52 protein-coding genes and 4 tRNA genes (2 of these 56 cut by a window edge) are annotated in these 57,004 nt (G+C 72.0%); 48 read left to right on the top strand and 8 right to left on the bottom strand.

What is annotated here, in order from left to right; genetic code table 11:
• The 21 genes from ABD644_RS01905 to ABD644_RS01805 all read left to right on the top strand — a co-directional run.
• A protein-coding gene (locus ABD644_RS01905) for a DNA polymerase beta superfamily protein (RefSeq protein ID WP_344686791.1) crosses the window boundary here: on the top strand, window positions 1-544 show its 3' portion. 335 nt of this gene lie to the left of the window's left edge; 544 of the gene's 879 nt are visible here — the last part of the coding sequence; its start codon lies off the left edge, out of view; its stop codon occupies window positions 542-544.
• Window positions 545-691: 147 nt separating this feature from the next.
• Window positions 692-2,218 carry an HNH endonuclease signature motif containing protein gene (locus ABD644_RS01900; protein WP_344686790.1) on the top strand — a complete coding sequence of 509 codons (1,527 nt, stop codon included), beginning with the start codon at window positions 692-694 and terminating at the stop codon, window positions 2,216-2,218.
• 17 nt (window positions 2,219-2,235) lie between these two features.
• Window positions 2,236-2,874, top strand: a complete 639-nt coding sequence (locus ABD644_RS01895; protein ID WP_344686789.1) for a GNAT family N-acetyltransferase — start codon at window positions 2,236-2,238, stop codon at window positions 2,872-2,874.
• A 153-nt stretch (window positions 2,875-3,027) separates the two neighbouring features.
• A complete protein-coding gene (locus ABD644_RS01890; RefSeq protein WP_425547357.1) occupies window positions 3,028-4,344 on the top strand; it encodes a geranylgeranyl reductase family protein in 1,317 nt (438 codons plus the stop codon).
• Between the two features lie 109 nt (window positions 4,345-4,453).
• Entirely contained in the window at window positions 4,454-4,816 is a 363-nt protein-coding gene (locus ABD644_RS01885; RefSeq protein ID WP_344686788.1) for an NADH-quinone oxidoreductase subunit A, read from the top strand.
• A 27-nt stretch (window positions 4,817-4,843) separates the two neighbouring features.
• Window positions 4,844-5,536, top strand: a complete 693-nt coding sequence (locus ABD644_RS01880) for a NuoB/complex I 20 kDa subunit family protein (RefSeq protein WP_425547356.1) — start codon at window positions 4,844-4,846, stop codon at window positions 5,534-5,536.
• On the top strand, window positions 5,533-6,270 hold the full coding sequence (locus ABD644_RS01875; protein WP_344686787.1) for an NADH-quinone oxidoreductase subunit C: 738 nt from the start codon (window positions 5,533-5,535) through the stop codon (window positions 6,268-6,270). The genes ABD644_RS01880 and ABD644_RS01875 overlap by 4 nt, the downstream gene beginning before the upstream one ends.
• Before the next feature lie 13 nt (window positions 6,271-6,283).
• Window positions 6,284-7,606: an NADH-quinone oxidoreductase subunit D gene (locus ABD644_RS01870; protein WP_344686786.1), complete on the top strand. Its 1,323-nt coding sequence runs from the start codon at window positions 6,284-6,286 to the stop codon at window positions 7,604-7,606.
• Window positions 7,607-7,641: 35 nt separating this feature from the next.
• Entirely contained in the window at window positions 7,642-8,556 is a 915-nt protein-coding gene (gene nuoE, locus ABD644_RS01865; RefSeq protein WP_344686785.1) for an NADH-quinone oxidoreductase subunit NuoE, read from the top strand.
• A 3-nt stretch (window positions 8,557-8,559) separates the two neighbouring features.
• Window positions 8,560-9,888, top strand: a complete 1,329-nt coding sequence (gene nuoF, locus ABD644_RS01860) for an NADH-quinone oxidoreductase subunit NuoF (RefSeq protein WP_344686784.1) — start codon at window positions 8,560-8,562, stop codon at window positions 9,886-9,888.
• The gene (locus tag ABD644_RS01855; protein ID WP_344686783.1) at window positions 9,885-12,359 is read left to right on the top strand and encodes an NADH-quinone oxidoreductase subunit G; all 2,475 of its coding nucleotides are present in this window, start codon (window positions 9,885-9,887) and stop codon (window positions 12,357-12,359) included. Before nuoF ends, ABD644_RS01855 begins: the two co-directional genes overlap by 4 nt.
• Entirely contained in the window at window positions 12,356-13,828 is a 1,473-nt protein-coding gene (nuoH, locus tag ABD644_RS01850) for an NADH-quinone oxidoreductase subunit NuoH (RefSeq protein ID WP_344686782.1), read from the top strand. The genes ABD644_RS01855 and nuoH overlap by 4 nt, the downstream gene beginning before the upstream one ends.
• The gene (nuoI, locus tag ABD644_RS01845) at window positions 13,821-14,444 is read left to right on the top strand and encodes an NADH-quinone oxidoreductase subunit NuoI (protein ID WP_344686781.1); all 624 of its coding nucleotides are present in this window, start codon (window positions 13,821-13,823) and stop codon (window positions 14,442-14,444) included. The genes nuoH and nuoI overlap by 8 nt, the downstream gene beginning before the upstream one ends.
• Window positions 14,441-15,295: an NADH-quinone oxidoreductase subunit J gene (locus ABD644_RS01840; protein ID WP_344686780.1), complete on the top strand. Its 855-nt coding sequence runs from the start codon at window positions 14,441-14,443 to the stop codon at window positions 15,293-15,295. The genes nuoI and ABD644_RS01840 overlap by 4 nt, the downstream gene beginning before the upstream one ends.
• Window positions 15,292-15,591 (top strand): NADH-quinone oxidoreductase subunit NuoK, encoded by a 300-nt coding sequence (nuoK, locus tag ABD644_RS01835; protein WP_344686778.1) that lies wholly within the window; start codon window positions 15,292-15,294, stop codon window positions 15,589-15,591. The genes ABD644_RS01840 and nuoK overlap by 4 nt, the downstream gene beginning before the upstream one ends.
• A 16-nt stretch (window positions 15,592-15,607) precedes the next feature.
• Window positions 15,608-17,512 carry an NADH-quinone oxidoreductase subunit L gene (nuoL, locus tag ABD644_RS01830; protein ID WP_344686777.1) on the top strand — a complete coding sequence of 635 codons (1,905 nt, stop codon included), beginning with the start codon at window positions 15,608-15,610 and terminating at the stop codon, window positions 17,510-17,512.
• Between the two features lie 31 nt (window positions 17,513-17,543).
• Window positions 17,544-19,145: an NADH-quinone oxidoreductase subunit M gene (locus tag ABD644_RS01825; RefSeq protein ID WP_344686776.1), complete on the top strand. Its 1,602-nt coding sequence runs from the start codon at window positions 17,544-17,546 to the stop codon at window positions 19,143-19,145.
• Window positions 19,142-20,701: an NADH-quinone oxidoreductase subunit NuoN gene (nuoN, locus tag ABD644_RS01820; protein ID WP_344686775.1), complete on the top strand. Its 1,560-nt coding sequence runs from the start codon at window positions 19,142-19,144 to the stop codon at window positions 20,699-20,701. The genes ABD644_RS01825 and nuoN overlap by 4 nt, the downstream gene beginning before the upstream one ends.
• The gene (locus ABD644_RS01815) at window positions 20,701-21,756 is read left to right on the top strand and encodes a polyprenyl synthetase family protein (RefSeq protein ID WP_344686774.1); all 1,056 of its coding nucleotides are present in this window, start codon (window positions 20,701-20,703) and stop codon (window positions 21,754-21,756) included. Before nuoN ends, ABD644_RS01815 begins: the two co-directional genes overlap by 1 nt.
• Window positions 21,757-21,815: 59 nt before the next feature.
• The gene (locus ABD644_RS01810; RefSeq protein WP_344686772.1) at window positions 21,816-23,396 is read left to right on the top strand and encodes an FAD-dependent monooxygenase; all 1,581 of its coding nucleotides are present in this window, start codon (window positions 21,816-21,818) and stop codon (window positions 23,394-23,396) included.
• Between the two features lie 45 nt (window positions 23,397-23,441).
• Window positions 23,442-24,593: a PQQ-dependent sugar dehydrogenase gene (locus tag ABD644_RS01805; RefSeq protein WP_344686770.1), complete on the top strand. Its 1,152-nt coding sequence runs from the start codon at window positions 23,442-23,444 to the stop codon at window positions 24,591-24,593.
• Here the strand turns inward: ABD644_RS01805 and ABD644_RS01800 are convergent.
• Both ABD644_RS01800 and ABD644_RS01795 read right to left on the bottom strand, forming a co-directional pair.
• The gene (locus ABD644_RS01800) at window positions 24,583-25,674 is read right to left on the bottom strand and encodes a 2-oxoacid:ferredoxin oxidoreductase subunit beta (RefSeq protein ID WP_344686769.1); all 1,092 of its coding nucleotides are present in this window, start codon (window positions 25,672-25,674) and stop codon (window positions 24,583-24,585) included. The genes ABD644_RS01805 and ABD644_RS01800 overlap by 11 nt on opposite strands.
• Entirely contained in the window at window positions 25,671-27,632 is a 1,962-nt protein-coding gene (locus ABD644_RS01795; protein WP_344686768.1) for a 2-oxoacid:acceptor oxidoreductase subunit alpha, read from the bottom strand. Before ABD644_RS01795 ends, ABD644_RS01800 begins: the two co-directional genes overlap by 4 nt.
• 171 nt (window positions 27,633-27,803) lie before the next feature.
• On the opposite strand from ABD644_RS01795, the gene htpX reads away from it, so the two are divergent.
• Window positions 27,804-28,679: a zinc metalloprotease HtpX gene (htpX, locus tag ABD644_RS01790; protein WP_344686765.1), complete on the top strand. Its 876-nt coding sequence runs from the start codon at window positions 27,804-27,806 to the stop codon at window positions 28,677-28,679.
• A gap of 93 nt (window positions 28,680-28,772) precedes the next feature.
• Here htpX and ABD644_RS01785 read toward each other — a convergent pair whose 3' ends face one another.
• A complete protein-coding gene (locus ABD644_RS01785) occupies window positions 28,773-29,264 on the bottom strand; it encodes a YajQ family cyclic di-GMP-binding protein (RefSeq protein ID WP_344686764.1) in 492 nt (163 codons plus the stop codon).
• Window positions 29,265-29,354: 90 nt separating this feature from the next.
• Between ABD644_RS01785 and ABD644_RS01780 the strand changes: the two genes are divergently transcribed.
• A tRNA-Tyr gene (locus ABD644_RS01780) sits at window positions 29,355-29,436 on the top strand.
• Window positions 29,437-29,486: 50 nt separating this feature from the next.
• On the opposite strand, the gene ABD644_RS01775 is transcribed toward ABD644_RS01780, so the two are convergent.
• Window positions 29,487-29,927: a pilus assembly protein TadG-related protein gene (locus ABD644_RS01775; RefSeq protein WP_344686763.1), complete on the bottom strand. Its 441-nt coding sequence runs from the start codon at window positions 29,925-29,927 to the stop codon at window positions 29,487-29,489.
• Between the two features lie 142 nt (window positions 29,928-30,069).
• On the opposite strand from ABD644_RS01775, the gene ABD644_RS01770 reads away from it, so the two are divergent.
• The 9 genes from ABD644_RS01770 to ABD644_RS01730 all read left to right on the top strand — a co-directional run bounded on the left by ABD644_RS01770 (window position 30,070) and on the right by ABD644_RS01730 (window position 38,413).
• Window positions 30,070-30,354 carry a hypothetical protein gene (locus ABD644_RS01770; protein ID WP_344686762.1) on the top strand — a complete coding sequence of 95 codons (285 nt, stop codon included), beginning with the start codon at window positions 30,070-30,072 and terminating at the stop codon, window positions 30,352-30,354.
• Window positions 30,351-32,483, top strand: a complete 2,133-nt coding sequence (locus ABD644_RS01765; RefSeq protein ID WP_344686760.1) for a hypothetical protein — start codon at window positions 30,351-30,353, stop codon at window positions 32,481-32,483. Before ABD644_RS01770 ends, ABD644_RS01765 begins: the two co-directional genes overlap by 4 nt.
• A 473-nt stretch (window positions 32,484-32,956) precedes the next feature.
• Window positions 32,957-35,494, top strand: a complete 2,538-nt coding sequence (locus ABD644_RS01760) for a putative bifunctional diguanylate cyclase/phosphodiesterase (RefSeq protein ID WP_344686757.1) — start codon at window positions 32,957-32,959, stop codon at window positions 35,492-35,494.
• 70 nt (window positions 35,495-35,564) lie between these two features.
• Window positions 35,565-35,637, top strand: a tRNA-Thr gene (locus ABD644_RS01755).
• A gap of 66 nt (window positions 35,638-35,703) precedes the next feature.
• Window positions 35,704-35,777, top strand: a tRNA-Met gene (locus ABD644_RS01750).
• 109 nt (window positions 35,778-35,886) lie between these two features.
• Window positions 35,887-36,051 carry a 50S ribosomal protein L33 gene (gene rpmG / locus ABD644_RS01745; protein ID WP_092194908.1) on the top strand — a complete coding sequence of 55 codons (165 nt, stop codon included), beginning with the start codon at window positions 35,887-35,889 and terminating at the stop codon, window positions 36,049-36,051.
• 33 nt (window positions 36,052-36,084) lie between these two features.
• Complete coding sequence (locus tag ABD644_RS01740) at window positions 36,085-36,528, top strand: FAS1-like dehydratase domain-containing protein (protein ID WP_344686754.1); 444 nt, start codon at window positions 36,085-36,087, stop codon at window positions 36,526-36,528.
• Window positions 36,525-36,947: a MaoC family dehydratase gene (locus tag ABD644_RS01735; protein WP_344686752.1), complete on the top strand. Its 423-nt coding sequence runs from the start codon at window positions 36,525-36,527 to the stop codon at window positions 36,945-36,947. The genes ABD644_RS01740 and ABD644_RS01735 overlap by 4 nt, the downstream gene beginning before the upstream one ends.
• Window positions 36,944-38,413 (top strand): M1 family aminopeptidase, encoded by a 1,470-nt coding sequence (locus ABD644_RS01730; protein WP_344686751.1) that lies wholly within the window; start codon window positions 36,944-36,946, stop codon window positions 38,411-38,413. Before ABD644_RS01735 ends, ABD644_RS01730 begins: the two co-directional genes overlap by 4 nt.
• Window positions 38,414-38,418: 5 nt before the next feature.
• Here the strand turns inward: ABD644_RS01730 and ABD644_RS01725 are convergent, their stop codons facing one another.
• Entirely contained in the window at window positions 38,419-39,675 is a 1,257-nt protein-coding gene (locus ABD644_RS01725) for a pyridoxal phosphate-dependent aminotransferase (RefSeq protein WP_344686750.1), read from the bottom strand.
• Window positions 39,676-39,687: 12 nt separating this feature from the next.
• Window positions 39,688-40,317 (bottom strand): dihydrofolate reductase family protein, encoded by a 630-nt coding sequence (locus tag ABD644_RS01720; RefSeq protein ID WP_344686749.1) that lies wholly within the window; start codon window positions 40,315-40,317, stop codon window positions 39,688-39,690.
• Window positions 40,318-40,526: 209 nt separating this feature from the next.
• On the opposite strand from ABD644_RS01720, the gene ABD644_RS01715 reads away from it, so the two are divergent.
• From ABD644_RS01715 to rplA, 5 genes are all read left to right on the top strand, one after another.
• A tRNA-Trp gene (locus ABD644_RS01715) sits at window positions 40,527-40,602 on the top strand.
• Between the two features lie 66 nt (window positions 40,603-40,668).
• Window positions 40,669-41,181 (top strand): preprotein translocase subunit SecE, encoded by a 513-nt coding sequence (secE, locus tag ABD644_RS01710; RefSeq protein WP_344686748.1) that lies wholly within the window; start codon window positions 40,669-40,671, stop codon window positions 41,179-41,181.
• A 45-nt stretch (window positions 41,182-41,226) separates the two neighbouring features.
• Window positions 41,227-42,102, top strand: a complete 876-nt coding sequence (nusG, locus tag ABD644_RS01705) for a transcription termination/antitermination protein NusG (protein ID WP_344686747.1) — start codon at window positions 41,227-41,229, stop codon at window positions 42,100-42,102.
• Window positions 42,103-42,144: 42 nt separating this feature from the next.
• Window positions 42,145-42,576, top strand: a complete 432-nt coding sequence (rplK, locus tag ABD644_RS01700; protein WP_344686745.1) for a 50S ribosomal protein L11 — start codon at window positions 42,145-42,147, stop codon at window positions 42,574-42,576.
• A 142-nt stretch (window positions 42,577-42,718) separates the two neighbouring features.
• Complete coding sequence (gene rplA, locus ABD644_RS01695) at window positions 42,719-43,438, top strand: 50S ribosomal protein L1 (RefSeq protein ID WP_344686743.1); 720 nt, start codon at window positions 42,719-42,721, stop codon at window positions 43,436-43,438.
• 53 nt (window positions 43,439-43,491) lie between these two features.
• Here rplA and ABD644_RS01690 read toward each other — a convergent pair whose 3' ends face one another.
• The gene (locus ABD644_RS01690; RefSeq protein ID WP_344686742.1) at window positions 43,492-44,307 is read right to left on the bottom strand and encodes a DUF1295 domain-containing protein; all 816 of its coding nucleotides are present in this window, start codon (window positions 44,305-44,307) and stop codon (window positions 43,492-43,494) included.
• 5 nt (window positions 44,308-44,312) lie between these two features.
• Window positions 44,313-45,632 (bottom strand): class I SAM-dependent methyltransferase, encoded by a 1,320-nt coding sequence (locus tag ABD644_RS01685; protein ID WP_344686741.1) that lies wholly within the window; start codon window positions 45,630-45,632, stop codon window positions 44,313-44,315.
• A gap of 324 nt (window positions 45,633-45,956) precedes the next feature.
• Between ABD644_RS01685 and rplJ the strand changes: the two genes are divergently transcribed.
• From rplJ to ABD644_RS01630, 11 genes are all read left to right on the top strand, one after another.
• Window positions 45,957-46,607 (top strand): 50S ribosomal protein L10, encoded by a 651-nt coding sequence (rplJ, locus tag ABD644_RS01680; RefSeq protein ID WP_425547355.1) that lies wholly within the window; start codon window positions 45,957-45,959, stop codon window positions 46,605-46,607.
• 18 nt (window positions 46,608-46,625) lie between these two features.
• The gene (gene rplL / locus ABD644_RS01675) at window positions 46,626-47,018 is read left to right on the top strand and encodes a 50S ribosomal protein L7/L12 (protein ID WP_344686739.1); all 393 of its coding nucleotides are present in this window, start codon (window positions 46,626-46,628) and stop codon (window positions 47,016-47,018) included.
• Window positions 47,019-47,360: 342 nt separating this feature from the next.
• The gene (locus tag ABD644_RS01670) at window positions 47,361-48,491 is read left to right on the top strand and encodes an ABC transporter ATP-binding protein (RefSeq protein WP_344686738.1); all 1,131 of its coding nucleotides are present in this window, start codon (window positions 47,361-47,363) and stop codon (window positions 48,489-48,491) included.
• The gene (locus ABD644_RS01665) at window positions 48,488-49,303 is read left to right on the top strand and encodes an MlaE family ABC transporter permease (protein ID WP_425547354.1); all 816 of its coding nucleotides are present in this window, start codon (window positions 48,488-48,490) and stop codon (window positions 49,301-49,303) included. The genes ABD644_RS01670 and ABD644_RS01665 overlap by 4 nt, the downstream gene beginning before the upstream one ends.
• 59 nt (window positions 49,304-49,362) lie before the next feature.
• A complete protein-coding gene (locus ABD644_RS01660) occupies window positions 49,363-50,229 on the top strand; it encodes an MlaE family ABC transporter permease (protein WP_344686737.1) in 867 nt (288 codons plus the stop codon).
• A 6-nt stretch (window positions 50,230-50,235) separates the two neighbouring features.
• Entirely contained in the window at window positions 50,236-51,624 is a 1,389-nt protein-coding gene (locus tag ABD644_RS01655; protein ID WP_344686736.1) for an MCE family protein, read from the top strand.
• A gap of 61 nt (window positions 51,625-51,685) precedes the next feature.
• Complete coding sequence (locus ABD644_RS01650; RefSeq protein WP_344686735.1) at window positions 51,686-52,747, top strand: MCE family protein; 1,062 nt, start codon at window positions 51,686-51,688, stop codon at window positions 52,745-52,747.
• On the top strand, window positions 52,747-53,775 hold the full coding sequence (locus tag ABD644_RS01645; RefSeq protein ID WP_344686734.1) for an MCE family protein: 1,029 nt from the start codon (window positions 52,747-52,749) through the stop codon (window positions 53,773-53,775). The genes ABD644_RS01650 and ABD644_RS01645 overlap by 1 nt, the downstream gene beginning before the upstream one ends.
• A complete protein-coding gene (locus ABD644_RS01640) occupies window positions 53,775-55,019 on the top strand; it encodes an MCE family protein (protein ID WP_344686732.1) in 1,245 nt (414 codons plus the stop codon). Before ABD644_RS01645 ends, ABD644_RS01640 begins: the two co-directional genes overlap by 1 nt.
• Window positions 55,016-56,278 (top strand): MCE family protein, encoded by a 1,263-nt coding sequence (locus ABD644_RS01635; RefSeq protein WP_344686731.1) that lies wholly within the window; start codon window positions 55,016-55,018, stop codon window positions 56,276-56,278. The genes ABD644_RS01640 and ABD644_RS01635 overlap by 4 nt, the downstream gene beginning before the upstream one ends.
• Window positions 56,275-57,004, top strand: partial view of an MCE family protein gene (locus ABD644_RS01630; RefSeq protein WP_344686730.1) — the 5' portion only. The gene runs 542 nt beyond the window's last position; only the first 730 of its 1,272 coding nucleotides appear in the window; it begins with the start codon at window positions 56,275-56,277; its stop codon lies beyond the right edge, outside the window. Before ABD644_RS01635 ends, ABD644_RS01630 begins: the two co-directional genes overlap by 4 nt.

Here is a 57,004-nt window from a genome sequence, read left to right as displayed (position 1 = left end):
CGTCATCTACTCGGCCCGCAAGTGGGCGCGGCTCGCGATGGACGGCAATCCGTCGGTCCTCCTGCTGCTCTTCGTGCCTGACGAAGAGGTCGTGTATCGCGACGCCGTGGGCGTCGAGCTGACCGCGAACGCGCATCGGTTCGTCTCCCGTCTGGCCGGGAATCGATTCCTCGGGTATCTGCAGGCGCAGAAGGCCGCCATGACCGGCGAGGTGGGGGCGCATACCAACCGACCCGAGCTGGTCGCGCAGCACGGCTACGACACGAAGTACGCGATGCATGCGCTGCGCCTCGGGTTCCAGGGGATCGAGCTGCTGAGCACGGGGAGGATCAGCCTTCCCGTGCCCGAGCCCGAGCGGGCATACCTGCGCTCCGTGCGGCGGGGAGACCTGCCGCTCGCCGAGGTGTTGGCGGCGGTGGATGACGTCGAAGTGCGGCTGACCGCCCTCCAGGACAGCTCGGCGGTCCCTCCGGAGCCGGACCGGGCGTGGGTCGACGACTGGCTGCACCGCTCCTACCAGTGGTTCTGGTCGACGCTGCCGTAGCGGTCTGGCGGTCGTTCTCGTGCTGTGCGGTTCTGCAGAACCCCCACTCCACGTGACCGACCCGCAGAGCGGGGAGCCTGGGCCCGTGGGCTGAAACCGCTGGCCAGGCGGCCGATTTCTGTCGTACCCCCGGCATAGCGTGGGGGCATGTTCCCTCCGGGTGCGTTCGGTGTCGGCGTGACCGTCGCCGAGCTGCGCCCCGCGCTACGGGACGACGTCGCCGTGCCGGCCGGGGTCGTGCGACGGCCGTCGCGGCTCGGCGACCTGCTGCCGGTGGGGCTGATGACCCCGGAGGAGAAGGCGAGCCAGCTCCAGCGGGTGGAAGAGGTGGAGGCGGCCCTGGCCGCGTTCAAGGCGGAGCTGGTGGTGGGGCTGGCCACCGACCGGCCCGCCCGCGACGACCGCCGACGCGGGCAGGTGGGTGCGGCGTCGGGGGAGTGGGCGGCGACGCTGCTGGACGAGGACGTGTCGGAGTTCTTCCCCGACGAGCTGGCCCTGGTGCTGAACTGTTCGCGGGCGGCGGCCACGCGGCTGTGGGAGGGCTCGACGACGCTGCTGCGTCGGCTGCCGGCCACCTGGGCCGCGCTGGCCGATGGGGCGCTGGACTGGTCGCGGGCGCGCGCGATCGCCGCCGAGCTGGGCTGGCCGGCCCGCGAGTCCCCCGACGACGTGGTGGCCGCGGTAGAGGCGGCGGTGCTGCCGCAGGCCGGTGGGTTGTCGATCACACGGCTGCGCGCGCTGGTGCGGCGGGAGCTGATCAAGGCCGACCCGGCCGCCGCCGACCGGCGCCGGAAGCAGGCCGAGCAGGCCGCGGACGTCACGGTGCGCGGTGTCGGTGACGGCATGGGCGAGCTGCGGGCCACGATGCCGCTGCCGGCCGCCTCGGAGATCCGCGCCCGGGTCGATGCGCACGCCCGGGCGCTGAAGAAGGCCGGCGACCCGCGCCCGCTCGGGCAGGTGCGCTCTGCGGTCCTGCACGACTTCGTGACCAGACCCGAGCACGAGTGGCCGACGGTGAGCGCGCACGTGGAGGTGGTCGCCTCCCTCGACACGCTGGAGTCCGGCGCGGCCGGGGCGCCGGGCGTGGGCACCGACCCGGTGCTGGTGGACGGCGAGCCGGTCACCGCTGCCCTGGCGCGGGCGATCCTCGAGCGCCTCGACGCGCTGTGTCCCGGCGGGCTGCAGGCGCCCGCCGACGGCACCCTCGTGCTCTCGGTCACCGATGACGACGGGCGGCTGCTGGCCTCCGTCACCCGCCGCGAACTGGAGACCGCCGTGCGTCGCGGCGAAGGCCTCGGGTGCCCGCCGGCCGTCGACCGGTACGCGCACACGCCCGCCCAGGAACGGTTCCTGCGCACCCGCGACCGCACCTGCCGGCACCCCGGCTGCAGCAACCGCGCCGGCTGGGCCGACATCGACCACGTCGTCCCGCACGCCCACGGTGGAGCGACCGACTGCACCAACCTGTGCTGCCTGTGCCGGCGGCACCACCGGCTCAAGACATTCGCAGTGGGCTGGCTCCACGTCATGACACCCGACGGCGTCCTCACGGTGACGACGCCCAGCGGGGTCACCCGCGTCAGCCGACCGCCGGGCATGCGTCCCGACGACGACGGCGTGCTGCGCGTGACCGCCGAACGCGCGCCCCCGATCGACGACCCGCCGCCGTTCTGACCGGCAGGATCGGGGGCGTGCTCGCGACCATCCTGCCCACCGGCGAGCCGCTCGTGGGGGAGGCGGTGCGGCTCGACCCGCTGACCGAGGCCGACGTCCCCGAGCTGTTCCCGCTGCTCGCCGATCCGGCTCTCTACGCGTCCGGATACGTCATGCACCGTCGGCCGGTGTCGGTCGAGGACGCCCTGGCCCTGGCCCGCGAGCGGTTCCTTCCGGCGGGGCCACCAGACGGCCGGGGTGGTGGTCGGACGGTCTACGCCGTCCGGCTGGCCACCGACGGCGGCCTCGGCCCGGCCGGGACGCTCGTGGGCACGTCGGCCCTGCTCGAGGCCCATCTGGGCAACGAGAGCATCCACCTGGGCTCGACGATCTACGGCCGTCGCTGGTGGGGGACGCGCGTGAACCCCGAGGCGAAGCTGCTCCTGCTGACCCACTGCTTCGAGGTCTGCGGCTTCGGGCGCGTGAAGATCCAGACCGACGCGCGCAACACCCGGTCGCAGGCCGCGATCGCCCGGCTCGGGGCGCGCCGCGAGGGCATCCTGCGGCGGGATCAGCGACGCGAGGACGGCAGTTTCCGCGACACGGTCGTCTTCAGCGTGCTCGTCGACGAGTGGCCCGAGGTCAAGGCGGGGCTGCAGGCCCGGCTGCGCGAGTAGCGACCCGCGAGTTCCCGGGGGCGCTGTTCCGTGGCTCACACCCGCACGTAGACTCGAACCCGGAAGCCTTGTGAAGGTTTTCACAAGCTCGGTTGTCACGAGCTCGGATGTCATGAGCGAGCGCGGTGTTCGGTGCGGGAGGGGGCGGCCAGAGTGCCCGGAGCCACGGCGGGTCTGCCCCGCGGCTCCGACGTCTCCGCCGACCTCCCTGCGGATGGCTCCGCGGATGTCCTGGTGGTCGGGGCCGGGCCGGCCGGCTCGAGTGCCGCCTACTGGTTGGCTCGTTCCGGGCTCGACGTCGTGGTCCTCGAGAAGGCCGCGTTCCCGCGCGAGAAGGTCTGCGGCGACGGCTTGACGCCGCGCGGTGTCAAGGCGCTCGAGGACATGGGCATCGACACCTCGCCGGGCGCCGGCTGGGTCCGGCACAAGGGCCTGCGCGTGCACGGCGGCGGTCAGGTCGTCGAGGTCGACTGGCCGCAGCTCTCCCGCTGGCCCGACTACAGCCTGGTCCGCCCGCGCAGCGAGCTCGACGCGATGCTCGCCCGCCACGCCGAGGACGCCGGAGCGCGGCTGCACACCGGGGTGACCGTCACCGAGCCGCTGCTCGACGACGCCGGCCGCGTCGCGGGGGTGCGGGCGCAGGCCGGCCCCGGCCGCGAGCCGGTGACCTGGCGAGCCCCCCTGGTCGTGTCCGCCGAGGGACTCTCCGGTCGGCTGGCGAAATCGCTCGGCCTGGTGCGCCGCGAGGACCGCCCGCTCGGCATCGCGGTGCGTCGGTACGTCCGCACCAAGCGCACCGCCGACGATTACCTCGACATCTCCTTCGACCTGTCCGCGCAGGGCCCGACCCGGGACTCGATGCCCGGCTACGGCTGGGTGTTCGGCATGGGCGACGGCACGGCGAACGTCGGTTTCGGACTGCTCGACACCCGGCGCGGCACGGGTGCCGACCACCGCGAGACCCTCCGACGTTGGTTGGACACGTTCCCGGCCGGTGAGCAGCTGGGCGAGGAGCACGCGGTGACCCCGCTGCGCGGTGCCGGACTCCCCATGGCGCTGCACCGCCAGCCCGCCTACAGCCGGGGGCTGCTGCTGGCCGGCGACTCAGCCGGCACGGTCAACCCGTTCAACGGCGAAGGCATCAGCTACGCGATGGAGACCGGCCGGATGGCCGCCGAGGCCGCGACCGACGCACTCGCCGTCCCCGACGGCCCGGCACGGGAGGCCGTCCTGCGCCGGTACCCGGAGCGGCTGCGCGCCGCGTACGGGCGGCACCACCGGCTGGGCATGGGCTTCCTCGCGCTGCTCGCCCGCCCCGACGTCGTCCGGTTCGCTACGGCGCACGGCCTCAAGCGTCCGGTGCTGGTGAACGCGGCACTGCGCCTGATGGGCAACCTCACCGACGGGCGCGACGGTGACGGCATCGACCGCGCGGTCGCCGCGCTCACCCGACTGGCCCCGGCGGTCTGAGCATGAACGGGACCGTGCTGGAGATCACACACCGGAAACATGTCGACACACTGCGTGAGCAGACCTCGCCTGCGCGGACCGTGATCGGCCTCACCGTAGGGTCGCACTGATGCTCTCGATCTATGCCCCGATCATCGGGCTGTTCGCGCTGGCCGCCGCGTTCGCGGTGTTCTCGGTCGCCGCGGCCCCCTTCATCGGGCCTCGCCGATACAACCGCGCCAAGCTCGACGCGTACGAGTGCGGGATCGAACCGGTCGACCAGCCGCTGACCGGCGGCCGCTTCCCGGTGAAGTACTACCTGACGGCGATGCTGTTCATCGTCTTCGACATCGAGATCGTCTTCCTCTACCCGTGGGCCGTCGCCAACGACGCGCTCGGCGTCTTCGGGCTGGTCGAGATGGTCGTCTTCATCGCCACCGTGTTCATCGCCTACGCCTACGTGTGGCGCCGTGGCGGGCTCGAGTGGGACTGACCGCAGTGACGAGGGTGGAGTACTGACATGGGACTCGAGGAGAAACTGCCCAGCGGGGTCCTGCTGACCACGGTGGAGAAGCTGGTCAACTGGACGCGCAAGTCGTCGCTGTGGCCGGCCACGTTCGGCCTGGCCTGCTGCGCCATCGAGATGATGGCGTCGGGCGCCGGCCGCTACGACCTGGCCCGCTTCGGCATGGAGGTCTTCCGCGCCTCGCCGCGCCAGGCCGACCTGATGATCGTCGCCGGGCGGGTGAGCCAGAAGATGGCGCCGGTCCTGCGGCAGATCTACGACCAGATGCCCGAGCCGCGCTGGGTGCTCTCGATGGGCGTCTGCGCCAGTTCCGGCGGCATGTTCAACAACTACGCGATCGTGCAGGGCGTCGACCACATCGTTCCGGTGGACATGTACCTGCCCGGCTGCCCGCCGCGGCCGGAGATGCTGATGGACGCGATCCTCAAGCTGCACCACAAGATCCAGAACGAGCCCCTCGGCGCCAAGCGCGCCCGCCAGCTGGCGCGTGCGCAGGCCGAGGGCACGGCGACGGAGCTGCACGTCGAGATGCCCTCGACCGTCCGCGCGGACAAGAAGCTGCGCCGCGCCTACGAGGAGGCCGCGGCCGAGGGCCGCACCGGCCAGTTCCTCATCGAGCAGCGCGACGGCAACGCCGTCCTGCTGCCCGAAGATCGGCCGACCGGGCTCGGGAAGGCATGGCGATGACGGGTCCTGGGGACCGCAGCGGCATGGAGCCGGCGCAGGGCGTGGACGCCCCCTCCGGTGGCTTCCGCAAGGGCTCGTTCGGCGTCAGCGGCAGCGGTGACACCTCCGGCTTCGGCGGCCTCGTCCGCGTCGAGCCCGGCGGTGCCGTCGCGCTGCACTCCACCGAGCGGCCTTACGGCGGGTACTTCGACGAGGTCACCGACGCGCTGATCGAGGCGGTCGGCGAGAAGGTCTACGCGGCGGCCGTCGTCCGTGTGCTGGTCGACCGCGGCGAGATCACCTACTTCGTCACCCGTGAGCACCTGCTGACCCTCGTCCAGGCCCTGCGCGACGACGAGGCGCTGCGCTTCGAGCTGTGCAGCAGCGTCTCCGGGGTCGACTACCTCGACAGCGGCGGCCCGGTCACCGGGCCCGACCGCCCCCGCCTGCACGTCGTCTACCACCTGACGTCGATGACCTACCGCCGCCGGATCCGGCTCGAGGTCGCCGTCACGGCCGAGGACCCGCACGTTCCGTCGGTGACCGCCGTCTACCCCACGGCGGACTGGCACGAGCGCGAGACCTGGGACATGTTCGGCATCGTGTTCGACGGACACCCGGCGCTCACCCGGATCCTCATGCCCGACGACTGGGACGGGCACCCGCAGCGCAAGGACTACCCGCTGGGCGGCGTCCCCGTGGAGTACCACGACGCCACCATCCCGCCGCCGGACACGCGCCGGGCCTACCGGTGATCGGGGAGATCTCATGACCACCACCTCCGACCCGTACGCCGGCTCCCGGGAGACCACCGAGGGGCGCGTCTACACCGTCACCGGCGGCGACTGGGACCTGACGTTCGGCGCGGACCCGCACGGCGAGGAACGCCTCGTCGTCAACATGGGTCCGCAGCACCCCTCGACGCACGGCGTCCTCCGCCTGGTCCTCGACCTCGAGGGCGAGACGGTGACCAAGGCGCGCGTCGTCATCGGCTACCTGCACACCGGGATCGAGAAGAACACCGAGTACCGCACCTGGACGCAGGGCACGACCTTCGTGACCCGGATGGACTACCTGTCCCCGCTGTTCAACGAGGCCGGCTACTGCCTGGCGGTCGAGAAGCTGCTCGGGGTCGAGGCGCCGCCGCGCGCCCAGACGATCCGCGTCCTGGTGATGGAGCTCAACCGGATCGCCTCGCACCTGGTCGCGCTGGCCACCTTCGGCATGGAGATGGGTGCGCTCACCGGCATGACCAACGGGTTCCGCGAGCGGGAGATGATCCTCGACCTGCTCGAGGAGATCACCGGCCTGCGCATGAACCACGCCTACATCCGGCCCGGTGGCCTGGCGCAGGACCTGCCCGAGGGCGCGGTCGAGCACGTGCGCGAGTTCCTGAAGATCATGCCGGGGCGGGTGGCCGACTTCCACAAGCTGCTCACCGGCAACCCGATCTGGCAGGCGCGGCTCAAGGACGCCGGGTACCTCGACGTCACCGGCTGCGTGGCGCTCGGCGTCACCGGGCCCATCCTCCGTGCCGCCGGCCTGCCGTGGGACCTGCGCAAGGTCGAGCCGTACCTGGGCTACGAGACCTACGACTTCGAGGTGCCGACCGCCGACACCTGCGACGCCTGGGGCCGCTACCTGGTGCGCATGGCCGAGGTGAACGAGTCGCTCAAGCTCATCGCCCAGGCCCTCGACCGGCTCGAGCCCGGTCCGGTCATGGTCGAGGACAAGAAGATCGCCTGGCCCGCCCAGCTGTCCCTCGGCGCCGACGGCATGGGCAACTCGCTCGAGCACGTGCGGCACATCATGGGCCAGTCGATGGAGGCCCTGATCCACCACTTCAAGCTGGTCACCGAGGGCTTCCGCGTCCCGGCCGGCCAGGTCTACGTGCCGATCGAGTCGCCCCGCGGCGAGCTCGGCTACCACGTGGTCAGCGACGGGAGCACGCGCCCGTGGCGCGTGCACGTCCGCGAGCCCAGTTTCGTGAACCTGCAGGCGACCGCGGCCATGAGCGAGGGCGGCATGATCGCCGACGTCATCGCCGCGATCGCCTCGATCGACCCCGTGATGGGTGGAGTAGACCGCTGATGAGTGCACTTCCTGGTTCCGCTGAGGGGACTGCGGTGACGGGGCTCGACTCGAGCCCGGTGGAGCCCGCAGCGCTCGACCTGCCGCCGCTGACCGAGCAGACCCGCCTCGAGGCGCGCGAGATCATCGCCCGCTACCCGGTGGCCCGCTCGGCGCTGCTGCCGATGCTGCACCTCGTGCAGTCCGTGCAGGGCTACGTCTCGCCGGAGGGGGTGACCTTCTGCGCCGAGGAGCTGGGCCTGACCAAGGCCGAGGTCGGCGCGGTCGCGACCTTCTACACGATGTACAAGCGCCGTCCGACCGGTCGGCACCTGGTGAGCGTCTGCACCAACACGCTGTGCAGCGTGCTGGGCGGCCAGCGGATCATGGACGCCCTGTCCGACGACCTCGGCGTCCACCACGACGAGACGACGGCCGACGGCTCGATCACGCTCGAGCACGCCGAGTGCCTCGCGGCCTGCGACTACGCCCCGGTCGTGACCGTCGACTACGAGTTCTACGACCAGCAGGACGTCGAGAGCGCCCGGGAACTGGTCGCGGCGCTGCGCCGCGGCGAGAAGCCGCTGCCCACCCGCGGCGCCCCGCTCACCGACTTCAAGGGCATCTCCCGCCAGCTGGCCGGGTTCTCCCAGCACCCGGACGCCGGCGCCGCGCGCGCCGCCGTCGACCACCCCGGCGAGTACGGGCCCACCCTGGTCGGGCTGCGGCTGGCCGAGGAGCGCGGCGAGTCAGCTCCCGCGATGCCGCGGTCGGCGTCCTCCTCCTCGAGTGCCAGGGCCGCCGAGGCGGCCGGCGTCGAGTCCGCGAAGCGCGGTGAGCCCGAGCCGTCCGGCCGCGACACCGGCCGACGGGGCACCGGCACCGACACACCTGCGGGACAGGAGCCGGGCACTGGTGGTCAAGGCCCCGCCACCCCACCTCCCTCGGCCCCGGCTCCCGGGAAGGCCTGACACATGCCTCTCACCCCTGTCCTCACCACCCGCTGGGGCGCCGAGCAGTCCTGGCGGCTGGCGACCTACGAGCGCATGGAGGGCTACAGCGCCCTGCGCACCGCCCTGTCGATGGCGCCTGACGAGCTCGTCAGCATGGTCAAGGACTCCGGGCTGCGCGGTCGCGGCGGCGCCGGTTTCCCGACCGGCATGAAATGGAGCTTCATCCCGCAGCCCAAGCCGGGGGAGACGCCCACCGGCCCGGCCGCGATGCCCAAGTACCTCGTGGTCAACGCCGACGAGGGCGAGCCGGGCACCTGCAAGGACCTGCCGCTGATGATGGCCGACCCGCACTCGCTGATCGAGGGCGTGATCATCTCCTCGTTCGCGATCCGCTCGCACTTCGCCGTCATCTACGTCCGCGGCGAGGCCGTGCACGCGCACCGCCGGCTCGTGGCCGCCGTCGAGGAGGCCTACGCGGCCGGCTACCTCGGCACCGACATCCTCGGCTCGGGCTACGACCTGGACCTGGTCGTGCACGCCGGCGCCGGCGCCTACATCTGCGGCGAGGAGACGGCGCTGCTCGACTCGCTCGAGGGCTACCGCGGCCAGCCCCGGCTCAAGCCGCCGTTCCCCGCCGTCGCCGGGCTCTACGGCGCCCCGACGGTCATCAACAACGTCGAGACGCTGGCCAGCGTGCCGTTCGTCGTCCGCGGCGGCGCCGACTGGTTCAAGGAGTTCGGCCCGGAGAAGTCGCCCGGCCCGAAGATCTACTCGCTGTCCGGCCGCGTCGTGAAGCCCGGCCAGTACGAGGCCCCCATGGGCACCACGATGCGCGAGCTGCTCGAGATGGCCGGTGGCATCCGGCCCGGGCACGAGCTGAAGTTCTGGACGCCGGGCGGCTCGTCGACCCCGTACTTCACCGCGGAGCACCTCGACGTCCCGCTGGACTTCGACTCGGTCGCGGCCGCGGGCTCCATGCTCGGCACGACCGCGCTCATGGTGTTCGACGAGACCGACTCGATCGTCGAGGCGACCCTGCGGTTCACCGAGTTCTACGCGCACGAGAGCTGCGGCAAGTGCACCCCGTGCCGGGAGGGCACCTACTGGCTGGTGCAGATCCTGGACCGGATCGCGGGCGGTCGGGGCACCGCGCAGGACCTCGAGACCCTGCTCGACACCTGCGACAACATCCTGGGCCGCGCCTTCTGCGCGCTCGGTGACGGCGCGACGAGCTGCATCACCAGCTCGTTGCAGTACTTCAAGGACGACTACGTGGCCCTGCTGCCCCCGGAGGAGCAGGCCCGGCTGGGCCGGCGCCTCCCGATCGAGCCCGTCGGAGCCGCATCGTGACGACGACACCTGCTGCGCCGCAGCCATCCCCGGCGGTCCCACCGGGCGCGCCCGGACCGCACACACCGCCCGACGCCGTGCACTGCACGATCGACGGCTTCGAGGTCGCCGTCCCCAAGGGGACGCTGATCATCCGGGCCGCCGAGCAGATCGGCGTGCAGATCCCACGGTTCTGCGACCACCCGCTGCTCGAGCCGGTCGGTGCCTGCCGCCAGTGCCTGGTCGAGGTCGAGGGCCAGCGCAAGCCCGCGGCCTCGTGCACCGTGCCGGTCACTGAGGGCATGGTGATCAGGACGCAGCTGACCAGCGAGGTCGCGGACAAGGCGCAGCAGGGCACCATGGAGCTGCTGCTGATCAACCACCCGCTCGACTGCCCGGTGTGCGACAAGGGCGGCGAGTGCCCGCTGCAGAACCAGGCGATGAGCAACGGCCGGGCCGAGAGCCGCTTCGTCGACGTCAAGCGGACCTACCCCAAGCCGCTGGCCATCAGCAGCGAGATCCTGCTCGACCGCGAACGCTGCGTGCTCTGCGCCCGCTGCACCCGGTTCTCCCAGCAGGTCGCCGGCGACCCGTTCATCGAGCTGTTCGAGCGCGGCGCGCTCGAGCAGGTCGCCATCTACGAGGACGAGCCGTTCGAGAGCTACTTCTCCGGCAACACCACGCAGATCTGCCCGGTCGGCGCCCTGACCAGCGCCCAGTACCGCTTCCGTGCGCGGCCGTTCGACCTGCGCAGCGAACCGAGCGTCTGCGAGCACTGCGCGTCGGGCTGCGCCCAGCGCACCGACTACCGCCGCGGCAAGGTCACGCGGCGGCTGGCCGGCGAGGACCCCGAGGTCAACGAGGAGTGGAACTGCGACAAGGGGCGGTTCGCCTTCCGCTACGCCACGTCCAACGCCCGGCTCACCACGCCGCTGGTGCGGGGTGCCGACGGCGAGCTGCACCCGGCGTCCTGGCCCGAGGCCTGGGCCGCGGCGGCCGCCGGCCTGCTCCTCGCCCGTGACGAGGGAGGCGTCGGCGTGCTGCCCGGCGGTCGGCTGACCGTCGAGGACGCCTACGCCTACGCCAAGTTCGCCCGCGTCGCGCTCGGCACCAACGACGTCGACGCCCGCGCCCGCGCCCACTCCGCCGAGGAACTGGCGTTCCTGGGGGCGGCCGTCGCCGGCAGCGGCCCCGCCACCGGGGCGGTCACCTACGACGACCTGTCCCACGCCTCCTCGGTGCTGCTGGCCGGCTTCGAGCCGGAGGAGGAGTCGCCGATCGTCTTCCTCCGCCTGCGCCGCGCCGTCCGCACCCGCGGTCTGCCGGTGTTCGACCTGGCCCCGTTCGCCACCCGCGCGGACGAGAAGCTGCAGGCCACGGTGCTGACCACCCTGCCCGGGGCCGAGGCGCAGTCGCTGCGCGCGCTGACCGACGGCAGCTGGGGTGGCGCGGCGCCCGACGCCCTCAGGAAGCCCGGTGCGATCGTGCTGGCCGGCGAGCGGCTGGCCGAGGTGCCCGGTGCGTTCTCCGCGCTGCTCGCGCTGTCCCGGGAGACCGGCGCGCGCGTCGCGTGGGTGCCCAGGCGGGCGGGGGAGCGGGGCGCGGTCGAGGCCGGCGCCCTGCCGAGCCTGCTGCCCGGTGGCCGCTCCGTCGGCGACGCCGCCGCCCGCGCCGAGGTCGCCGAGCGGTGGGGGATCGACATCGCGGAGGTGCCCAGCACCCCCGGGCGCGACCTCACCGCGATCCTCACCGCCGTCCGCGACGGGGAGCTTCCCGGCCTGCTCGTCGGCGGCGTCGACCCGGCCGACCTGCCCGACCCGGCGCTGGCCGCGGCGGCGCTGGAGGCCGCGGACTTCGTGGTGAGCCTGGAGATGTTCCCGACCGCGGTCACCGCCGTCGCCGACGTCGTCCTGCCGGTGGCTGCGGCCGCCGAGAAGGCCGGTACCTACCTGGACTGGGAAGGCCGGCCGCGGTCGTTCGACGCCACGCTGCACGGCACCGGGCAGCTCCCCGACAGCCGGGTGCTGCAGGGGCTCGCCGACGAGATGGACGCCGACCTGCGGCTGCCCACGCCCGAGGCCGCCCGCGCGGAGATCGCCGCGCTGGGCACCGCGCGACGCCTGGGCGAGGGGGTCGGCCTCGACGTCCGGCCGGTGGCCGCGCCCTCGCTGGGTGCCGACGAGGCCGTGCTCGCCACCTGGCGGCAGCTGCTCGACGTCGGCACGTTGCAGGCCGACGAGCCCGAGCTCGCCGGGACCGCCCGGCCCGCCGTCGCCCGGATCGGCGTCGAGGCCGCCGCCCGGCTGGGCCTCGCCGACGGCGACCGGCTCACCGTCAGCGGCGCGACCGGGTCGGTCAGCCTGCCGGTCGCGATCACCGCCATGCCCGACCAGGTGGTGTGGCTGCCGATGAGATCACCGGGCAGCGAGGTGCGGGCCCAGCTCGGCGCCGGTCCCGGTGGCGTGGTGCGACTGTCGGGAGACGCGCGATGAACATCCTGGCCGCACGCGACCAGCCCACGCTCGAGGACTTCGGCGGCGACGTCTGGTGGATCGTGGTCATCAAGGTGGTCGGCATCTTCGCGGTGCTGGTCCTGATGACGCTGTTCGCGATCGTCTTCGAGCGCAAGGTCGTCGCGCGCATGCAGCAGCGGATCGGCCCCAACCGGGTCGGCCCGCGCGGCTACCTGCAGAGCCTGGCCGACGGCCTGAAGCTGGCGTTCAAGGAAGACATCATGCCGGCGCTGGCCGACAAGCCCGTCTACTTCCTGGCCCCGATCATCGCCGCGATCCCCGCGTTCCTGGCGTTCTCGGTCATCCCGCTCGGTCCGACGGTGAGCATCTTCGGTGAGCGCACCCCGCTGCAGCTGACCGACGCCCCGATCGGCGTGCTGATCGTGCTGGCCTGCTCGGCCATGGGTGTGTACGGGATCGTGCTGGCCGGCTGGGCCTCGGGCTCGACGTACCCGCTGCTCGGAAGCCTCCGCAGCGCCGCGCAGATGGTCAGCTACGAGATCGCGATGGGACTGTCGATCGTCGCGGTGTTCCTCTACGCCGGGACGATGTCGACGTCGGAGATCGTCGCCGCCCAGGCCGACGGCAACCAGCTGTCGTTCTTCGGGCTCGAGTTCACCGGCCCGAGCTGGTTCGCCGTCCTGCTGCCGGTCTCGTTCGTCATCTACGCGATCGCCGTGGTCGGCGAGACCAACCGAGCGCCCTTCGACCTCGCCGAGGCCGAGAGCGAGCTCGTGGGTGGCTTCCACACCGAGTACTCGTCGCTGAAGTTCGCGCTGTTCTTCCTCGCCGAGTACATCAACATGGTCACCGTCTCGGCGCTGGCCGCGACCCTCTTCCTCGGCGGCTGGCGGGCCCCGTGGCCGATCTCGATCTGGGACGGCGCGAACACCGGCTGGTGGCCGCTGCTCTGGTTCTTCCTCAAGGTCGTCGTCGCGCTGTTCGTCTTCATCTGGCTGCGCGGCACCCTGCCCCGCCTGCGGTACGACCAGTTCATGCACTTCGGGTGGAAGGTGCTGGTCCCCACCGCGCTGGTGTGGATCCTCGCCGTCGCCACCATGCGCACGGTCTCCCGCGAGGCCGACCTCTCCACCGGCGAGGTCGCGCTCTACGTGGGCGTCCCGATCGCGATCCTGGTCCTCGCCGCCCTGTGGGTCGCCGGACGGGCGGCCAACAAGGACACCCGCCTGGCGGCCGCGGAGGCGGCGGCCGGGTCCAACCACCCGACCGAGCCCGAGGTGCTGCCCCCGACCGGGCCGCGCCGTCGGCCCACGGGCGGGCCGAGCCGGTCCGCGGGCGGCTTCCCGATCCCGCCGATGGACCTGAAGGTGCCGCCGTCGCCGCGGCTGCGGCGGCAGCCGGTCGCGTCCGACGGCAGCGCGGTGGTCGGCACCGGCCGCCGCGGGGCGCCCCGCACGACGACAACCCAGGAGGACGGCGATGTCTGACCGCAACCCCGCCCGCAGGTCGGGGGGCGAGGTCGAGCGCGCGACCGGGCAGACCCACTCGACGCCGGCCGCGCCGCGGAGCTTCCTGCCGGCGCCGGCACAGGGCTTCGGGGTCACCTTCGCGCAGATCTTCCGCAAGGTGACCACCGAGCAGTACCCGTTCGAGCCCAAGGTGACCAAGCCGCGCTACCACGGGCGGCACGTGCTCAACCGGCACCCCGACGGCCTGGAGAAGTGCGTCGGCTGCGAGCTGTGCGCCTGGGCGTGCCCGGCCGACGCCATCTACGTCGAGGGCGGCGACAACACCGAGGACGCCCGATTCTCGCCCGGTGAGCGCTACGGCGCCGTCTACCAGATCAACTACCTGCGCTGCATCTTCTGCGGGCTGTGCATCGAGGCCTGCCCGACGCGGTCGCTGACGATGAGCAACGACTTCGAGCTGGCCGACGACAACCGGCAGGACCTGATCTACACCAAGGAGCAGCTGATGGCTCCGCTGCTGCCCGGCATGGAGGCTCCGCCGCACCCGATGCGCCTGGGCGACGACGAGAAGGACTACTACCTGCGCGTGCCGGGCTCCTCGCCGGCCGAGCCGGTCACCGAGGAGAAGGTATGAGCCTCCTCGCCGCGGCTGCGGACACCCAGGTCGTGATCGGGGGTGCCGAGGAGGTCGTCTTCTGGATCCTCGGCCCGGTCGCGCTGGCCGGTGCGCTCGGGATGGTGTTCAGCAAGAACGCCGTCCACTCGGCGCTGTGGCTGGTGCTGACGATGCTGTCGCTGGGCGTCTTCTACGTCGTCCAGGAGGCGCCGTTCCTCGGCGCGGTGCAGATCATCGTCTACACCGGCGCGATCATGATCCTGTTCCTGTTCGTCCTGATGATGGTCGGCCGGGACTCGTCGGACTCCGTCGTCGAGACGCTGCGCGGCCAGCGGGTCGCCGCCACGGTGCTCGGCGTCGGCTTCGCCGGGCTGGTCGGCGCGGGCATCGCCCGCGCCACCGAGGACCTGCCGGTCGTCGGCCTCGCCGAGGCCCAGGCCGATGCCGCCGGCGGGGAGGGCGGGAACATCCCGGCGATCGCCGAGCTGCTGTTCACCCGGTACCTGCTGGCGTTCGAGGTCACCAGCGCCCTGCTCATCACCGCCGCCGTCGGCGCGATGGTGCTCGCCCACATCGAGCGCGAGCCCGGCACGCGGCGCACCCAGAAGGAGCTGTCGAAGGCCCGGTTCCTCGACAACCCCCGGCCGCAGACGCTGCCCGGTCCGGGCGTCTACGCCCGCGGCAACTCGGTGGCCGCGCCGGCGCTGCTGCCCGACGGGACCGTCACCGAGGAGAGCTTCGCCACCGGGGTCGAGCCCCAGGAGATCGAGCAGATGCCGCGGCCCACCGGGCGCGGGCAGCTCGGCTCGCCCGACGGGGCGCTCGGCACCCTCGACCCCGCGCCCCTGGACGGAGGCCGTCAGTCATGACACTGACCCACTACCTGGTGCTCGCGGCGATCCTCTTCACGATCGGCGCCGTCGGCGTGCTGGTCCGCCGCAACGCGATCGTCGTGTTCATGTGCGTCGAGCTGATGCTCAACTCGGTGAACCTGACGCTGGTCACGTTCGCGCGGTCCACCGGCACCATCGACGGCCAGATCATGGCCTTCTTCGTGATGGTCGTCGCGGCCGCCGAGGTCGTCATCGGCCTGGCCATCATCATGTCGATCTACCGGACCCGCCGGTCCGCGTCCGTCGACGACGCCAACCTGCTGAAGTACTGACGGGGACCCCGACACCATGGAAACGCTGCCCGCCGAGGGTCTGCTCGCCTCCTCCTGGCTGCTGATCGCGCTGCCGCTCGTCGGCGCCGCGGTGCTGCTGCTCGGCGGTCGGCGCACCGACCGCTGGGGCCACCTGCTGGGGACGGCGACCGTCGTCGCCGCCTTCGTGCTCGGCCTCCTCTACACGTTCGAGCTGTCCGGGCTGCAGGAGCCCCGGGTCTCGGTCGACCTCTTCACGTTCATCTCCTCCGGCGACCTCGACGTCCGCGCCGGCCTGCTCTACGACCCGCTGTCGGCTGCGTTCGTGCTGCTGATCACCGGCGTCGGCTCGCTGATCCACGTCTACTCGATCGGCTACATGGCGCACGACCCCGCGCGCCGCCGGTTCTTCGCCTACCTCAACCTGTTCGTCGCGGCGATGCTCCTGCTGGTCCTCGGCAACAGCTTCGTCGCGCTGTACGTGGGCTGGGAGGGCGTCGGCCTGGCGTCCTACCTGCTGATCGCGTTCTGGTACACCCGCCCGGCGGCCGCCACCGCGGCGAAGAAGGCGTTCATCATGAACCGGGTCGGCGACGTCGGCCTGGCCCTGGCGATCTTCCTGATGTTCGCCCAGCTGGGGACGACCGACTACGACGGCGTCTTCGGCGAGATCGGCACCCTGGCCGGCGGCACCGTCACCGCCATCGGGCTGCTGCTGCTGCTCGGCGCGTGCGGCAAGTCCGGCCAGTTCCCGCTGCAGGCGTGGCTCCCCGACGCCATGGAGGGCCCCACCCCGGTCTCGGCGCTGATCCACGCCGCGACCATGGTCACGGCCGGCGTCTACCTGATCGCCCGCTGCGCGCCGATCTACGACGAGACCCCGACCGCGCGCACCGTCGTGCTGGCCGTGGGCGCGCTGACGCTGCTCATCGGCGCGATCGCCGGCTGCGCCTACGACGACATCAAGAAGGTGCTGGCCTACTCGACGGTCAGCCAGATCGGCTACATGTTCCTGGCCGTGGGCCTGGGCCCCGCCGGGTACGTCGCGGGCCTGGCGCACCTGTACGCGCACGGCTTCTTCAAGGCCGGCCTCTTCCTCGGTGCCGGGTCGGTCATGCACGCGATGAACGACCAGGTGGACATGCGCCGGTACGGCGGGCTCTGGAAGAAGATGCCGATCACCTTCGCGACGTTCGGCCTCGGCTACCTCGCGCTGATCGGCATCTTCCCGCTGGCCGGCTACTGGACCAAGGACGCGATCATCGAGGCGGCGGTCGACCTCGGCGACGTCTGGGGCTGGGTCCTGGGCGGAGCGGGCATCCTCGGCGCCGGCCTGACGGCCTTCTACATGACCCGGCTGATGCTGATGACCTTCTTCGGCCGCCCGCGGTGGGAGGAGGGCGTGCACCCGCACGAGTCGCCGTCGGTCATGACGGTGCCGATGATCGTGCTCGCCGTCGGGTCGGTCGCCTCCGGCTTCCTGCTGGTCTCGCTGTTCCCGCTCACCGACTGGATGGAGCCGGTGTTCGGTGAGCCGGAGGAGCCCGCGCACGTCATCGCCCCGCTCACCGTCGCGCTGATCGTCACCGCGGTCTCGCTCGTCGGCGTCCTGCTCGCCTGGCTGTTCGTCGGCCGCCGCGAGGTGCCGGTCACCGCGCCGGTGCGGGTCTCGCCGGTCACGCGGGCCGCGCGCAACGCCCTCTACGCCGACACGATCAACGAGTCGCTGTTCATGCGTCCCGGCCAGTGGCTGACCCGCGCGCTGGTGTTCTTCGACAACCGGGGCGTCGACGGCGCCGTCAACGGCATGGCCGCCGCGCTGGGCGGCTCCTCCTCGCGGCTGGGCCGGACGCAGACCGGCTTCGTCCGCACGTACGCGCTGGGCATGCTCGGCGGCGCGGTCCTGGTGGCCGGTGCCCTCCTGGCGGTGACGGCGGGATGACCTTCGTGACTTCTTCCGGAAAGGCCCGCTCGTGAGCGACTTCCCGTTCCTGCTGCTGATGATCGCCGTCCCGGCGATCGGGGCGGCCGTCGTCGCGGGGCTGCCGAAGGGCCGCGACGAGCTCGCCCGGCAGATCTCGCTGGCGCTCAGCGGCGTCGTCCTGCTGCTGGCCGTGCTCGCGACCGTGGCGTTCGACGTCGACGGCGACCGCTTCCAGCTGACCACCGAGTTCGCCTGGATCCCCGACTTCGGTGTCTCCGTGGCCCTCGGCGTCGACGGCATCGCGCTGGTGATGCTGCTGCTCATCGGCGTGCTGGTGCCGATCGTGATCGGTGCCTCGTGGAAGGACACCGCAGCGGGCATCGGTGACGTGGCGACCGACCGGCGCTCGATGAAGGCCTACTTCGCCTGGCTGCTGCTGCTCGAGGCGATGATGGTCGGCGTCTTCGCCGCGACCGACGTCTTCCTCTTCTACGTCTTCTTCGAGGCGATGCTCGTCCCGATGTACTTCATCATCGGCAGCTTCGGTGGTCCGCGCCGGCAGTACGCCGCGGTGAAGTTCTTCCTGTACAGCCTGGTCGGCGGCCTGATCATGCTGGCCGCCGTCATCGGGCTCTACGTGGTCAGCAACAGCCAGCTCGGTGAGGGCACGTTCGCCTTCGACGCGCTGCGTCAGCTCGAGATCGACCCGGGCGTGCAGAAGCTGCTCTTCCTCGGCTTCTTCATCGCCTTCGCGATCAAGGCGCCGCTCGTGCCCTTCCACACCTGGCTGCCTGACTCCGGTTCCGAGGCGCCGATCGGCGGTGCGGTGCTGCTGGTCGGGGTGCTCGACAAGGTCGGCACGTTCGGCTTCCTGCGCTACTGCCTGCCGCTGTTCCCCGACGCCTCGCGGTACTTCGCGCCGTTCGTCCTGGTGCTCGCCGTGATCGGGATCCTCTACGCGGCGCTCCTGGCCATGGGGCAGAGCGACATGAAGCGGCTGGTGTCCTACACGTCGATCTCGCACTTCGGCTTCATCGCGTTGGGCATCTTCGCCTTCACCCACGAGGCCGCGACCGGGGCCGTGCTCTACATGGTCAACCACGGCATCGCGACCGGGCTGCTGTTCCTGGTGGTCGGGATGGTGATCGCCCGCGGCGGATCCCGGCAGATCGGTGACTACGGCGGCCTCGCCGCCGCGGCGCCGCTGCTCGGCGGCGCGTTCCTCGTGGCCGGCCTGGCGTCGCTGGCTCTGCCGGGCACCAACAGCTTCGTCAGCGAGTTCCTGGTGCTCATCGGGTCGTTCCCGTCGCAGCCGGTCTTCACGATCATCGCCACGGTCGGGATCATCCTGGCGGCCCTCTACGTGCTGCTGATGTACCAGCGCACCATGCACGGCCCGCCGCGGGGCGTGCTGCTGCAGACCGACCCGGCCGAGCCCGTCCCGGCCGGGGGCGGCGGGGCGACCGCGCTGGCGACCGCCCCGGCGCGCACCGCTCTGCGGGTGCACGACCTCGACCGGCGCGAGCTGGCGGTCGTCACGCCGCTGATCGCGCTGATCATCGCCCTCGGCGTCTACCCGCAGCCCCTGCTCAACCTGATCGAGCCGGCCGTCGCGGCCACCATGAGCGACCTCGGAGGGTCCGACCGATGATCGAGGCCCCTGACCTCTCCCTGGCGGCGCTGGCCCCGCTGCTGTTCGTCTTCGGCGCGGCCTGCGTCGGGGTGCTCGTCGAGGCGTTCGCGCCGCGCGACGTCCGGCACCCCGTGCAGGTCGCCGTCGCCCTCGTCGGCACCGTCGGCGGCCTGGTCACCACGCTGCTGCTGACCCGCGACTTCGAGAGGTCGACCACTGCGGCCGGCGCGCTGGCGGTCGACGGTCCCGCGCTGTTCCTCCAGGCGACCATCGTCGGTCTCGGCGCACTGGCCATCCTGCTGTTCGCCGAGCGGGCGCTGGACCCCGCCCGGTCGGCGTTCGTCACGTCGGCGGCGGTGCCGGTGGGCAGCCCGCGGGACCGCGACCAGCTCACCTCCGAGCGGGTGCAGACCGAGGTCTACCCGCTGGCCACCTTCGCCATCGGCGGCATGATGCTGTTCGTCGCGGCCAACGACCTGCTGATCATGTTCGTGGCCCTCGAGGTGCTGAGCCTCCCGCTGTACCTGATCAGCGGCCTGGCCCGCCGCCGGCGGCTGCTGTCGCAGGAGGCGGCGGTCAAGTACTTCCTGCTGGGCGCCTTCGCCTCGGCGTTCTTCCTGTACGGCCTCGCCCTCGTCTACGGCGCCACCGGGAGCGTCCGCCTCGGCGCGGTGCGCGACGCCGTCAGCGCCGAGGGGAGCGACGTCCTGCTCGTACTCGGCCTGGGCCTGCTCATCGTCGGCCTGCTGTTCAAGGGCAGCGTCGCGCCGTTCCACACCTGGACCCCCGACGTGTACCAGGGTGCGCCGACGCCGGTGACGGCCTTCATGGCCGCCTGCACGAAGATCGCCGCGTACGGCGCCATCCTGCGCCTGCTCTACGTCGCCTTCGGCACGGAGGAGTGGACGTGGCGGCCGCTGATCTACGGGGTGGCGATCGTCTCGATGATCGTCGGCGCCGTCCTCGGTCTCACCCAGACCGACCTCAAGCGGATGCTCGCCTACTCCTCGATCGCGCACGCCGGGTTCCTCCTCACCGGCGTCATCGGCCTCGGCGCCGGCGGCGAGGGCTCGGGGCTGGCGGCCACGATGTTCTACCTGCTCACCTACGGGCTGACCACCCTCGGCTCCTTCGCCGTCCTCATGCTGGTCCGCGACGGCGACGGCGAGGCCACGCACCTGTCCCAGTGGGCGGGGCTGGCCTCCCGGTCGCCGCTCACGGCGGCGGTCATGAGCCTGTTCCTCCTGGCCCTGGCCGGCATCCCGCTCACCGCCGGATTCACCGGGAAGTTCGCCGTGTTCCGCGCCGCGATCGAGACCGGGGCCTGGCCGCTGGTCCTGGTGGCCCTGCTGGCCAGCGCCGTCGCCGCGTTCTTCTACCTGCGGGTCATCGTGCTCATGTACTTCTCGCCCCCGGCCGGCAACGTCGATGGACGGCAGGCCCCATCCGTCGGCGTGCCCGGCCTGCCGACGACGATCGTCCTGGCGGTCACCGCCACCGCGACGCTGGCGCTGGGCATCGTGCCCGGGGCGGTGCTGAAGCTCGCCGAGCAGGCGGCTAGATTCGTCGGTTGATGACCGGAGCCCGTGCCGCAGTCGAGGGCACCAACGCGCAGGTCCAGCGCCGGATCTCCACGCCTGCCTCGAGCATCGGGGCCTGGCTGCCCGAGGGGCCTCTCGGGGCGTCGCTGGCGGCCGGGCTGGCCGACGTCGAGCGGGAGCTGATCGGGTCGGTCGGCAGCGAGCACCCCTTCATCCGGGAGGCGGCCGGTCATCTCATGGCGGCCGGCGGCAAGCGGTTCCGGCCGATGCTGGCGCTGCTGGCCGCCCAGCTCGGCGACGCCCGGGCGCCCGAGGTGATCCGGGCGGCGGTGGTCTGCGAGCTCACGCACCTCGCCACGCTGTACCACGACGACGTCATGGACGAGGCCGTCGTCCGCCGCGGGGCGCCCAGTGCCAACAGCCGGTGGACCAACAGCATCGCGATCCTGACCGGCGACCTGCTCTTCGCCCGCGCGTCGGACATTTTGGCCGATCTCGGGCCGGAGGCCGTGCGCATCCAGGCCCAGACGTTCGAGCGGCTGGTCACCGGGCAGATCCGGGAGACCGTGGGCGCCGGTGCCGGCGAGGACCCGGTCGACCACTATCTCGCCGTCCTCGCCGACAAGACCGGTTCGCTGGTGGCCACGTCGGCGCGCTTCGGTGCCTCGTTCGCCGGTGTCGAGCCGTCGCTGGTGACCGCGCTGACGGCGTTCGGCGAGGAGGTCGGGGTGGCCTTCCAGATCTCCGACGACCTGCTGGACATCGTCAGCCGGGGAGGCGAGTCCGGGAAGTCCCCCGGCACCGACCTGCGCGAGGGGATCGCCACGCTGCCTGCCCTGTTCGTCCTGGCCGGTGACGACCCCGGGGACGCGCGCCTGCGCCAGCTCGTGTCCGCGCCGGTCACCGACGACGCCGAGCACGCCGAGGCCCTGGCCCTGCTCCGCGCGTCGGACGGGCTCGCCCGGGCGACCGGTGTCCTGCAGGAGTACGCCGACCGCGCCCGCGCCCGGCTGGACGCGGTCCCGGCCGGCGAAGTGCGCGACGCCCTCTCCGCGCTCTGCGATTACGTGGTGACCCGCACCAGCTGACGGCGAACCCGCTGTGATAGGTCTTATGGTCAGACCACACAGCGCGGGAGGCTGCACGCATGGCGGATCGGTACCAGGTGGTCATCGTCGGCGGCGGCCCCGTGGGGGTGGGGCTCGCCGTCGACCTCGGCCTGCGCGGCGTCTCGTGCATCGTGGTCGAGCGTCGCGACGGCCTGTCGAGCATCCCGAAGGGCCAGGGCCTCTCGCAGCGCACGATGGAGCACTGCTGGAACTGGGGCGTCGCCGACGACCTCCGCGCCGCGCGGACGATGCCCCCGGGGTGGGCGATCGGCCAGGTCACCGTCTATGGGGATCTGATGGGCGAGTTCTGGCACGCCCCTCCCGCGCGTGAGCTCGTGGCCCCGTACTACTTCCAGGCCAACGAGCGGCTGCCCCAGTACCGCACCGAGGAGGTCCTGCGGCGGCGCCTGGCCGACCTGCCGACGGTCGAGTCCCGGTGGGGCGCGACGGCGACCTCGGTCGAGCAGGGCGACGAGGGCGTGCGGGTGGTCGTCGAGCGGGATGGCGAAAGCGAGGTGCTGACCGGCGACTACGTCGTCGGCTGCGACGGAGGGCACTCGCTGGTGCGGGAGCAGGCCGACATCGAGCGCAGCGGCACCGACTTCGACGAGCTCGTGGCGCTCGTGGTCTTCCGGTCGAAGGAGCTGCACCGCGCCCTCGAGCGGTTCCCCGACCGGTCCACCTACCGCGTCCTGCATCCGGACCTGAAGGGCTACTGGATGTTCTTCGGCCGGGTCGACGTGGGGGAGGAGTTCTTCTTCCACGCGCCCGTGCCACGCGGCGCGACCGCGGCCACGTTCGACTTCGCCGGGCTGCTGCACCGCGCGGCCGGCTTCCCCTTCGCGCTGGAGATCGACCACGTCGGCTTCTGGGACCTGCGGGTGCAGGTCGCCACCCGCTACCGCGCGGGCCGCGCGTTCATCGCCGGCGACGCCGCGCACACTCATCCGCCCTACGGCGGCTTCGGGCTCAACAACGGCCTGGAGGACGCGGCCAACCTTGGCTGGAAGCTGGCCGCGGTGCTCCAAGGGTGGGGCGGCGACGCCCTGCTGGAGTCCTACGGCCTCGAGCGGCAGCCGGTGTTCCGGGACGTCGGCGAGGACATCATCGGCGGCTGGATCCGCGACGACCGGGCCTTCCTGGAGCGGTTCGACCCCGAGCGCGACCGCGACGAGTTCGCGCGGGCCTTCGAGGAGCAGACCAAGGGCTTCGGCAAGCGGCTGCGCGACTTCGAGCCGCACTACGAGGGCTCACCGGTGGTGCTGGGGCCGCCCGGTGCGCTGGTCAGCGCACACGGCAGCCACACCTTCGAGGCCCGCGTCGGCCACCACCTGCCACCGCGACCGCTCTCGTCGGGTCGCGACGTCTTCGAGGACCTCGGCCGCGGCTTCACGCTGCTGGCCTTCGGAGCCGACGACGGGGCGGTCCGTGCGTTCGAGGATGCGGCGGGCGCCCTCGGGGTGCCGCTGACCGTCGTCCGCGACACGCTCGCCGACGGGCGGGAGGAGTACGGCTGCCGCCTCGCCCTGGTCCGGCCCGACCAGTACGTGGCCTGGGCCGGCGACGACGCCCCGGACGACGTCGACGCGGTGTTCCGGACGGTCACCGGACGCCGCTGAACCCCGCGAGCAGCGATGCTGGGGGGCATGCGGAGGAGCTGGTTTGTGGCGGCGGTGCTGTGCGCGGGCTGCACGACCGCGCCGGCCGGACCGTCCCCGGGCGCGACACCCCCGGCCGGCGTTCCTGCTCTGCGGGTGGACGTCGTCGTCGACGGGCTCGACCACGCCTGGGACGTCGTCCAGGCGTCCGACGGCACGTTGCTGGTCGACGAGCGGCCCGGTGGCCTCACCGCCGTCCTGCCGGACGGGACCGTTCGCGCCGTCGACGCCGACTTCGCCGACCTGTTCGCGCGCGGGGAGACGGGCCTGATGGGCCTGGCCCTCGATCCCGCGTTCGACGACAACCGCCGGTTCTACAGCTGCCAGGGCGTGACCGACGGCGCGGACGGCCCGGAGATCCAGGTCGTCGCGTGGTCGATGGCGCCGGACTGGAGTTCGGCGACCCGCACCGACGACCCGCTCGTCGCCGGGATCCCGGTCAACCAGGGCTCCGGTCGGCACGGCGGCTGCCGCCTGCAGTTCGACACCCAGGGCGCCCTGTACATCGGCACGGGGGACAACGCGCTGGGCACCAACCCGCAGGACCTCGCCAGCCTGGCCGGCAAGGTCCTCCGGGTCGATCCGCGCACCGGCGAGGGACTGCCGGACAACCCGTTCGCCGACGCCGACGACGACGCGACCCGCCGGATCTGGACCTACGGCCACCGCAACGTGCAGGGCCTCGGCCTGCGCCCCGACGGGAACGAGATCTACTCGGTCGAGCACGGGCCGGACCGCGACGACGAGGTCAACCACCTGCGCGCCGGCGCGAACTACGGCTGGGACCCCTCCGCCGACGGCGACGGCTACGACGAGAGCGTGCCCATGACCGATCCGAGCATCCCGGACGCCGTCGAGGCGGTCTGGTCCTCGGGGTCGCCGACCATCGCCCCGAGCGGGGCCACGTTCGTGGAGGGCAGCGACTGGGGCGCCTACGACGGGACGCTGCTGATCGGCCTGCTCAAGGGCCAGGGCGTGCTCGCCCTCCGGCTGGACGACGAGGGCACGCTGGTCGAGCAGTTCCGGCTGCCCGAACTCGACGGCACCGAGGGGCGGATCCGCTCGGTCCGCCAGACCCGCGACGGCGCCCTGTACGTGACCACCGACAACGGCGGCGGTGCCGATCGCCTCCTGCGGATCACTCCGCTCAGGCGTTGACCACCCAGGTGTCGTTGCCTGCCAGCAGGCCGTCGAGGTCGGGAGCCCGCTCGGCGCGGGCCGCGTCGAGCTGGTCGGCCATCGTCTGCTCGTAGGTCGTCTTCTCGACGGATCGGAAGACGCCCATCGGCGTGTACCGCAGGTCCTGCGAGGACAGGCGGGAGAGCGCGAAGGCGTAGGACGGGTCCTGCCGCGTGGCGTCGTGGACGACGATGTCGGCGGCGTCGACCTGGTTGGTCTCGGCGATCTTCAGACCGCCGAACTCGTCGCGCACGACGCACGAGCCGCCGTCGGCACCGAAGACCAGCGGCTTGCCGTGGACCAGCGGGATCGTCCACATGGGGCCGGTCGTGGAGTCCTTGAGCAGCTCGAAGGCGCCGTCGTTGAAGATGTTGCAGTTCTGGTAGATCTCCACCAGCGCCGTGCCCTTGTGCTCGGCCGCCTGGCGCAGCACGTCGGTGAGGCCCTTGCGGTCGGAGTCCATCGCCCGGCCCACGAAGGTCGCCTCGGCACCCAGGGCCAGGGACACCGGGTTGAAGGGGTGGTCCAGGGAGCCCATCGGCGTGGACTTGGTGACCTTCCCGACCTCCGACGTCGGGGAGTACTGGCCCTTGGTCAGCCCGTAGATCCGGTTGTTGAACAGCAGGATCGTCATGTTCACGTTGCGGCGCAGCGCGTGGATCAGGTGGTTCCCGCCGATCGACAGCGCGTCGCCGTCGCCGGTGACGACCCACACCGAGAGGTCGGGGCGCGACGCGGCCAGGCCGGTCGCGATCGCCGGCGCGCGGCCGTGGATGGAGTGCATCCCGTAGGTGTTCATGTAGTACGGGAAGCGCGACGAGCAGCCGATGCCCGAGACGATGACCATGTCCTCGCGGGCGATGCCGAGGCCGGGCAGGAAGCTCTGGACGGCGTTGAGGATGACGTAGTCACCGCACCCGGGGCACCAGCGCACCTCCTGGTCGGTCTTGAAGTCCTTGGCCTTGAGCTCGGTCTGCTTCGGGCCGTGGGCCTCGACGGAGTGCGCGATCGCATCCGCGATGGGGCCCTCGGCGGGCATGCCCAGTTCGACGGTGGTCATTCCGCTCCTCCGGTCGGGTCAGCGGCGAGCGGAGCGCCGCTGGTGGAGTCGATGACGTCCTGGACCACAGCGGCCAGTTCGGCGGCCCGGAAGGGCAACCCGCGGACCTGGGTGTGGCTCTGGACGTCGACGAGGTACTTGGCCCGCAGCAGCAGCGCGAGCTGCCCGAGGTTCATCTCGGGGCAGACGACGCGGTCGTAGCTGCGCAGGATGTCGCCGAGGTCGGCCGGCATCGGGTTGAGGTGGCGCAGGTGGATCTGGGCGACGGAGCGACCCGACCGCCGGATGCGCCGGCAGGCCGCGCCGATCGGGCCGTAGGTGGACCCCCAGCCGATGACCGCCACCCTCGCGTTCCCGTCCGGGTCGTCGACCTCGGTGGGCGGCAGGCCGGCGGCGATGCCGTCGACCTTCGCCTGGCGGGTGCGCGTCATGAGGTCGTGGTTGGCCGGGTCGTAGGAGATGTTGCCGGTGCGGTCGGCCTTCTCGAGCCCGCCGACCCGGTGCTGCATCCCGGCGGTGCCGGGGATCGCCCACGGCCGGGCGAGGGTCTCGGGGTCGCGCAGGTACGGGAGGAACTCGCCGTCCGCACCGTTGGGCTCGGTCGCGAAGTCCACCGAGGCGGTCAGGTCGGGCAGCGCGTCGACGTCGGGGATCGCCCACGGCTCGGCGCCGTTGGCGAGGTACCCGTCGGACAGCAGGATCACCGGGGTCCGGTACTGCAGCGCGATGCGGGCCGCCTCGAGGGCGGCGTCGAAGCAGTCGCCGGGGGAGCGCGGCGCGATCACCGGGACCGGCGCCTCGCCGTTGCGGCCGAACATGGCCTGCAGCAGGTCCGACTGCTCGGTCTTGGTCGGCAGTCCGGTGGACGGGCCGCCGCGCTGCACGTCGACGACGAGCAGCGGCAGCTCGATCATCACCGCCAGCCCCAGGGCCTCGGATTTCAGCGAGACACCCGGGCCGGACGTCGTCGTCACGCCCAGGGCGCCTCCGAAGGAGGCGCCGATGGCCGCGCTGATGCCGGCGATCTCGTCCTCGGCCTGGAACGTGCGCACGCCGAAGGCCTTGTGCTTGGACAGCTCGTGGAGGATGTCGGACGCCGGCGTGATCGGGTAGGCGCCGAGGAACAGCGGCAGGCCCGAGCGCTGCCCGGCGGCCACCAGGCCGAGCGCCAGCGCCTGGTTGCCGGAGATGTTGCGGTAGCGACCCGGCGGCATGGGCGCCGGCTTGACCTCGTAGGAGACCGCGAACGCCTCCGTCGTCTCGCCGTAGTTGAACCCGGCGCGGAACGCGGCGATGTTGGCCGCGGCGATCTCGGGCTTGCGGCGGAACTGGCGCTCGAGGAAGCGGATCGTCCCCTCGGTCGGGCGGTGGTACATCCACGACAGCAGGCCGAGCGTGAACATGTTCTTGCTCCGCTCGGCCTCCTTCTTGCCGAGTCCGGAGTCGGCGAGCGCGTCCAGCGTCATGCTGGTGAGCGGCACGCTGACGGTCTGCCAGCTCTCGAGCGAGCCGTCTTCGAGCGGGTTCGTGGCGTAGCCGACCTTCGCGAGGTTGCGCGCGCTGAACTCGTCGGCGTCGACGATCAGCAGTCCGCCGCCGGGGAGGTCGGCCAGGTTGGCCTTGAGCGCGGCCGGGTTCATCGCGACCAGCACGTCGGGGGCGTCGCCCGGCGTCATGATGTCGTGGTCGGCGAAGTGCAGCTGGAAGGAGCTGACGCCCGGCAGCGTCCCCGTCGGTGCGCGGATCTCGGCCGGGAAGTTGGGCAGCGTCGACAGGTCGTTGCCGAAGCTCGCCGTCTCGCTGGTGAACCGGTTGCCGGTCAGCTGCATGCCGTCGCCGGAGTCACCCGCCAACCGGATGACCACCCGGTCGAGCTCGACGACACTCTTGACGAAGCCGCCGGACGCCGAACGTTCAGCAGTGCTGAGGGCGGCGTCGGGCCGGTCGGTCGCAGTCATCAGTGGTGTACCTCCACCGGCCGAGGTTACGTGCGTGTGTCCGCGGGCGGGATGTGCAACGGAACACGATCTTCCCGGCTGGCAACCTGTGGGTGGCCCGCGTCATTCCGACGGGTGATCCGCCGGCCCTCTCCGGGGAACGAGGACCACGTCGGCACCGTTGGAAGCGACGTGCAGCGCTGGAACAACGGACTCAAGACCGCCCTGCTCCTGGGGCTGATGGGCGGGCTCATCCTCGCGGCCGGCGCACTCATCGGCGGGCGTGGTGGCCTCCTCATCGCCCTCGTGATCGCGCTGGGCGTCAACGGCTTCGCGTACTTCAACTCCGACAAGCTCGCCCTGCGCGCGATGCGGGCGTTCCCGGTCACCGAGACGCAGGCGCCGCAGCTCTACGCGATCGTCCGCGAGCTGGCGACCGAGGCCCGGCAGCCCATGCCGCGGCTGTTCGTCAGCCCGACCCACCAGCCCAACGCGTTCGCCACCGGGCGCAACCCGCGCAACGCCGCCGTGTGCGTCACCCAAGGGATCCTCGAGCTGCTGGACCGCCGGGAGCTGCGGGGGGTGCTGGCCCACGAGCTGTCGCACGTCTACAACCGCGACATCCTGATCAGCTCGGTCGCCGGCGCGATGGCCACCGTGATCACCTACCTCGCCCACATGGCGATGTTCGCGTCGCTGTTCGGCGGCCGGTCCGACGACCGCGGCGGAGGCAACGCCCTCGGCAGCCTGCTGCTCATCTTCCTGGGCCCGCTGGCCGCGGGGTTGGTGCAGATGGCGGTGAGCCGGAGCCGGGAATACCAGGCCGACGCCTCGGGAGCCCACCTCTCGCAGGACCCGCTGGCCCTGGCGAGCGCCCTGCGCAAGATCGAGCGCGGCACGGCGGCCCTCCCCCTGCCGCAGGACGACCGGCTGGTGACCCAGAGCCACCTCATGATCGCCAACCCGTTCCGCGGTCAGGGCCTCGCGACGATGTTCGCCAGCCACCCGCCGATGCCGGAGCGGATCGCCCGGCTGGAGCAGATGGCCCGGGAGATCGACCCCCGCTGACGGGCACCGGGCGGCGCGACGGTGTGCGCTGATCGGCAGTCCTGGTGGCTCGAACTGCCGATCCGCGCACAGTGTTCAGCCGTCTCGGCCGGGTCAGCGGTAGTTGTCGAACTGCAGGGCGACGTCGAGGTCCTTGCCCCGCAGCAGCTGCTGCACGGCCTGCAGGTCGTCCCGCTTCTTGCCGCTGACCCGCAGCTGGTCGCCCTGGATCTGCGCCTGGACGCCCTTCGGACCCTCGTCGCGGATGATCTTCGCGATCTTCTTGGCGGTGTCGGACTCGATGCCCTGCTTGATCTTCGCGGCGATCTTGTAGCTCTTGCCGGATGCCTGCGGCTCACCGGCGTCGAGCACCTTCAGCGAGATGCTGCGCTTGATCAGCTTCTCCTTGAACACCTCGAGCGCGGCGGCGACCCGCTCCTCGGTGTCGGCCGAGAGCGTGACGCCGTCCTCGCCGGCCCAGGCGATGGTGGCGTTGGTGCCCCGGAAGTCGAAGCGCTGCGAGAGCTCCTTGCCCGCCTGGTTCAGGGCGTTGTCGACCTCCTGGCGGTCGACCTTGCTCACGACGTCGAACGACGCGTCGGCCATGGCGATCTCTCCTCCCGCGGTGGGACGCGCCCCGGACACTCCCGAGAACGCCGTCAGTGCTTCTTGTACGCTGCTCCGGTACCACCGCACGGCGGGTTGCCCGAGTGGCCAATGGGAGCGGACTGTAAATCCGTCGGCTTAGCCTACGAAGGTTCGAATCCTTCACCCGCCACGCCCCGGTACGACGGCCCTCGACCTTCTGGTCGGGGGCCGTCTGCACGTTCAGGGCACGGTCGGTGCGCGGGCGCTCGCCGTCGCTGTGCGCTCCAGCGGTTGCCCACCGAGGAACAGCCAGCCGAAGGCGATCTCGACGTACCGGGTGCACCGCACGGTCACCTCGGCGCCGTCGGTCTCGGCCGACCAGGTGTCGAGGAGGTCCCCGCCGTCGGCCAGCTGGTCGGCCACCGCGGCCTGGGCGCCGGCGCGGGTCAGCGGCAGTTCGGTGCCGATCCCGGAGGTGTAGAGGACGGCCTCGTCGGCCCGGTTGGCCGCTGCCAGCGCCGCGCCGTCGCACACCGCCTGCACCTCCTGCTGCTCCAGGAAGGCGTCGGACGCAGCGATGGCGCCGAAGGCCATCAGCGCCGCCACCAGCCAGCACACCAGCACGAACGGCAGGGTCGATCCCCGCTCGCCGTCGCCGCCCGGCGCCCCGTCCGCTCGCACGCGGGGGAGCGTAGGGGTTGTCCACCGCCTGTGGACGGTCGCTGTGGAAATTGTGGACGACCGGGTGACACGGGCCGGGCTGCGCCGCCCCGCCTGTGGACGACGGCCGCGCACCGGTCCAGCCGCCAGCAGACTGCGCGACATGACGATCGAGATGCCCGCCGACGAGGTCTACGCGCTCGCCGCGGTCCTCCGGGCCGAGGCGGAGACGGCGCAGGAGGCCGCCGCCCGACTGCCCCGCGACGCGGCCGGCGCCGGGCCCGACCTGGAGGGCGCGCTGGAGGAGTTCCTCGACTGCCACCGCGTCGGCGCGGGAGCGCTGGCCGGGGAGCTGCGCCGGCTCGGCGGCACGGTCGCCGCGGTCGCCGACTCCTGGCTGGGGCTCGACGAGGTCCTCCTGGCCGCCCGCGGCCGGGCGCCGCGGTGACCGCCACCCTGCCCGAGCCGATCCCGCTCGACCCGCCGCCCGGCGATCCGGCCACGCTGGAGCACCTGGTGGAGCGGGTGGCCGGCACCAGCTTCCTCCTCGCGGTGCTGCAGGCCGACCTGCAGGGGCCCGCGGGCACGGCGCCGGGGTGGCACGGCGACGACGCCGCCGCGGCCGCCGCGCAGGTGGGCGCCGTCATCGGTCTCGCGGGCGAGGTCTCCAGCGTGCTGTGCACCGCCGCCGGTCGGCTGTCGCTGCACCGGGACCGCCTGCTGGACGTCCGGGACCGCCTCCGCGTGCTCCGGGCCGAGCAGGACGAGGACTGCGCCGCGGCCTGGTCCCGGTTGGCGGCCCTCCCCGACCTCACCACGGCCGTCAGGGGCGGGACCCCGGCCGCCGTGGCGGTGGTCGAGGAGTTCCGGGCGGCCGAGGCGCGCCGCCGCCGCGAGCACGCCGCGCTGCTGGCGGACCTGACCGACGACGCCGTGGCCACCCGGCGGGTGCTGGCCGAGTGCAGCGCGGTGGTCGGCGGGACGGGGCGTCCGGGGGACACGGGCCGGGCCGTGGCACACCTCGCGCTCGCGCTCCCGGGCTGGGGCGAGGCCGAGCTGACCGCCCGCGGCGCGGAGTTGGCGGCTGCGTTCGGCCGGCTGCCCACCCCGGAGGAGCGGGAGTCGCTGGCCCGGGAGGCGATCGCCCTCGCGGGTCTCCCGGCGTTCGCGACGGCGCTGCTCGCCGGCATGGGCGCCGACGACGTCGAGACGATGCTGTTCCTGCTGGGAGAGGGGGACCTGGGGGAGAGCAGCGCTTCCCTGCTCGCGTCGGCCCTGGGCGCGGCCGTCCGGTCCGGCTCGGCTGCCGATCCGGTCGGGGACGTCCTCGACGCCGGCTACGTCGATCCGGACGACCTCGGTAGCGCACCCGACGCGATCGCGCTCGGCATGGGGGCGGTGCTCGCGGCGGGCCTACGGAGCGGTACCGGCGGTCCTGCCCCCGCCACGGTGGTCGTCTGGGGTCGGCAGCTGCTGGCCCGGGAACGGGCCTTCGCCGGTGACTTCCGCGGTCATCGGGCGGTCGACCGGGCGTACGGCCCCGGGATCTCGCCGGACGCCGCAGATCCGGTGCAGCTCGTCGCCGAGCACCTGGCGCGGGCCGACACCGCCGCTGCCGCCGACCTGCTCTCCGACACGGCGGTGTGGGAACGGCTGTTCGCCCGCCCCTGGGACGACGGCGCGGCTGCGTTCGGGGCGCTCGTGGAGCGGGCCGGCGCCGAGCCGGGGGAGGCGGGCGACGGCGCCGTCCGTGCCGGGCTGAGCGCCCTCGGCGCGGGGCTGGACGACGGCGACCCCGACGACTGGTCGGTCGACCGCGACACGGCGGCGGTCGTCGCGCCCGCCCTCGCGCAGGGTGTGGCCGCGCACGTCCGGGTGGCCGTGGACGCCCTCTGGGTCGGGGTCGACGGCGACCCGGCTCCGGACGCTCTGCGCGGACTGGGCTACCTGACGGTCGACCGGGACGCCGCGGCGACGGTGGAGCGTGCCCTGACCGGCTGGGCCGGGGCGCAGCCGGTGCCGCAGACCGGTCCGGGGGAGGTGCCGGACCTGCCCGCCTTCGCGGTCATCGGGTCCTACGTGGCGGTGGCGGAGTACGGCCAGCGGCTCGCCCACGCACTGGACGAGTCCGAGCTCCAGGCCGACGCGCAGCTGACGGCCCGGCGCTGGGACTGGACCGTCGGGTTGCTGGCGGGCGCCGGCCCGGGGGTGATCGGCATGGGCGGCAGCGTGGTGGAGGGGTACGCGGCCATGGCGTTGGGCACCGACGGCACCTGGGACAGCCCCGGCGACCACGGCCTGGTCTTCGATCGCGGCGACGCCGTCGCGTCGGGGCTCACCGCGCTGCCGCCTGAGGCGGCAGGTGTCCTGGGCTACGCGGCCGCCCACGCCGCGAGCGGGTTCGACCGCGCGGCCGGGGTCCTGGGTGAACCCGAAGCGCCCCGCTCGCCGGAGACGCACTGGTGGGGTCCGCTCGTCGAGGGGATCACCCCGGGATGGGGCGATTTGCCGCCGTTCCTGCGCCGGTTGCGGAAGGAGATGGTCGACGAGGGGGTGCTCCCTTCACCCGTTCGGTGACTTCTCGTGGAATTACGCCTACACACGGTGACGACGCGAGGGTTCGTCACCCTGTCGTGATCATTGGTGCTTGTCCGGACGGGTGACGGGAAGCAATGTCTCCAGCGCGGTCCGTACTGAACGACGCTCTGCCCCCGCGCGTAAGCGGCTGCCGCACTCACGCAGTCGGGTCATGCCTTGGAGGGCATCATGGGGAGCAACGTGCAGTCGACGTCCATTTCGGGTCGTGGCGCCAAGTGGAGCCGCGGGGCCAAGTGGAGCCGTGGAGCCAAGTGGAGCCGCGGAGCCAAGTGGAGCTGAGCTCCACCACGAACACCCGTCAGGGCAGCCGGTCGACCGACCGGCTGCCCTGACGTCTGTCCGGGGCCGGTCCGGTCGAGACGCGGATCCGCGTCGGCGGTGATGAGCAGCGTCGCGGGGCATTCCGCTGTTAGCCTCGGCGCCGCCCATCTCCCCGGGGGAAACAGGTAAGAGTGGCCGAGCAGGACGATCGAGCGCCGTACCGGCCGTCGTCGTCCCGTCGTCCCTGGACCGTCGCGTGGGCGGGTCTCGCCCTCGCCGTCCCCGTCGCGCTGTGGGCCCTCGTTCCCGGGGCGCAACCCCCTGACGTGCCCGTCCTGCTCGCGGTGTTCGTCGGGCTGGTCGCCGCCGAGTCGTTCAATGTCCAGTTCGAGTTCCGCAAGCAGGGCTTCTCCTGGTCGCCGAGCGAACTGGCGTTCGTGATGGCCCTGGTCGCCGTCGGCGGCGCCTGGACGGCGGTGGCCTGGGCCGTGGCGGTCGCCGTCGTCTCCCTGGTCCAGGGCTATCCCCGGCACAAGGCGGTGTTCAACGCCAGCGTCGTCGTGCTCGAGGTCTGTGCCGCCGTCGGTGTGCTCCGGGTCCTCCCGGCGGGGAGCATCGCCGAGCCGGCCACCTGGCTGTCCTACCTCGTCGCCGTGCTGGCGGCCAGCATGCTCGGCGCTGCCCTGATCGCCGCTGCCATCAGTGCGACCCAGGGCTATCCGGGGCGCACGCTGTGGGCCTCGCTGTTCGTGCCCGTCGTGCTCGTCGGACCGGTGTCGGTGGTCGTCGGCCTGGCCGTCCTGCTGCTGGTCAGCGTCACCCCGTGGGCGTGGGCGCTCATCACGCCGTTGCTCGTGGCGCTCGCGATGCTCTACCGCCGCTTCGGAGCCGTGACCCGGGAGGGGCACAGCGTCGAGCGGGTCTACGACTTCGCTCGCCGGGTGGAGCAGGTGCCGCCCGACGAGGCCGGCACCCGGCAGATCGTGCAGGCCGTGCGCGACCTGCTCAACGCCGAGCGGGTGGCGCTGTGGCTGCCGCCCTACCTCGACGAGGAACCCCGCCTGGTCGTCTCGGCCGAGAACGGCGCCGTCTGGTACGACGGCCCCGGCGACCCCGACGACGTCTTCCGTCGCCGGGCGGTGGCCGGGGGGGACGGTCCCATCCTGATGTCGCTGGCGCGTGCCGACGACGAGGAAGCGGCCGCGCTCGCCCGACGTGGCGTCTCCGACCTGCTCGGCGCCGCCGTCATCACCGCAGCGGGGGAGCCCGGGTACCTGGAGGTCTGCGACCGCCGCAGCGACACCGTCTCCTTCGCCGACAGCGACCGGGCGGCGCTGGACTCGATGCTCACCCACGTCAACGCCGCGATCCGCCAGCAGCAACTGCTGACCCAGATCCGCTACGACGCCGACCACGACCGGCTGACCGGCCTGCCCAACCGGCAGCGGCTCGCCGCCGAGATCGACGCGCTGCTGGACGCCGACCCCGTCGGTGCGCGCGCCGGGCTGATCCTCGCTGCGCTCGGCAACTTCACCGAGGTCACCGACACCCTCGGGCACGCCGCCAGTGACGAGCTGCTCCTGGTCACGGCCGGGCTGCTGCGCGAGCACGCCCCGCCGCAGGCCCTGCTGGCCCGCATGGAGGGCGAGCAGTTCGCCGTCCTCCTGCCCGGCCTGTCGCTGGCCGCGACCGAGCGGGCCGCCCGCCGGCTGCGCGAGGCCGCCTCCACCCGCGCGCGGGTCGCCGGGCTGGACCTCGAGGTCACGCTCACGATCGGCGTCGCCGCTGCCCCCGTGCACGGCACGGACGCCGGGATGCTGATGCAGCGGGCCGACGTCGCGCTCCTGGCCGCCGCCGATTCCGGCGGGGTGGCCAGCTACCACCCCGTCCTCGACCAGCAGAGCCTCCGCCGGCTCCAGCTGGGTACCGAGCTCGAGCAGGCCATGGTCGACGGCCAGATCAGCGTCGTCTTCCAGCCGATCATCGACGCGCAGAGCTCCGACATCGTGTCGGTCGAGACCCTGGTCCGCTGGGCGCACCCCCGGTACGGCTCGATCCCGCCGGACGACTTCATCCACCTCGCCGAGCAGATCGGCCGGATCGGCCCGTTGACCGACCATGTCCTGGACCTGGCGCTGGCCCGCTGTCGCCGCTGGCTGGACCAGGACATCGCCCTCTCGGTGGCGGTGAACCTCTCGGCGCACTGCCTGACCGAGCCGGACCTCGTCGCCCGCGTGCGGCGTGCGCTGCAACGGCACGGCGTGCCGGGCGAGCTGCTCACCCTGGAGCTGACCGAGGGCAGCGTCATCGACGACTCCGTGCGCGACAGCACGGTGCTGGCCGACCTGCACGCGCTCGGCCTGCGGCTGTCGATGGACGACTTCGGCACGGGCTACTCGTCGCTGTCGCAGCTGCGGCAGCTGCCGATCGACGAGGTGAAGATCGACAAGTCCTTCGTCCTGGGCATGTCCACCAGCCAGGGGGAGTCCTTCATCGCGCGCTCGATCATCGAGCTGGCGCACAACCTGGGGCTGCGGGTCGTCGCCGAGGGTGTCGAGGACGAGCTGACCCGCAAGCTGCTGGCGGAGATGGGCTGCGACAAGCTGCAGGGGTTCCTGGTCAGCCGCCCGCTGCCCGACGACCGGCTGGAGAGCTGGCTGCTGGCGCGCACCGGCGTGCGCAGCGCGGCCCCCGGAGCGACGCACCGCCGGCTGTTCGTCCGGACCTGAACGCCGCGCCGACCCCCTGGCGGAGCTGCCCGCCGCGGCGAGGTACAGTCTTCCCCGGCTCTTCGAGCAGGCCCCTTTAGCTCAGTCGGCAGAGCGTCTCCATGGTAAGGAGAAGGTCTACGGTTCGATTCCGTAAAGGGGCTCTAGCATTGCGAATGGCAACAAGCGACCACCGGTCCTGTCGAGAGACCGGGCCGCACGGTCGTCCTGGCGGTGTAGCTCAGCCTGGTAGAGCAAGCGGCTCATAATCGCTGTGTCACCGGTTCAAGTCCGGTCACCGCTACTCCCGACGGACCCCGCGAGGGGTCCGTCCGCATGTGCACCACCGCGCCGGCGCCCGTCGGCGCGGCAGGGTCCACCCGGGCCCTGACCGACAAGGCTAGGAGAGCTCCATGGCAGCCACCGACATCCGCCCGAAGATCACCCTGGCCTGCCAGGAGTGCAAGAACCGCAACTACATCACCCGCAAGAACCGGCGGAACGACCCCGACCGGCTCGAGCTGATGAAGTACTGCCCGCGCGAGCGCAAGCACACGCTGCACCGCGAGACGCGCTGACGCAGCCGGCGAACGACGCGAGAGGGCGGGAGCATGGCGCTGGACCGGGACCTGGTCGGGCGCAGCTACCCGCCCTCCGCCGTCTACGAGGTCGGGCGGGCCAAGATCGCCGAGTTCGCCACCGCGATCGGTGACCACTCGCCGCTGCACCGCGACCCGGAGGCCGCCCGCGCGGCCGGCCACCCCGACGTCATCGCGCCGCCCACGTTCGCCATCGCGGTCAGCCTCGAGGCGGCCATGATCGTGCTCGACGACCCCGACGTGGGCATCGACTACAGCCGGGTCGTCCACGGCGAGCAGCGGTTCGCCCATCACCGCCCGATCCGCGCGGGGGACCGCCTGGTGGCCACGACCACCATCGAGGCTGCCCGCAGCGTCGCCGGCAACGACCTGCTGACGGCCCGCGTCGACCTCGCCACCGAGGACGGCGAGGCCGTGTGCACCGCGACGTCGATGCTCGTGGCGCGTGGGGCATGACCGTCCGCCGCGCCGACGTCGCCCTCGGCACCGAGCTCCCCGAGCAGTTGCACCGGGTCACCCGCGCCGACCTGGTCCGGTACGCCGGCGCCTCCGGTGACTTCAACCCGATCCACTGGAACCAGCGGGTGGCCACGAGCGTCGGGCTGCCCGACGTCATCGCGCACGGCATGTTCACGATGGCGCTGGCCGGCCGCGCCGTCACCGACTGGACCGGTGACCCGGGCGCGCTGGTCGAGTACCAGGTCCGCTTCGGCCGCCCCGTCGTCGTGCCCGACGACGACGCCGGTGCCGAGGTGGTCGTCCGGGGCACCGTGGGCGCCCTGCTCGACGACGACCGGGTCCGGGTCGACCTCACGGTCACCAGCGCCGGCGAGAAAGTGCTGTCCCTGGCGCGCGCGATCGTCCGCCTGCCGTGACCCGTCCGGCCCGGGCGGTCGTGGTCCTCACCGCGGCCCTGCTGCTGCCCGCCTGCACGTCGTTCGCCGACTCGATGCAGGGAACACCCGCGACCGACGGCGGATCGGCGCCTGCGACACCCACCGGGCCGCCGCCCGACGCCCTCGGCGAGGATGCCTGCCCCGACGAGCGGGCCGAGCCCGATCCCGACCGGCCCCGCATCGCCCTCGACCTGCGTCTCGAGGACGACCTGGTCACGGTCACGGGGACCGAGAGCGTCGCCTTCACCCCCGATGTCGCCACCGACGAGCTGGTCTTCCGGCTGGTCCCCAACGCCCCCGACTCGGCGTCGGCCGGCAACCGGCTCGACGTCGACGGCGTGACCGGGGACGACGTGGCCGGCGGGAGATACGACGACGCCGGGGCCGACGGGCCGGGCGGGCTGTACGTCGTCGACCTCGACGACGAGCTCGCCGCCGGGGAGACCACCGAGGTCGAGCTGGCGTTCACCCTCACGCTGGGCAGCGGGACCTTCGACCGGGTGGGCACCGACGACGGTGTCTCCTGGTGGGCCAGCGGCGCCCCCCTGCTGGCGTGGGAGCCCGGCGTCGGCTGGGCCCGAGACCCCTTCGTGAACATCCTCGGCGAGACCACCGTCAGCCCGGCGTCCGACGTCTCGATCAGCGTCTCGGCGCCCGAGGCGCTCACCGTGCTCATGACCGGCGACCAGGCGGAGCCCTCGGCCGCCGAGGACGGCCGGCGCACCTGGACCTCCGCCGAGCCGGTCGCCCGCGACGTCAGCGTCGCGGTGGGGGAGTTCACCACCGAGGAGCGGACGACGCCCGGAGGCACGCGCGTCACCGTCGGAGTGCTCCCGGACCCGGAGCTCCCGGCCGGCCGGCTGGCCGACTGGACCGTCGAGGCCGTCGACGACCTGGAGGGGCGGTTCGGCGCGTTCCCGTACGACACCCTGAGCGTCGCCCTGCTGCCCGACTACGGGGGCGGGATCGAGTACCCGAGCATGATCCTCGAGGCCACCCCGAGCCGGTCGGTGCTCGTGCACGAGGTCGCTCACCAGTGGTTCTACGGGATGATCGGCAACTCCCAGTTCCGCGATCCCTGGCTCGACGAGGCCTTCGCGACCTACGCAGAGGCCACGCTCGACCCGGCGTCGGCGGAGTTCCTGTCGGGTGCCCTGGGCCTGCCCGGCGACGTGGGCGGCAGCATGGCCGACTTCGAGGGGTCGACCGGCACGTACTTCGACGTCGTCTACGGCAAGGGCGGTGCCGCGCTGCTGGCCGCCCGCGCGGCCGCGGGACCGGAGGCGTTCGACGAGGCGCTGCGCTGCTACGTCGACGCGAACGCCTGGACCGTCGCGACGCCGCGCGACGTCGCGGTCGCGCTCGCGGACCTCCCCGAGGCCCTGGTCGTCCTCGGCGAGGCGCAGGCCGTCGACAAGGACGACCTGCCGAGCCGGACCGGCTGACCCTCCTACTGGGCCGAGCCCAGCAGCCGCTGGAGCCGGCCGACGCCCTCCACCAGGTCCTCGTCGCCGAGGGCGTAGGACATCCGCAGGTAGCCCGGGGTGCCGAAGGCCTCGCCCGGCACGACGGCCACCTCGGCCTGCTCCAGGATCAGCTCGGCGAGCTGCACGCTGTCCTCCGCCGTCCGGCCGCCGATCGGGCGGCCCAGCAGGCCCTTGACCGACGGGTAGACGTAGAACGCGCCCTGGGGCTCGGGGCAGGCCACCCCGGGGATCTCGCGCAGCATCGACACGATCGTCTGCCGGCGCCGGTCGAAGGCCTCGCGCATGGTGGCGACCGCGGACAGGTCGCCGGTGAGTGCGGCGATCGCCGCCGCCTGCGACACGTTGGCCACGTTCGAGGTGGCGTGCGACTGCAGGTTGGTGGCCGCCTTCACCACGTCTGCGGGACCGAGCATCCAGCCGACCCGCCAGCCGGTCATCGCGTAGGTCTTGGCCACCCCGTTGACGACGACGCACCGCTCGGCCAGTTCCGGCACGAGGACCGGCATGGACGGCGCCGTCACCCCGCCGTAGGTGAGGTGCTCGTAGATCTCGTCGGTCAGCACCCAGAGCCCGGTCTCCAGGGCCCACCGGCCGACCTCCTCGACCTGCTCGGCGGGGTAGACCGCACCGGTCGGGTTCGACGGCGAGCAGAACAGCAGCATCTTGGTGCGGGGCGTGCGCGCCGCCTCGAGTTGCGCGGCGGAGACCAGGTAGCCGCTCTGCTCGTCGGCCACCACGGGCACCGGCACACCACCGGCCAGCCGGATCGCCTCGGGATAGGTGGTCCAGTAGGGCGCCGGGAGGAGCACCTCGTCACCCGGGTCGAGCAGCGTGGCGAAGGCTTCGTACACGGCCTGCTTGCCGCCGTTGGTCACCAGCACGTTGGCCGGCGTCGCCGACAGGCCGGAGTCGCGCAGCGTCTTGGCGACGATCGCCTCCTTGAGCGCCGGCAGCCCGCCCGCGGGGGTGTACCGGTGCATCGCCGGCTGGCGGCAGGCGGCGACGGCGGCCTCGACGATGTAGTCCGGCGTCGGGAAGTCCGGCTCCCCGGCACCGAATCCGATCACCGGCTTCCCGGCCGCCTTGAGCGCCTTGGCCTTCGCGTCGACCGCGAGCGTCGCCGACTCGGTGATGGCGGCGATGCGGCGGGAGATGCGGCCCCGCTCGGGGGGCAGCACGGCGGTGGGGGCGGCGGACTCCGAGGGGGAGGCGGCGGTCATGGCTCCATCGTGTCAAAGACCGCGGGTTCCCGTCCGACGCAGGCGGACGTGGGCGACCGAGGCCGACGGCGCGAACTCCACGCAGGCCCATCCGTCGAGCGCTGCGCCCAGCCCGTCGAACAGCCGCTCCCCGGCGCCGAGCAGCACCGGCACGACGGCGACGTGCAGTTCGTCGACGAGTCCCGCGCGCAGGTACTGCTGCACGGTGTCGACCCCGCCGCCGAGGCGGACCGCGTGCCCACCTGCCGCTGCACGGGCGCGCTCCAGCGCCGCATCGATCCCGTCGGTGACGAAGTGGAACGTGGTCCCGCCGGCCATCCGCAGCGGGTCGCGCGCGTGGTGGGTGAGGACGAAGACGTCGTGGTGGAACGGCGGGTCCTCGCCCCACCAGCCGCGCCACTCGGGCCCGTCCCAGTCGCCCCGGATCGGCCCGAACATGTTGCGCCCCATGATGGTGGCGCCGATGCCATCCACGCCGCGCTGCACGAAGTCCTCGTCGACCGGGGAACGGCCTCGTGGCGGGAAGATCCACTCGTGCAGGCCCTCCCCACCGGCACCGAGCGGCTGGTCGGGCCGCTGGTCGGGCCCCGCGCCGTACCCGTCGAGGGAGATCGAGAAGTTGTGCACCCGCAGCTCTGTCACGGAGGTGGGACCGGCGGTGCGGCGTGAACTCATCGCCCGCAGGGGTGCCCCGTCCGGGACGTTGGCTGTCTGCCTGCACGGTCCCGTACACTGGCCGCCTGGGGCAGCTGACCCCGCCACCGGCGTGCCCCGGATCCTCTCCGAGGCTCCGTGCTGCCGTGGTGCGGCCTGCGGTCCCGGGCCCTCCCGGAGCTCCGGAACAGGGCACTAGGGGTGTAGCTCAATTGGCAGAGCAGCGGTCTCCAAAACCGCAGGCTGCAGGTTCAAGTCCTGTCACCCCTGCCACCCGTACGGAACGACACCGACGTCCGCTCGAACGAGCGGTCACCACCACGAGGCGAGCGAGGCGCAGTGAGCGACGAGAAGCCGGGACGCGAGGACGGCGAGCTGACCGATGAGCAGCTCGACCGCGAGGCGCCCGGTGTCGACGACGCCGCGGAGCTCGAGGCGGCCGAGGACGAGGTCGCGGCGGAGGCCGAGGAGGACGAGGGCAAGGTCGTCGCCCCCCGGGCCGGCCGGCGCCGCGGCCGCATCACCGCCGACGACGAGGACGACGACGAGCCCGCCGGCACCGGTTCCCGGCGTGCGGCGCGCACGGCGTCCCGGCCAGCCGGGCGTGAGGGTGGCGGCACCCGGTCCCGCGCCGCCGCCGAGCGGGCCCGCGCGGCCGAGGGGCGCCAGAAGCGCTCGCTGCTCCGGTTCCTCCGCGAGGTCGTCGCCGAGCTGCGCAAGGTCATCTGGCCCGGCCGGCGCGAGCTGATCACCTACACCACCGTGGTCATCATCTTCGTGGCGTTCATCGTCGCGCTGGTGGCCGGACTGGACCTGTTGTTCGCCAAGGGTGTGATCGCCGTCTTCGGCTGATCCCCGTCCCGCGACCGACCGCCACCTGACAAGGAAGAGAATTCTGTGACCGACCCCCGCGAGTCCGTCGAGACCGACACCCCGGTCGAAGGCTCCGCCGCGACCGACCTGGACGACGCCCGCCTCGACGAGCGCGGTGCCGCCGACCTCGAGACCGGTGCCGGCGAGCCCGGTGCCGCCGAGGGCTCCAGTGACACCGCAGGCCTCGACACCGCGAGCGAGGTGGCCGACGTCGCTCCGGAGATCGAGGGCGGCGACCCCGACAGCCTGGTGAGCGACCCGCTGGTCGAGCCGGCCGTCGACGAGGACGAGGACCCGGCCGAGGCGATGAAGAAGGCGCTGCGGATCGCTCCCGGCGACTGGTACGTCGTGCACTCCTACGCCGGCTACGAGAACAAGGTGAAGACCAACCTCGAGGCGCGGATCCAGTCCCTGGACGTCGAGGACTACATCTACCAGATCGAGGTGCCGACCGAAGAGGTCACCGAGATCAAGAACGGCAAGCGCGCGCAGGTCAACCGCAAGGTCCTGCCGGGCTACCTGCTGGTCCGCATGGAGCTCAACGACGAGTCGTGGGGTGCGGTCCGCAACACCCCCGGCGTCACCGGCTTCGTCGGCGCCACGTCCAAGCCCTCCCCGCTGACCCTCGACGAGGTCGTCAAGATCCTCGTCCCCGCGACGGCGCCGCAGGCCGCGCGCGCGGCCGGGGGCGAGACCACCCAGGGTGCGGCCGCGGCCCCCGCCGCCGTCGTGGACTTCGAGGTCGGCGAGTCGGTCACCGTCATGGACGGCCCCTTCGCGACCCTCCCCGCCACCATCAACGAGATCAACGCCGAGCAGCAGAAGCTGCAGGTGCTGGTGTCGATCTTCGGCCGCGAGACGCCCGTCGAGCTGTCGTTCAGCCAGGTCCAGAAGATCTGAACCGGTCCGACCGGACCAGTTCAGTCGAGATAGAAGGAAGACATGCCTCCCAGGAAGCGGTTGACCGCGGTCATCAAGCTCCAGATCAACGCCGGTGCGGCCACCCCCGCGCCGCCCGTGGGTCCGGCGCTCGGCCAGCACGGCGTCAACATCATGGAGTTCTGCAAGGCCTACAACGCCGCGACCGAGTCGCAGCGTGGCAACGTGATCCCGGTCGAGATCTCGGTCTACGAGGACCGCTCGTTCACCTTCGTCACCAAGACCCCGCCGGCCGCGCGCATGCTGCTCAAGGCCGCCGGTGTCGAGAAGGGTTCGGGCGAGCCGCACAAGACCAAGGTCGCCACGGTCACCCGTGACCAGGTCCGCGAGATCGCCACCACCAAGATGGCCGACCTCAACGCCAACGACCTCGACCAGGCCGAGAAGATCATCGCCGGCACCGCCCGGTCGATGGGCATCACGGTCACCGGCTGAAAGAGGACCCTGCTGCCCCCCACGCCTCGCACGCTCGGCGCGGGCCCCTGCAGCAGGGCCGTTCCATCACGTCACCAGTGGGAGGGCCACGCCAGGCCCGTCAACCACACGACCGGGGCACACGCCTCGGAGAGGACACACCATGGCGAAGCACGGCAAGAAGTTCCGCGCCGCGGCCGAGAAGGTCGACCGCGACAAGCTCTACAGCCCGCTCCAGGCCGCATCGCTGGCCAAGGAGACGTCGACGACCTCCTACGACGCCACCGTCGAGGTGGCCATGCGCCTGGGTGTCGACCCGCGCAAGGCCGACCAGATGGTCCGCGGCACGGTCAACCTGCCCCACGGCACCGGAAAGACCGCGCGAGTCATCGTCTTCGCGACCGGTGACAAGGCCGCCGAGGCCGAGGCCGCCGGCGCCGACGTCGTCGGGTCCGACGACCTGATCGAGCGCATCCAGGGCGGCTTCCTGGACTTCGACGCCGCGATCGCGACCCCCGACCAGATGGCCAAGGTCGGCCGGATCGCCCGCATCCTCGGCCCCCGCGGCCTGATGCCGAACCCGAAGACCGGCACCGTGACCCCCGACGTCACCAAGGCCGTCAACGACATCAAGGGCGGGAAGATCAACTTCCGCGTCGACAAGCAGGCCAACCTGCACCTGGTGATCGGCAAGGCGTCGTTCGACGACGCCAAGCTGGTGGAGAACTACGCCGCGGCCCTCGACGAGGTCCTGCGGGCCAAGCCGGCCGCTGCCAAGGGCCGGTACCTCAAGAAGGTCACCATCTCCACGACCATGGGCCCCGGCATCCCGGTCGACCCGAACCGGACGCGCAACCTGACGGTGGACGAGCCGTCCGCCTGAGCGACCGCTGACCACGGCCCCGCAGCGATCTCGCTGCGGGGCCGTTGTCGTCCTCAGGTCTTCTTCGGGGGGCGGGGCAGGAAGCCGCTGGTGCGGGCGACGTACTCGGCGTAGCCCTGGCGGGAGCTCGCCATCCGCTTCTCGGTCAGGGGAGCTCCCGTGCCCCGGGCCAGCGTCCAGGTCATGACGACCGGCGACAGCACGAAGACCAGGCCGGACCAGTGCCCGGCGGTGAGCAGGAACAGCCCCCACCACACGCACGCGTCGCCGAAGTAGTTCGGGTGCCGCGTGTAGCGCCACAGCCCGCGGTCGTTGACCTTCCCGCGGTTGGCGGGGTCGGCCTTGAACCGCTCGAGCTGCCAGTCGCCGACCGCCTCGAAGAAGAGTCCCGTTCCCCAGGCGAGCACCCCGAGGATCGTCACGACCAGCGACGCCCCCGACCAGAGGGCGCCGTCCTGGTACATGGCGACCTGGACCGGCAGCGAGACGAACCACAGGGCGGCTGCCTGGGTCAGGTAGACCCGCCGGTACATGTGCGCGGCAGGGGAGCCCGTGGCGCGGTCCTGGATCTCGGCGTACCGCGGGTCCTCACCGGCTCCGATGCTCCGCCGGGCGATGTGCACGGCGAGCCGGATCCCCCACGCCGCGGTGAGCGCCAGCACGAGCCAGCCGCGGCCGGCCGTGCCGGCATCCTGCGCGCGGGCGAGGAGCAGGCTCACCGCTGCGACGACGACGAAGCCCGATCCCCAGACGACGTCGACGATCGAGTGCCGGCCGATCCTCACCGCCACCGCCCACGTCAGGGTCAGCAGGACCCACGTGACGCCGAGGGTGACCGCTGCGTTGAGGCCGAACCCGGTCCAGTCCATGCCGCTCAGGACAGCGCCCAGGCGCTGCGGGTAGAGGGCAGCCCGCTGGCGCCGTCGGCTCCCGGCCGGGCGAACAGCAGCTGGTCGACACCCATCCGGTTCTCCGCGAAGACCAGGGCCCCACCCGCCAGGTACAGCCGCCAGATCCGGGCGGCAGGCTCGCCGATCAGGGCGACGATCTCGGACCACCGCCGTTCCAGCGTCGCCGCCCACGCGCCGACCGTCCACGCGTAGTGCTCGCGGATGCTCTCGACGTCCCGGAGCTCCAGGCCGGACCGGCTGATCATCTCCGCGGTCTCCCACACCGGCCGCATGTGCATGTCCGGGGCGACGTAGCGCTCGATGAAGGCCCCGCCGCCGGGCGCGCTCGGGTGGCTCATCGCCTGCACGAGCACGCGGCCCCCGGGGCGGACCAGGCGATGCAGCGTCGTCGCGTAGACCGGGTACTGCTCCTGGCCCACGTGCTCGCTCATCTCGATCGAGGCGACGGCGTCGTAGCGACCCTCGGCCGGCACCGGCACCTCGCGGTAGTCCTGGAGCCGGACCTCGACCCGGTCGCCCAGTCCGCGCTCGGCGATCCGCTTCTCGATGTGGTCCCGCTGCTGGGCCGAGATCGTCACCCCCGTCGCGTGCACCCCGTGGTGCTCGGCCGCGTACAGGATCAGCGACCCCCAGCCGCAGCCGATGTCGAGCAGTCGCATGCCCGGCTGCAGCCCGAGCTTCCGGCAGACGAGTTCGAGCTTGTCGCGCTGGGCCTCGGTGATCGTGTACGTGCCGTCGGCCGCGCCGGGGTCGGTGGCCGGGTCGGCCCGGAAGTAGGCGCAGGAGTAGGCCATGTGCTCGTCGAGCAGTGCCGCGTACAGGTCGTTGCTCTGGTCGTAGTGGTAGCTGATCGCGTCGCTGTCGCGGTCGCTGGTGTGCTTCGCCCCGGTGAGGGCCGCCTCCTGCGCCGGCGGTGCCGGCCGGGGCCCGACGACCCCGAGGCGCAGCGCGAGACCGGCCCAGCGGATGCGCTCCCGCAGTCCGGGCAGGGCGGGCGGACGACGGCGCACCAGCGCCCACACCCTCGACAGACCTTCGGCCAGGTCGCCCTCGACGTCGAGCTCACCGGCGACGTAGGCGCGCGCCAGGCCGAGCTCGCTGGGGTCCCAGAGCAGCCGGCGCACCGCCGTCCGCGAGCGGAGCACGACGAGAGGAGCTCCTGCCGGGCCCGCCTCGCTGCCATCCCAGCCGCGGATCCGTACCGGCAGCTCGCCGAGGACCCCCTCGACGACGTCGGCGAGCCGGGTGGCCACGGTGCGGTGCGGCGCGGTGGATCGGGTCACGGGGTCTCCTGTTCTCGGCTCGGCGTCATCCTGGAGTCTTCGCGCCGTACCCGCCGGGCGGATGCACCGACCCGGGCCGTACGCGGCCCCGCGCGCCATGGCGTATGCTTGCCCGCGTTCCCCCCAAGACCGCTGGTCGTCGCACGTCCGCGTGCGATCGAAGGTCCCGGAGCTCCGGGCGACCCGCGCAGGAGGACGGTTCGATCGGTGGGCCCGCGTGCCCGCCCCTCGCCCCGTGCGCCCTGCGCCGGGGCGTTCCTCGTCTCCGGGCCCTGATCCCGCAGTGCACCGGCCGGTGGTCGCCCGACAGACGAGAGGAGGCCCATGCCCACGCAGGCGAAGGCCGCGGTGATCGACGAGATCACCGAGCGGTTCCAGAACTCGAGTGCGGCGGTGCTCACCGAGTACCGCGGGCTGACCGTGGCGCAGCTGACCCAGCTGCGCCGTTCCCTCGGTGAGGGCAGCAGCTACGCCGTCGTCAAGAACACCCTGACGAAGCGGGCGGCGGACTCGGTCGGCTTCACCGACCTCACCCCGCTGCTCACCGGCCCGACCGCGATCGCCTTCATCCAGGGCGACCCGGTCAACGCGGCCAAGGCCATCCGTGACTTCGCCAAGGCCAACCCGGCCCTGGTCGTCAAGGGCGGCGTCGTCGAAGGCCGCACGGTCGACGCGCGCGAGGTCACCCGCCTCGCCGACGTCGAGAGCCGTGAGGTCCTCCTGGCCAAGCTGGCCGGCGCGATGAAGGGCAACCTGACCAAGGCTGCCGGGCTGTTCCAGGCCCCGCTGTCCCAGATGGCCCGGCTCGCCGCCGCGCTGCAGGAGAAGAAGGCCGCCGACGCTCCGGCCGAGGCTGCCGCTCCCGCTCCCGCCGCAGACGACACCGCTGCTGCTGACACCACTGCAGCGGACACCGCCGCTGCTGACACCGACACCGCCGACACCGCTGCCGCCGACGCGGCCAGCGACGACTGACCCCAGAAGGAGATCACCATGGCGAAGCTTTCCAGCGCCGACCTGCTCGACGCGTTCAAGGAGATGACCCTCCTCGAGCTGTCCGACTTCGTGAAGCAGTTCGAGGAGACCTTCGAGGTCACCGCGGCTGCCCCCGTGGCCGTCGCGGCCGCCCCGGCCGCCGGTGGCGGCGGCGGTGGCGAGGAGGCCGCTGCCGAGCAGGACGAGTTCGACGTCATCCTCGAGGCCGCCGGCGACAAGAAGATCCAGGTCATCAAGGAGGTGCGCGGCCTGACCTCGCTCGGCCTCAAGGAGGCCAAGGACCTGGTCGACAACGCGCCGAAGCCGGTCCTGGAGAAGGTCGACAAGACTGCTGCCGACAAGGCCAAGGCTGCCCTCGAGGGCGCCGGCGCCACCGTCACCGTCAAGTAAGGACCCCGGCGCCCCCAGCCCTCGCTCCGCTCGGGCCGGGACCCTGCGCCGGGGCCGTTCCAGTACGTCGCCACAGGGCCGTCCTTCCTCCGGGAAGGGCGGCCCTGTGGCGTTCCACCGGACAGGTGATTTCCTCCGCCGCGAGGTGTAGGAGACGGCGGTCACGGAAACTACGTGACACACGTAACCTGACGGCCGCGCTGTCGTTACTGATGAGTAGGGATTGATGCGGATCGCGGTCGTCCGGATGCGACGGCGCCCGGGACGCCGCACACTGCCGGGGCTCGCCGTTGCGGCGGGGCGGGGACCGGCAACGCAGCCGGAGCGGAGCTGGAGGAACACGTGGGCGTCGCGGTCGAGGTCGAGGGGCTGACCAAGTCGTTCGGCAGCCAGAACATCTGGAGCGATGTCACGCTCACGCTGCCGCCGGGGGAGATCTCCGTGCTGCTCGGGCCGTCCGGCACCGGCAAGTCGGTCTTCCTGAAGTCGCTGGTCGGCCTGCTGAAGCCCGAGAAGGGTTCCATCGTCATCACCGACACCGACATCGTCCGCACCAGCGAGCACAAGCTCTACGAGATCCGGAAGCTGTTCGGCGTCCTGTTCCAGGACGGCGCCCTGTTCGGGTCGATGAACCTCTTCGACAACATCGCCTTCCCGCTGCGCGAGCACACGAAGAAGAGCGAAGCCGACATCAAGCGGATCGTCCTCGAGAAGATGGACATGGTCGGTCTGCAGGGTGCCGAGGGAAAGCTCCCCGGTGAGATCTCCGGCGGTATGCGCAAGCGCGCAGGTCTCGCCCGCGCCCTGGTGCTCGACCCCGAGATCATCCTGTTCGACGAGCCGGACTCCGGTCTCGACCCGGTCCGCGTGGCCTACCTGAACCAGCTGATCGTCGACCTGAACGCCCAGATCGACGCCACCTTCCTCATCGTCACGCACGACATCGGGACGGCGCGGACCGTGCCCGACAACCTCGGCCTGCTCTTCCGCCGCAACCTGGTCATGTTCGGCCCGCGCGAGCAGCTGCTCACCTCGCAGGAGCCCGTCGTCCGCCAGTTCCTCAACGGCCGCCGCGAGGGCCCGATCGGCATGAGCGAGGAGAAGGACGTCGCGCAGGTCGAGGCCGAGATGAAGGCGCTCGAGGAGCGTGGCGGCGACTCCCACAACGGGGTCGGCCCCAAGGGCGCCTCGGGTGGGGACGCCGTCCCGCCGCAGCTGACACCCAGCGAGGGGCTGCCCGAGCGGAAGGCGGAGCGGCGCCGGCAGGAGCGGGTCGCCCGCATGCTGCACGACTTCGACGAGGAGACGCAGGCAGCGATCCGCAAGTCGCTGCCCGAGGACCTGCTGGCCCAGGCCGACGCCGGTGCCTTCACGTCCACGCCCGGATCCGGTGGCCGGCACTGGGCCCCGGAGGCCGACGCCCAGGGCCGGGCTGCCACCGCCACGATCCCCCGCCAGGGAGGTGAGGGGTGACGGCGACCGACAAGCCCACGGCGCCGGGGCTGTTCGACGGCAAGTTCTCCCCGACCCGGCCGCTCGCCGCCAGCGGCAACCTCTTCGCGTTCTTCCTCGACGTGATGAGGGCGCTGCCCAAGCGGCCCTTCCAGGTCCGCGAGTTCCTGCAGCAGGCCTGGTTCGTCGCGAGCGTCACGATCATCCCGACCGCGCTGGTCGCCATCCCGTTCGGCGCGGTGATCGCGCTGCAGCTCGGGTCCCTGACGCGCCAGCTCGGCGCCCAGTCCTTCACCGGTTCGGCCTCGGTGCTCGCCGTCCTGCGCGAGGCCGCGCCGATCGTCACCGCGCTGCTCATCGCCGGCGCCGGCGGCTCGGCGATCTGCGCCGACCTCGGGGCCCGGAAGATCCGCGACGAGATCGACGCGATGGAGGTCCTGGGCATCAGCCCGATCCAGCGGCTCGTCGTGCCCCGCGTGCTCGCCTCGATGCTCGTCGCCGTCCTGCTCAACGGCCTGGTCAGCGTCGTCGGTGTCGCGGGTGGCTACTTCTTCAACGTCATCCTGCAAGGCGGCACACCCGGCGCCTATCTCGCGTCCTTCAGCGCCCTCGCACAAGTCGAGGACTTCTGGTCCGGGGAGATCAAGGCATTGATCTTCGGGCTCATCGCGGCGATCGTCGCCTCCTACAAGGGGCTGCGCGCGGGGGGCGGTCCCAAGGGCGTCGGGGATGCGGTGAACCAGTCCGTGGTGATCACGTTCCTGCTGCTGTTCGCCGTGAACTTCGTGATCACCGCGATCTACTTCCAGCTCGTGCCGCCGAAGGGGCAGTGACATGGCTGTCACCTGCCCGCCTGAGCGCGGGATCGGTTCCAAGCGGGGAGGCCGCTGACATGGCGCTTCTCTCACCCACCGACCGCGTGCGGGTCGGCCTGCGCAAGCTCAAGAAGACGTACCGCAAGCCGCTGGGCACCCTCGACGACCTCGGCGACCAGATCAGCTTCTACGCGCGGGCGCTGGCGTGGACGCCGCGCACGCTGCACCGCTACAAGAAGGAGACCGCGCGCCTGCTGGCCGAGGTCACCTTCGGCACCGGCGCGCTGGCGGTCATCGGCGGCACCGTCGGCGTCATCGCCTTCCTGTCGTTCTTCACCGGCACGGAGGTCGGGCTGCAGGGCTACGCCGCCCTGGACCAGCTCGGCACCTCGGCGTTCACCGGGTTCCTCTCCGCGTACTTCAACACCCGCGAGATCGCGCCCCTGGTCGCCGGGCTGGCGCTGTCGGCCACGGTCGGCTGCGGCTTCACCGCCCAGATCGGCGCCATGCGGATCAACGAGGAGATCGACGCCCTGGAGGTCATGGGCGTGCCGTCGCTGCCGTTCCTGGTGACCACCCGGATCATCGCCGGCTTCATCGCCGTCATCCCGCTGTACGTCCTGGGACTGCTCACCAGTTACTTCGCGACGCGGCTGATCGCCACCCAGGCGTACGGCCAGTCGGCCGGCACCTACGACCACTACTTCAACTTGTTCCTGCCACCGCAGGACGTGCTGTGGTCGTTCCTCAAGGTGCTCGTGTTCGCGGTCGTGATCATCCTGACGCACTGCTACTACGGCTACCGGGCCAGCGGCGGCCCCGCCGGCGTGGGGCTGGCCGTGGGCCGCGCGGTCCGGTTCTCGATCGTGGCCGTCAACATCATCGATCTGTTCCTGTCCCTGGCCATCTGGGGCTCCACGACGACCGTCCGGATCGCGGGGTGAACTGACATGAGTGCACGGGGGAGAGGTCTGGTCATCAGGCGACGCATCCAGGGGCTGGCGTTCCTGGTCGTCCTGGCCATGCTGCTCGGGCTGTCGGTGGCCATGTACAAGAAGGCGTTCACCGAAGTGGCGATGGTGACGCTGGAGACCGACACCGCGGGCAGCCAGCTGCAGGAGGCCTCCGACGTCAAGGTGCGCGGCGTGATCGTCGGCGACGTGCGCGAGGTGTCGGCCGACGCCGACGGCGCCACGATCCAGCTGGCGATCAACCCGGACTACCTCGACCAGATCCCGGCCGACGTCAGCGCCCGGCTGCTGCCGAAGACGCTCTTCGGCGAACGGTTCGTCTCGCTCGAGATCCCGGAGCAGCCTTCCCAGGAACGCCTCGGCGACGGCGACGTGATCGGGCAGGACCGTTCGGAGAACGCCATCGAGCTGCAGCGGGTCATCGACGACACGCTGCCGCTGCTGCAGGCGGTCCAGCCGCAGGACCTCGCCTACACGCTGGGCGCGATCGCCGACGCCGTCCGCGGTCGGGGTGAGTCGCTCGGCGACAACCTCGTGGCGACGGGCGAGTACTTCGGTGAGGTCAACACGGTCCTGCCCGAGCTGCAGGCCGACATCGCCCGGCTGGCCGACTTCGCCGACACCTACGACTCGGCCGCCGAGGACCTGCTCGCGGTGCTGGACAACCTGGCCGTCACGAACTCGACCATCGTCGACCAGGAGGAGCAGCTGCGCCGGACGTTCACCGTGGGCAGCAGCTCCACCAACGTGACCGCCGGGTTCCTGGAGACCAACGAGCGGAACCTCATCTCCCTGGCCGAGACCTCCCGTCCCGTCCTGGGCCTGTTCGCGGAGTACTCGCCGATGTACACGTGCCTGCTCGAGGGGCTCGCGCGGTCCAACCCGATGATCGCCGAGACGTTCGGTGCCGACGGCGACCCGGCACTGAACCTCAACATCGTCGTCAGCCTGCCGCCGCGGAACCCGTACATGCCCGGTGACCAGCCGCAGTACGCCGACCAGTCCGGCCCCGACTGCCGAGGCCTGACCGACATCGACGCGATGATGGCGGCCGCGCAGAACGGCGAGTACTACTGCCCCGACGCTCCGAGGGACGGCGTGAACTCACCCGACAGCCCGTACTACGGCAACCCGAACTGCCTCGGCGGCCGCGGTCCGGACGACGCCCCTCCGGGGGCGGGCGACCCGAACAGCACCGCGACCCAGGGGCAGTCGGCGCCGTTCAGCCTGCCGGGATCGACGGCCGAGCTGGACTTCGTGCGCAGCATCCTCGGCTACCAGACCGGCACGGACCCCTCCGAGGTGTCCGACCTGTCGGCGTCGACGATGGCGCCGCTGCTGCGGGGGACGCAGGTGATGTTCCGATGACCGCGGGAAGCAACGCGCGACTGCTGATCGGACCGCCCAACGTGGAAGCGGGGGTGCAGCTGTGAAGGGGCAGCTGCGGGGCATGGCCGGGCCGCTGGTCAAGCTGGTGGTCTTCGCCCTGGTCACGATCATGGCGAGCTACGTGCTGATCAGCACGATCACCAACGCGGGGTACGGCGAGCAGGTCGCCTACCGGGCTCAGTTCACCGACGTCGCGGGGCTCGTCGAGGGCGACGAGGTCCGCATCGCCGGCGTCCGCGTCGGCCAGGTCATCGGGATCGGCCTGGCCCCCGACCAGACCGACCGGCCGGTGGCCGAGGTCGAGCTCGAGGTCGCGGCCGACATCCCGGTGCCGAGCGGTGTCCAGGCGACGATCCGCTACCGCAACCTCGTCGGGCAGCGCTACATCGCCCTCACCGAGGGCGACGGCGCCGGGGGCGAGATGCTGAAGGCGAACGACGTGATCCCGCTGGCGCAGACGAAGCCGGCGCTGGACCTCACCACGCTCTTCGGCGGGTTCCAGCCGCTGCTGCAGGCGCTGTCGCCGACCGACATGAACCGGCTGTCCTACGAGATCATCCAGGTGTTCCAGGGCGAGGGCGGCACGGTGGAGAGCCTGCTCGGCCACGTCGCGTCGCTCACCGATTCCCTGGCCGACAAGGACGCCGTCATCGGCTCGATGATCGACAACCTGAGCACGGTCCTGAGCAGCGTGGCGGCCCGCGACCAGCAGCTGTCGAGCCTGATCGTGAGCCTGCAGCAGTTCGTCACCGGCCTGGCCGGCGACCGCGACGCCATCTTCGACTCCCTGCAGACCATCGACACGCTGGCCGTCACGACCAGCGACTTCCTGGCCGAGGCCCGGGCGCCGCTGGCAGCCGACATCGAGGCGCTCGGCGACCTGTCGACCAACCTCGCCGAGGACGGCCAGCTGGTCGAGGACTTCCTGCAGCTGGCCCCGACCAAGATCGATCTGATCACGCGCACCGCGATCAACGGCAGCTGGTTCAACTTCTTCATGTGCAGTTCGGACGCCACGGTCACGCTCCCGGCGACCGGCCCCACGGGGGAGACCGCCGTCACCAGCACGTCCATCGACAGCGGAGCGGAGGGGTGCAGCTGATGGCGAGGGAGTCCAAGCCGTTCCGCGACCGCAACCCGGTTCCCATCGGGGCGATCAGCCTCGGCGTGATCGCGCTGCTGGTGTTCATGGCCTTCAACGCCCAGAACCTGCCGATCATCGGCGGCGGCACCGTCTACAAGGCGCAGTTCTCCGAGGCCGCGGGGCTCCAGGCCGACGACCCCGTGCGGGTGGCCGGCGTGAAGGTCGGGAAGGTCGAGAGCCTGGCGCTGGAGGACGGCGCCGTCATGGTCGAGTTCCGGGTCGAGGACGCCTTCGTCGGCGACCGGTCCGAGGCCGCCATCAAGATCGAGACGGTGCTGGGTGCGAAGTACCTGGCGCTGGTGCCGCGGGGGTCCGGGGAGCTGAACCCGGACGATCCGATCCCGCTGGACCGGACCGCGTCGCCCTACGACGTCGTCGAGGCGTTCGCCGACCTCTCCACCACCGTCGAGGACATCGACACCGAGCAGCTGGCCAGCTCCTTCGAGGTGATGGCGGAGACCTTCGCCGACACCCCCGACGAGGTCCGCACCTCCCTGCAGGGCCTGGCGCGACTGTCGGACACGATCGCGTCCCGCGATGCCCAGCTCGGGCAGCTGCTCTCGGCGACGCGGCAGGTCACACAGGTCCTCGCCGACCGGAACGGTGAGTTCAACCAGCTGATCGTCGACTCCAACACGCTGCTCACCGCCGTCCAGGAGCGTCGGGCGCTCATCGACTCGATCCTCACCAGCACGCAGGAGCTGTCCCGCCAGCTGTCGGGCCTGGTCGACGACAACCGCGAGGCGCTGACCCCGGCGCTGCAGCAGCTCAACACGGTCACCGACATCCTGTCCCGGAACCGGGCGGCCCTGGCGCAGACCGTGAACAACCTCGCGCCGTTCGTCCGCGTCTTCACCAACACCCTCGGCACCGGCCGCTGGTTCGACAGCTTCGTCAACGACCTGCTGCCGACCATCCTCGGGTCGGCCGTGTGCACGGGCGCCGGCACCGCGCCCCTGCCGGTGTCCTGTTCGGAGGGGAACTGATGAGCGGCTCCCTGCAGCGCGGCGTGGCCTTCGCCGCGGCGATCGTCCTCCTGGCGGCGCTGGGCTGGACGATCCTCAAGCCGGCCGGGCAGTACCGGGTCACCGCGTACTTCACCGGCACCGTCGGCCTCTACCCGGGCTCCGACGTCCGGATCCTGGGCATCGACGTCGGTGAGATCGAGGACGTCGTCGCCCTCGGCGACAAGGTCCGCGTCGACATGCTCATCGACGACGAGTACGACATCCCGGCCGATGCCGATGCCGTCGTCCTCGCCCCGTCGCTGGTCTCGGACCGCTACGTGCAGTTCGCCCCGGTGTACGACGGCGGGCCGACCATGGAGGACGGCGCCGAGGTGCCGCTGGAGCGCACGGCGACGCCGGTCGAGCTCGACCAGGTCTACGGCGCGCTCGACGAGCTGTCGGCCGCGCTCGGCCCCGACGGCGCCAACGAGAACGGCGCCCTGTCGGACCTCGTCGACGTCGGCGCGGCCAACCTCGAGGGCAACGGCGAGGCGCTCAACCGCACCCTCACCGGCTTCTCGCAGGCCGTGGAGACACTGGCCACCCACCGGGACGACCTGTTCTCCTCGCTGGACAACCTCCAGGTCTTCACCAGCGCGCTGGCCACCATCGACGCGCAGGTGGGTGCCTTCAACGACAACATGGCGGCGGTCGCCGACCTGCTCGAGGGCGAGCGGCAGGACCTCGCCGACGCGTTCGCGCTGCTCGACCAGGCGCTGGCCGACGTCGCCGGCTTCATCCAGGACAACACCGACCTGCTCACCGCCAACGTCAACAAGCTGGCCGACGTGACCCTGGCACTGGTGCAGCAGCGCCAGGCGATGGCCGAGGTGCTCGAGACCGCGCCCGCCGCGTTGGGCAACCTGGCGCACGCCTACAACCCCGACTACGGCACGCTCGACACCCGCGACACCGGCCTGGGGGCCAACAACCCCGAGATCGTGGTCTGCGGCGTCCTCGCCCAGCTGGGGCGGCTGCAGCTGCCCGCCGGACTCGACCTGCGCGACCCGGGGGCACTGCTGGGCCTGCCGCAGACCGAGCGCATCTGCGCGCGGCTGCTCTCCGGCGACGCGAACAACGACGGCGCCGTCGACGACCTCGACGGCAACGGGCAGTCCGACCTCGAGCAGCTGTGGAACGAGATCTGGGGCGGCAGCGCTCCGGGTGCGCCGGGCGGGGCGCCGATCGGCTTCCCGCCGGTGACGACGGGAGACCAGTCATGACGGGGACCGTGCGGCGGATCGCCGCGCTCGGAGCCGGGGTGCTGCTGCTCGGGGGCTGTGGCTTCCGCGGCGCGTACTCCTTCTCCCTGCCCGGGGGCGCCGATCTCGGCGACGACCCCTACACGGTGCAGGTTGAGTTCCTCGACGTGCTCGACCTGGTCCAGCAGTCCGGGGTCAAGGTCGCCGACGTGCCCGTCGGGCGGGTCGAGGAGATCGAGCTCGGCGACGACTGGACCGCCGTCGTGACCATCTCGGTCAACGGCGACGTGGAGCTGCCCGCCAACGCGGTCGCGGCGATCCAGCAGTCGTCGCTGCTGGGGGAGAAGTTCGTCGAGCTCGCGCCGCCGGGCAACGAGGAACCCGTCGGCACGCTCGAGGACGGCTCGCTGATCCCGCTGGAGCGGACGAACCGCAACGTCGAGGTGGAGGAGCTGCTCGGCGCGCTCTCCCTCGTCCTCAACGGCGGCGGCCTGGCCCAGCTCCAGACGATCAACCACGAGGTCGGCATCGCGCTGGAGGGCCGGGAGGACGGCATCGCCAACACCCTCGACCAGCTCGACACCTTCATCGGTGGTCTCGACGAGCAGAAGGCGGAGATCAACCGGGCCCTCGACAGCGTCAACGCGCTCGCCGAGACCCTGGCCGCCCGGACGGCGACCATCGAGACCGCCCTCGACACGATCGGCCCGGGCCTCGACGTCATCAACGAGCAGCGCGACCTGCTCGTCGACATGCTCGAGGGTCTGGCCCGGCTGGGCGACGTCGGCACCCGGATCATCAACCAGTCGGCGGAGAACACCATCGCCGACCTCCAGGCGCTCCAGCCGATCCTGACCCAGCTGGCGGCGGCCGGCCCGGACCTGGCCAACTCGCTGCCCCTGCTGCTGACCTACCCCTTCCCCGACAGCTCCCTGTCGGCGCTGAACTACCGCGACGCGCAGACCGGTGGGTACGCCCTGTTCACCAACATGACCGCCACCATCGACCTCGACCTGTCCAACCTGCTGTGCCGCTACGCGATCGACCCGGTCACCGGCGGCATCGAGGAACTCGAGCCGGAGGACGTCGCCGGTGACGCCTGCGGGATCCCGGGCAGCCCGCCGGGCAACCAGCAGGGCGGGGCGGACTCGACGTCGGCGGACGGCTCCACCGGTCTGGGGACCCTGCCGGGTGACATCGCCGGCCGCGTCGTCGACGGGACCACCTCGGGCGACGCCGGGCTGCCCGGCCTGCCGCAGCTCCCGGGAGGCCAGGGATGATCACCCGCAAGACGAAACTGAAGCTGCTGGCCTTCGCCGCCCTGGCGGTCCTGGGCATGTCCTACCTGGGGTTCAACTACGTGGGCCTCGACCGGGCGATCCTCGGCAACGGATACGACGTCGCGGCCGACTTCACCAACTCGGGCGGGATCTTCGTCAACGCCGAGGTCACCCACCGAGGCGTGGCCGTCGGCCGGGTCACCGACATGCAGCTGGTCGACGACGGCGTCCGGGTGACGCTGACCATCGACCCCGACGCGGACCCGATCCCGGCCGACACGGAGGCGTTCGTCGCCACCCGGAGCGCGGTGGGGGAGCAGTACGTCGACCTCCGTCCCGCCGCCGAGGGCGGGCCCTTCCTCGAGGACGGCTCGGTCATCCCGGTCGAGAACACCTCGATCCCGGTCCCGGTGGAGCAGTTGCTGCTGCACATGGACGAGCTGGTCGGCTCGATCGACCAGGAGAACCTGCGGATCGTCATCGACGAGCTCGGCCAGGCCTTCGCCGGGGCGGGAGACGACCTCGGGCGGTTGATCGACAACGGCGACCTGCTGCTCGCGCGGGCCGAGGAGTCGCTGCCCCAGACGCTGCGGTTGATCACCGACGGCCAGACCGTGCTCGACACCCAGGTGGAGAGCCGCTCGGCGATCCAGCAGTGGGCCTCGGACCTGCGGCTGGTCAGCGACACCCTGGTCGACATGGACCCGACCATCCGCAGCCTGGTCG

It is taken from the genome of Blastococcus jejuensis (genome assembly GCF_039534705.1).
Classification (GTDB): domain Bacteria; phylum Actinomycetota; class Actinomycetes; order Mycobacteriales; family Geodermatophilaceae; genus Blastococcus_B; species Blastococcus_B jejuensis.
The sequence above is the reverse complement of the archived record's forward strand: the minus strand, read 5'-3'. Positions and strand labels throughout refer to the sequence as shown.

What these genes read in the sequence shown, in the direction of transcription:
- ABD644_RS01900 (WP_344686790.1), top strand. Translation starts at nt 692, where the DNA reads ATGTTCCCTCCGGGTGCGTTCGGTGTCGGCGTGACCGTCGCCGAGCTG.
- ABD644_RS01885 (WP_344686788.1), top strand. Translation starts at nt 4,454, where the DNA reads ATGCTCTCGATCTATGCCCCGATCATCGGGCTGTTCGCGCTGGCCGCC.
- ABD644_RS01880 (WP_425547356.1), top strand. Translation starts at nt 4,844, where the DNA reads ATGGGACTCGAGGAGAAACTGCCCAGCGGGGTCCTGCTGACCACGGTG.
- ABD644_RS01875 (WP_344686787.1), top strand. Translation starts at nt 5,533, where the DNA reads ATGACGGGTCCTGGGGACCGCAGCGGCATGGAGCCGGCGCAGGGCGTG.
- ABD644_RS01870 (WP_344686786.1), top strand. Translation starts at nt 6,284, where the DNA reads ATGACCACCACCTCCGACCCGTACGCCGGCTCCCGGGAGACCACCGAG.
- nuoF (WP_344686784.1), top strand. Translation starts at nt 8,560, where the DNA reads ATGCCTCTCACCCCTGTCCTCACCACCCGCTGGGGCGCCGAGCAGTCC.
- nuoH (WP_344686782.1), top strand. Translation starts at nt 12,356, where the DNA reads ATGAACATCCTGGCCGCACGCGACCAGCCCACGCTCGAGGACTTCGGC.
- nuoI (WP_344686781.1), top strand. Translation starts at nt 13,821, where the DNA reads ATGTCTGACCGCAACCCCGCCCGCAGGTCGGGGGGCGAGGTCGAGCGC.
- ABD644_RS01840 (WP_344686780.1), top strand. Translation starts at nt 14,441, where the DNA reads ATGAGCCTCCTCGCCGCGGCTGCGGACACCCAGGTCGTGATCGGGGGT.
- nuoK (WP_344686778.1), top strand. Translation starts at nt 15,292, where the DNA reads ATGACACTGACCCACTACCTGGTGCTCGCGGCGATCCTCTTCACGATC.
- nuoL (WP_344686777.1), top strand. Translation starts at nt 15,608, where the DNA reads ATGGAAACGCTGCCCGCCGAGGGTCTGCTCGCCTCCTCCTGGCTGCTG.
- nuoN (WP_344686775.1), top strand. Translation starts at nt 19,142, where the DNA reads ATGATCGAGGCCCCTGACCTCTCCCTGGCGGCGCTGGCCCCGCTGCTG.
- ABD644_RS01815 (WP_344686774.1), top strand. Translation starts at nt 20,701, where the DNA reads ATGACCGGAGCCCGTGCCGCAGTCGAGGGCACCAACGCGCAGGTCCAG.
- ABD644_RS01810 (WP_344686772.1), top strand. Translation starts at nt 21,816, where the DNA reads ATGGCGGATCGGTACCAGGTGGTCATCGTCGGCGGCGGCCCCGTGGGG.
- ABD644_RS01800 (WP_344686769.1), bottom strand. Translation starts at nt 25,674, where the DNA reads ATGACCACCGTCGAACTGGGCATGCCCGCCGAGGGCCCCATCGCGGAT.
- ABD644_RS01795 (WP_344686768.1), bottom strand. Translation starts at nt 27,632, where the DNA reads ATGACTGCGACCGACCGGCCCGACGCCGCCCTCAGCACTGCTGAACGT.
- ABD644_RS01785 (WP_344686764.1), bottom strand. Translation starts at nt 29,264, where the DNA reads ATGGCCGACGCGTCGTTCGACGTCGTGAGCAAGGTCGACCGCCAGGAG.
- ABD644_RS01770 (WP_344686762.1), top strand. Translation starts at nt 30,070, where the DNA reads ATGACGATCGAGATGCCCGCCGACGAGGTCTACGCGCTCGCCGCGGTC.
- rpmG (WP_092194908.1), top strand. Translation starts at nt 35,887, where the DNA reads ATGGCAGCCACCGACATCCGCCCGAAGATCACCCTGGCCTGCCAGGAG.
- ABD644_RS01740 (WP_344686754.1), top strand. Translation starts at nt 36,085, where the DNA reads ATGGCGCTGGACCGGGACCTGGTCGGGCGCAGCTACCCGCCCTCCGCC.
- ABD644_RS01735 (WP_344686752.1), top strand. Translation starts at nt 36,525, where the DNA reads ATGACCGTCCGCCGCGCCGACGTCGCCCTCGGCACCGAGCTCCCCGAG.
- ABD644_RS01725 (WP_344686750.1), bottom strand. Translation starts at nt 39,675, where the DNA reads ATGACCGCCGCCTCCCCCTCGGAGTCCGCCGCCCCCACCGCCGTGCTG.
- rplK (WP_344686745.1), top strand. Translation starts at nt 42,145, where the DNA reads ATGCCTCCCAGGAAGCGGTTGACCGCGGTCATCAAGCTCCAGATCAAC.
- rplA (WP_344686743.1), top strand. Translation starts at nt 42,719, where the DNA reads ATGGCGAAGCACGGCAAGAAGTTCCGCGCCGCGGCCGAGAAGGTCGAC.
- ABD644_RS01690 (WP_344686742.1), bottom strand. Translation starts at nt 44,307, where the DNA reads ATGGACTGGACCGGGTTCGGCCTCAACGCAGCGGTCACCCTCGGCGTC.
- rplJ (WP_425547355.1), top strand. Translation starts at nt 45,957, where the DNA reads ATGCCCACGCAGGCGAAGGCCGCGGTGATCGACGAGATCACCGAGCGG.
- rplL (WP_344686739.1), top strand. Translation starts at nt 46,626, where the DNA reads ATGGCGAAGCTTTCCAGCGCCGACCTGCTCGACGCGTTCAAGGAGATG.
- ABD644_RS01660 (WP_344686737.1), top strand. Translation starts at nt 49,363, where the DNA reads ATGGCGCTTCTCTCACCCACCGACCGCGTGCGGGTCGGCCTGCGCAAG.
- ABD644_RS01655 (WP_344686736.1), top strand. Translation starts at nt 50,236, where the DNA reads ATGAGTGCACGGGGGAGAGGTCTGGTCATCAGGCGACGCATCCAGGGG.
- ABD644_RS01645 (WP_344686734.1), top strand. Translation starts at nt 52,747, where the DNA reads ATGGCGAGGGAGTCCAAGCCGTTCCGCGACCGCAACCCGGTTCCCATC.
- ABD644_RS01640 (WP_344686732.1), top strand. Translation starts at nt 53,775, where the DNA reads ATGAGCGGCTCCCTGCAGCGCGGCGTGGCCTTCGCCGCGGCGATCGTC.
- ABD644_RS01635 (WP_344686731.1), top strand. Translation starts at nt 55,016, where the DNA reads ATGACGGGGACCGTGCGGCGGATCGCCGCGCTCGGAGCCGGGGTGCTG.